Consider the following 47,230-nt stretch of genomic DNA (forward strand, 5'->3'; position numbering starts at 1 on the left):
GGAAGAATTGTAACGTATCACTCATCAGCTACATTCAGATAAAGTATCGGCAATAACTTCCATCTAAATCGATACAGCTAGTTTATCTAACCATTCAGATTAACAAGGGAATGTTGCAGCCTCTCAGCTAGTCCAACCAAAAAAGAAATAACCGTCACACTTGTAGGTGGACAGTTATTTCTCAACGAGCTCATGTAAGCGACCTATCTATAGGATTCCAGTTTCATCTATCAGAAGTGGATAATTCCACCCCGATCCATAAAACCTCTGACCCGCAGGCTAGTCATCGCTATTTCTAAGCTTATCTCCTAAAATCATTTCGTTTGACAAAGAGAACGAGTAAGATACAAGAGCCAAGAATAGCTGGGATAAAAGGTACTCCCCAAAGTGTCGGTCCCCAACTACCAAACAGTAGTTGACCAAGCCAAGAACCCAACCAGCCAATTAAAATATTACCGATACATCCCATCCGGTCATCTCGGTTGGTTAGAGCTGTCGCAACCAAACCGGTTAAAAAACCAGTTATGAGTGAAATAATCATAAACACCTCCTAGATAGCCCATTCTCCTTGACGGAAGATTGGAACACGGCTGCCATCTGGTCGAATACCATCAATGTCCATTTGTCCTGAACCAATCATAAAGTCCACATGAACATCGGACTGGTTAAGCCCAGCAGCTTGGCGTTCTTCCACTGTCATCTCAGTTCCCCCCTCAACGCTAAAGGCATAGGCAGATCCAATAGCCAGATGGTTTGAAGCATTCTCATCAAAAAGGGTATTGTAAAAAATAATACCTGATTGAGAAATTGGACTTTGGTGTGGAACCAAGGCCACTTCTCCCAAAGAACGAGCACCACGATTTTCAAATACTAGTTTTTCAAGAGTTTCTTGACCACGACTAGCTTCAACTTTAGTAATCAGACCATCTTGGAAGTGAACCTTGATACCTTCAATAATGGTGCCATTGTAGCTAAGTGGTTTCGTACTGGTTACATAACCATCTGCCCGACGGTAGTCTGGGGCAGAAAAAACTTCTTCCGTTGGCATATTAGCCAAGAAGTAATCTCCAGCTTCGTTCCGGCTACCAGCACTTTCCCAATGATGATTTTCAGGCATCCCTAGAACTAAATCAGTACCCGGAGCTTGGTAATGGAGGGCTGTAAACTGCTCTGCATTTAAAATAGCTGCCTTCGATTCCAATTTTTCTTCATGGTCAATCCAAGCTTGGATAGGGTCCTCTTCGTAAACCCGACATGTTTTAAAAATTTGATCCCAAAGAGCTTCCAAAGCTGCTTCTGGACTCAAATCTGGAAATACTTTCTCAGCCCAAGCCTGACCCGCAGCCGCAGCCACCAACCAAGAAACTTTATTGGACTGAGTTGCTTCCCGCATAGGAGCTAATGCTTGGTTGGCTGCTCGAACAGACAGAGCCATCCGGTCCTCTGGGACTCCCGCCAAACCGTCTGGATCAATTGAGCGAAGAGCCAAGCGACTCACACGATGCTCGATTTGATAGTTCATACGGGCGATGATGTAATCCGGAATCTCTGTCAGGAACTTCTCATCTGCATGAATCAATTCTTCTTTCTGAATCGCTTGATCACTCCACTGAACCACGACATGACCTGCACCTTGAGCATAGGCTTCCGCGACCAGCATGCGTGTAAAGGCTACTTGCTCAACTTCCGCATTGATCAAGAGGATTTGCCCCTCTTGTACATTTAACCCACGTTTCAATAACAAATGCGCATACTTTTTTAAAAGATTTTCAAAATTTTCCATTCTTATTTCCTTTCCACACAGGACCTACAAAGCTGAGTTGAACTCCTCTTTATACCCAAACGCTTATTCTCACTTGCGTCACAAATATCTGATTCCCCTATCTTAAACCGTCTCTTACCCCCAGTTGACTTAGAGGTAACATAACCGAGATCTCTTAAAATAGATCATCAAAGAGGCTCAACTGATTATCTTCGGGCATATTGCCTAAAATACCCATTTCATTCATCTTATCGACTAGGGTAGCAGATAGGCCTCCCCGTTTACGAAGTTCGGTCTTACTGAGGAACTCCCCCTCTTCACGCGCCGTCACCAATTGTTTGGCAACGTTCTCTCCCAAACCTTCCAAGGCAACAAACGGTGGTATAAGTGTATCCCCATCAATTAAAAATTCAGTTGCTTGACTACGGTAGAGGTCCAGCTTGCCAAAGACAAATCCACGTTCCAACATCTCATTGACCAATTCCAGGGTCGTGTAAAGATCATTTTCGACATTAGTAGCCTGATTATTTTTCCGTTTTTCGCGGATATCTTCCATCCGAGCCTTCACAGTCTCTAGCCCACCAGACATAGTTTTTAACTCAAAGGCTTTGGCACGAATAGAGAAGTAGGCACAGTAATAATAGATAGGATGGTGAACCTTAAAGTAGGCTACCCGCAGAGCCATCATTACGTAAGCTGCCGCATGGGCTTTCGGGAACATGTATTTGATTTTCCCACATGACTCAATATACCATTCTGGCACATTGTTTTCCTTCATAGCCTCAATATAACCATTGCGTTCTTCTTCAGAAATCTTCAACCAGAGCCCCTTCCGCACACGCTCCATAATGGTAAAGGCCATCTTGGGTTCCAAGCCCTTGTGCATCAAGTAAACCATGATATCATCTCGACAACCGATAACAGTTGACAAGTCCGCAATCCCTTGACGAATCAAGTCCTGGGCATTTCCCAACCAAACGTCGGTTCCATGGGACAAGCCCGACAATTGTAACAACTCCGCAAAGGTTGTCGGATGGGTTTCATCCACCATTCCCCGGACAAAATTGGTTCCAAACTCTGGAATCCCTAGCATCCCCGTAGACGTACCAATCTGCTCCTCGGTTACACCTAGAATCTCCGTACCAGAAAAGAGAGCCATAACCCCTGGATCATCCGCTGGAATATCCTGTGGATTAATTCCTGATAGATCCTGTAATTTCCGAATCATCGTCGGATCATCGTGTCCTAGAATATCCAACTTCAGGACATTTTCATCAATATCGTGGAAGTTAAAGTGGGTCGTCTGCCACTCCGCTGTCACATCATCCGCCGGATATTGTACTGGTGTGAAATCATAGACATCCATGTAATTCGGAATAACAACAATTCCACCCGGATGCTGCCCTGTTGTCCGCTTGACCCCTGAAGCTCCCATTGCCAACCGCTCAACTTCGGCTTCCGAATACATCTTTTGATAGTCTCGTTCATAACCTTTGACAAAACCAAAAGCCGTTTTATCTGCCACCGTACCAACTGTTCCAGCTCGAAAGGCATATTCCGCACCAAAGATATCACGAACATCTAAGTGAGCACTAGGTTGATCGTCCCCAGAGAAGTTCAAATCAATATCGGGAACCTTATCCCCATCAAAACCTAAAAAGGTTTCAAAGGGAATATCTTGACCGTCCTTTTTCAAAAGATGACCACATTCTGGGCAATCCTTGTTGGGTAAGTCAAATCCCGAACCGACCGAACCATCCGTAATAAATTCACTATACTGACACGCTGGACAATAGTAATGAGGAGATAAAGGATTTACCTCCGTAATTCCTATCATCGTGGCTACAAAGGAAGACCCAACGGAACCACGGGAACCCACCAAATAGCCACGCTCATTAGAACGCTGCACCAACATTTGCGAGCTCAAGTAGATTACGGCAAAGCCATTTCCCAAGATGGATTTAAGTTCTTTTTCAATCCGTAAATCCACAATGTCCGGGAGCGGATTCCCATACATTTCAAAGGCCTTCTCATAAGTCAGGCGGGCAACTTCTTCCTCTGCCCCTTCAATAAAAGGCGTATAAAGGTCATCTTTAACAACCTCCACCGATTCAAATTGACGGCTGAAATTCTGAGTATTGGTCACCACAATCTCGTAAGCCAACTCCTGACCTAAGAAGGCAAAGTCATCCAACATCTCATTGGTCGTTCGAAAATGAGCCTGAGGAAGAGGAGCTGGCTCAGCCTTTTCCCCATAACCAATAGGGCGATTGATCATAGCTCCCTGACCCAAACTACGGACAATGATTTCTCGGTAAATCGCATCTTCTGGCTCCAGGTAATGAACATTTCCTGTCGCTAAAACAGGTTTCCCTGCTAGACGACCAACCTCAATCAATTGCCGAATCAACTCCTGAATTTCTGCTTCACTCTGAACCTGCTCCTGAGCTAGAAGAGGAGCGTAAAGGGCAGGGGGCATAACCTCAATAAAATCATATTGAGCCGCGACTTCTACCGCTTTCTCTAACCCCTTGCTAAGAAGGGTATCAAAAACTTCCCCTTCCTGACAGGCAGACCCCATCAGTAAGCCCTCTCGATAATCTTCCAATACAGATTTCGGAATCCGTGGAACACCCGCAAAATAATGAGTATTCGACAAGGAAACTAATTGAAAAAGATTCTTCAAGCCTACTTGGTTTTGTACGTATAAGGTTGCATGTTTCACCCGCGCCTTCTGATAAGAAGACGGATTGATGACCTGTTTATTCAACTGGTCGAGATTCGTTACACCAAATTTTTCAGCTACATCCTTAATAAAGATAAAGAGCAAGCGTCCTGTTGCTTCCGCATCGTAATTGGCCATGTGATGGTGTTCCAAGGCTACCTGAAAACGCTTGGTCAACGGTCCCAAACCATGTCGCTTGTATTCTGGATAAAGATTTCGAGCAAACTCTAGGGTATCAATCACCGGCTGATTAATCAAGGGTAAGCCATGTTTCTCATAGTTGACATTCATGAAGCCTACGTCAAAGGTCGCATTGTGAGCCACCAAAACCGCATCTCCACAGAATTCTTGAAATTCCCTCAAAACCTGCTCTAGAGGCTTGGACCCTCGTACATGATCATTAGTAATCCCAGTCAAACTCGTTGTAAAGGCCGACAAGGGATGTCCTGGATCAATAAACTCATCGAACTCGGCAATGACGTTCCCCTTGTGCATCTTGGAAGCCGCTACTTGAATTAAATCATTGTAGACAGCCGACAAACCCGTCGTTTCCACATCAAATACCACATATGTCGCATCCGATAGCTCTAGGTTCTGCTCATTGTAAACGATTGGAACCCGATCCTCAACCAGGTTTGCTTCCATACCATAAATCAGACGAATACCCGCTTTTTTAGCCGCCTTATAGCCATGCGGAAAACTCTGCACATTCCCATGATCTGTGATTGCTAAAGCCTCATGACCCCATCGACTAGCTGTTGCTACCAACTCCTCCACCTCAGGTAAAGCGTCCATGGTCGACATATTGGTATGCGCGTGAAACTCTACCCGCTTTTCTCCTTCGGGCATCAAATCTTTCCGAGGATGGTGGCTGATTTCCTTGACTTGTTGAACATTCATCGTCAAAGATTGAGTATATTGATTGATCTCCACATTCCCTCGAACACGTAACCAAGAATTTTTCCGAATCATCTCAAATTTCTTGGCTTCCTCTTCATTTTTTACCCATTTTTGCAAGGCAAAACTAGAAGTATAATCGGTCATCTTAAAAGAAATTAAAATGCGACCGGTGCGCATAACCTTCTGCTCTAAAGCAAAAACATAACCTTCAAACGTCAGACCACGTTCTTCACCTTGAACATCCACCATCGGTGTAATTACGGCCTTATCCAAAGCCACTGTTGACGTCGACCGTTGCCCATAATCTGATACCGGTGCAGGTGTCGGAACTTCCTTAGGAAGAGATTGTTCCAACGAAGCCAACGACTCCTGAGCTGCCAAAAGCGCTTGTGCCCGCTCCTCTTCAAAGAAAGTCCGCTCTACCTCAGATAAGGAATCCTCTACCTGTAGCTGACAGGCCAACTTACCAAGACCAAAGTCCTTTAAAGACTCCTCCAAACATGGGAGATACTTCTTGGTAAAATGATCCATATCCAAATTTGCAGCCCCCTTGAGATAGAGAATTTCCCCATCTAGGACTACTTCTAAAGCCTGAAACAAAGATTTAAACCCTTGACTCGAGCAAGGCCCCTCTTCAAAAGCCTCCCGATAATAAGCCTCCACCAAGTCTTGATCTAAAACTACCTCACGTGCCCGAATCCGAAAACGCGCCTGATTACCGGTTTTAGAAAACTCCTCTGATAATTGCTGCTTGAGAACACGATAAGCCTCAATTGGCAGAATTCCATCAAATACAAAGGTGAACTCCCAAATCCGACTCTTCTCATGTAGGATTACTGAATCTAGCTCTGCACCCTGAAACAAAGAAGAACGTAAAAACTCTCCTGGCAAAGCAATTTGATTCATCAAAAGCTGAAATGTATTTTCCATGCATCCTCCTGTATCCTTCTATTTTAACACAGAGCTAGAACAAGGACAAAAATCCACCGACTGTGACCAAACAAATAGCCTTGCTCGTAAAACATGAGCAAGGCTATTTCGTAAAATTTTGAGAAAGGGATATCTAACTTGCTTCAGAAGGAACACTATCCTTTTTTCCGACGTCCTTTCACGGTCGAAAGAGTCGCTAAAAATCCAACAGTTGCTCCGGCCATTGCCATCGCTGCTCCATCTTTGCTACCTGTATTTGGTAAAGCTTTCTCTACCTTGGCTACCGGAGTTTCTGGTACATTTTTCATAGGTGTTACCGGTGTTACAGGTTCCAATTTAGGCTGATAAATCTGTTTCAATTGCCCATTTCGACCATATGAATAGTAACCAATCCGTGACCAATCCACAATAAAGTCTTCCCCTGGCAAACGAGAAGTATTTTCATCTCCCATCATCCGGTCTGACTGACTAGTCTCATCCCAAATCCAATCTCCTTGCTCTGTCATATACGCCAATACACGCGTTTGACCATCTGCTAGAACTTGGATTAAGAAGCTTGGAGACATAGTAGAATTTTTACCAGCTCCAGCGACTTCACTGCGATTACTCATATAAGAAGTCACCAACAAGAGATCTTGATGACCTTCCACAGGCACAGCATAATAAGAATAAGTAGCCGTACGCCAATCTGCTGGTACAGTAGCTGTCAAGACCACCCCTGAACCATTCAATGGCTTATAACCACTCAATAGACTATCCGATACATAGCCTAACATCAAAACATTGTCTCCTACTGCCTGATTTGCAGCATGAAGAATATGATGATTCGAAGCATGGGTTAAACGTGTTGTCGTAAAGAGATAGTATTTCTCTCCTAATTTCACCACATTTGGACGTTCAAGTTCATCACTAACCATAAGAGAACTGATGAGGGGTGTATAATATTGTGCAATATATGGACGTTTTTCGCTACCAGCTAGACGAACAATCCCAATTGCAGCATTGGAATGTGCTGCTTTTTTATACATCCCTTCATTTTCTAAGAGACTAAACAGACTCTTAACGGTGTAACGAGCATCTCCACCATAGTTATTCCAGTTATAAATCTGGTCCTCTCCTTGGTAGTTCTGCATACCGGTACTTGCCTCAAAGACAAGATAGCGATCCCCTTTTTCATCTTCAATAATATGGGGATCACGCATGGCAATGTTGTCAAATCCACGGTCTCCTTGAGTCCATTGTGCATAACTTTGGTAAAAATAACCATCTCCACCATTCGGAGTCAAAACACGATTATTCGTAACTGATTTAATAACAACATCATTTGACTCAACCGCTAAACGAAGAGTTGCTGTCGCTAACTGTTGATGATTCGATTGATCACTTGTATCCACATGCGTATAATAAAGTTGAATTGTGCCGTCTGAATTGACTGTCGCAGAGCCAGACCATTGTTGAGTTAATGGGCTCAAACTATAGCCAAAAATAGAACCTGCATTTTTCCAATTGGCAAAATTATTATCGCCATATTTATTATATAGCAAGTAAATATGCTGGTCATTCTCATAGGGTAATCCCATCATCGCAATGACCAGTTGATAACCATTCCAATTCACAATATGCCCTGTTTTGGCATCTTGAACTGGCCAAGAATCCCAAACATCTAAATCTGCAACCTGGCCTGTTTGAGCATTACGTGTGGTTGCTGCTGGCATATTTTGGATTTGTGAAGCATTAAAATAAGGGATTGCATATCTAGCATCTCGGTTAACGAGAGAAGTTGCAATATCTTCAAACTCCTTATACGTCACAAGTTTTCCAGAAGTTGCCTGAACATCCTTTCTCATGCGGTTCAAGGCCATTTTCTGAGAATCTGATAATTGAGCCAGATCCAAACCTGCTTCTTTCACAATTGCATAGGCTTCATTTGTCAATCCTAAAGTCGCTGCCTCTTCTTTTGCAGTCATAGACTGACCCAAAGGCTTAACAGGATTTGGTGAAACCGGCTGACTAGCAGCAGAACTACTTGCTGTATCCAATTTAGCAGATTCTTTAAGAGACTCAGCTCTAACCTCAGAATTAGCAGCAGTAGGATTTTCTACAGCAGCTAATTCTGATACAGGATTCGCCACTTCCGTAGCTTCTGTCTTCGCACTTGAATCTGAAACTGGGGGAGTTGCCTCTGCAACTGCTTTCACTTCAGATGCTTCAGTTGTTACAACTGGTTGTTCTGAAACAGGTACTTCTACACCATCTGCGGCCACTACAGAGGAGGATCCTGCAGCGAGCATTCCTACAGTTGCCGCACTTACAACAATCCATTTCTTCTTGGATTTACGCATTTTCTTTTGCATATATCTTCTCCTAAAAAAACCGTATATTCCGCATTATATTTTAATTTTAGGAAACTGTCAATAAAATTTAAGAGAATTTACAGGTTTATTACATGAAAATTGATATTGAAAGTTCTAAAATGAAGTTAGCCACCCCACCCTATTAGAAATTTAAGCACTTTAACTTCTTGATGTCGATTCCTTATTTCATTTGATAGCAGGTTTGGAGCTGTTAGGCTAACTAGCCAAGGCTAATCGTAGCCTTGGTTTAGCCTATAGAACAGCTTCAAAAGTTCCTGTTGTCAAATGAAATAATTTTAAGGTAAAAGAAAACACCTCCGTGCAAGATGAGGCGGGCTTTGGTCGGATTAGCAAACTAGGAGCTTGTTGGAGTCCTAAAGGCTATCGTCCAACTGTCTCAAGCCACCATATCAGAGAATTTCGGTACTGTTATGGTGCAGTAGATGCACATACAGGAGAATCCTTTTTCCTCATAGCTGGTGGCTGTAACACTGCTTGGATGAATGAATTTTTACGACAATTATCAGAAGCTTATCCCAATGAATACATTATTTTAGTCATGGACAATGCAGTTTGGCATAAATCTCAAACACTTGAAATACCTGCGAATATTGAATTTATCTTCATCCCTCCCTATACCCCAGAGATGAATCCCATTGAACAGGTTTGGGGTGAGATCCGCAAGCGTGGATTTAAAAATAAAGCTTTTCAAACATTGGAATCAGTCATCGATAAGCTTCAAGAAGTGATTCAAGGCTTGGGGAAGACTACTCTTAAAAGCATTGTCCATAGAAAATGGCTTTATTCAGATTTTGAAATCAAAGGAGTATTAGAATTCCAGAATTATGGAATATAACTATTATGGATACCTGTGAATCAATTGCGAATGTTATTTGGACTCAAACCTTTCTTTTGTTCTTTACAACAAGTTTTTTAGGTTTAACAGAAAAATGGTGGGGATTTCAAGGGGCTGCTTATTTTGTAGGTTCAATAGTAGGTAGTATAATCAGTATTAAATTTTCTTCAAATATTGCTCAATTAGGTGGTAAAATTATATTTTTTCATCCTTATTAGTTGCGATTTTTACAGGTATATATGCAATAAATACAGTTGGTATTTTAGCTTTAATGATTAATTTTTTTATTGGTATTCCATATCAAATCAGAGATCTAGTTCAACAATCTTTAATACAGGATAATTCCCCAGACTATTCCATTGGTCGTATTTATACCTTACGGCAATTAATTTTGACAATTACCTCATCTAGTTCACTGTTGATTTTTAGTTATTTAAGTAGTCGAATTGGGATACAATTTATTTATTTAATTGCAGCTGTAATTTATTTTTCGATTTCTATTTGGATTTTTTTAATAAAAAAATAATGAAATTTACAATTAGAGAGTAGTAAATAGATGTTTTTAGAGCTTTGTAAATTACATAGTTATTAAAAATCTAAAATTTTGAGCAAGGAGAACATAAGTAGATGATAGACAAAGTCTCTAGACGGCTGTATTCTAGAGGCTTTTTCTTATATAAAGTAGTATAATAGAAATAAGGAAAACGTTTGGAACGAAGGGAGTTATGTTTAGCCAAGTTGGCTCAGAATCTAGTCGTAGTCAAATAGGTTTTTATTGCTTAGAGTGTCTAGTTCCTGAAAATTACATACTTTGCCAAAGTGAATCCACTATCGATGTCTCACTTATCTATGATATAGTTCAAGCCTTGGTCACTCCTTGTTAGATTCCGTTATATTGATGTATTGTTTTCTTTGATAATATGGATTTTAATTTTTAGGTGCTTATCTTTAGTAAGGAACGTATTTATAGTTGTTTTTTGGGGAGGTGCATAATATGATTTTAAAAAAAGCAATCACAATCTTTATCATGCTATTTTTTATTTTATTTGTTGGAATTCTTCGACATTTATTACAAGTAAGAAATGAAATAATTGTTCTTTCTTCTATGATTTTCGGGCTCCTAATTATATTCTTTTCAAAAATATATCACCAATTACGCTGATTTTATTTAATTTTTAAGTTTAGAAATGATATTTAGAGTATACGTCTCATTTGAAATTCATACCGTTGATTTCAAATCTATTGATGAAATTAAATCTATTCAAGATTGCTATGGATTGGAAAAAATCATGTAGATGAGTAATAGTATTCTCTATTTAAAATCTGTTAAAAATAAAGCTAGGGGGATGGTATTGGTATGGATTTGAAGGCGATTATATTTGATATGGATGGTGTGATTGTGGATACTGAATATTATGATTTTCAGTTACAAAAAAACTTTATAGAGAAAAGTAATCCTGATATCAGAATTGAAGATGCTGAATTACTTCAAATAGTCGGAACATCGTATGATCGTTTGTATGGACTACTACAAAAATTTATTGGAAAGCAGTTTACGTTAGAGGAAATCGAAAAGGAGTATCTGGCTTTTAGCACGGAACATTATAAGAACTTAGATTATCAAAAATTATTTCGTAAAGATATAAAGCTTATTATCCAGTTTGCCAAAGCAAATAATATTAAGTTAGCTGTAGCTTCTTCATCAATGTATCAACATATTAGAGAAGTTTTAGAAAACTGTACTATTTTTCAAATTTTTGATGTTATTGAAAGTGGAGAAAATTTTAAGGAGAGTAAGCCCAATCCGGAAATTTATTATTCTGTTTTGGAGAAGCTTTCATTATCTGCTGAAAATTGTATTGCTATTGAAGATTCGTATTCTGGCATAGAAGCTTCTACAACTGCCGGGATTCCTACAATCGGTTATTACGATTCCAGACTACCACGTTTTAATGCAAAAGCTAATTGGAGAGTGGAAAATATGAGACAGGTATACGATATTATTACTAATTTATAAACAATTTGGTGATGCGTCAAGGATTGGATTTTGTATAATGCAAAATCAAATTTTTTTGAAAGGTAGAAATGAATATCTTCGTCACAACGAGAAAAAGGCATCCTTGAATTATAAAGTTTTGAGTCAAACGGACACACGGCGGACAAAAGGCACGTAGACACCAAAAAAAGCCTACAAAATAGGCTTTTTCGTCTGTATTCATCTGCCCCCTGCAGGCTGAATTTTTTTGTAATAATTTTGAAATAATACTTAAGAATATTGATTTAAAGCGATTTTTAGATAGCAGAAAAATGAGTTAAATGAGTATTTTTGAGGGATTTTGGCGGACAAAAAATGGACAAGAAACTTTGTTAGATAATAGTGAGTGCTTATTTTTAAGTTTTCATGAATGCTTTGATTTTAGATTTATCAATTAAAACAAATATATATTTAATTAAGCGAATAACTTAATAATAAAACTTTACAAATAATACTAAATTTGATATGCTTTACATTGTAAGCGGTAACATTTTTAGTTTTATCTCGAAGTGAAAACATTTATATAACAATGATTATATATAGTTTTGAATGGGGGTGGAGATGATGTACTGTGAATAATTGGGATGATGAAGTAGTTTTAAATATTGTGGTTAGGTGTGAAGAATAAACGTAATAGTAAAAATTCTTGAAGGGTGATTGTGGGGATAATAGTAAAAAATAGTAAGCTAGATAAATTATTTTTAGAGTTTTTAGCAGGACAACTTTTAATTGTTCTTACAGGAATACTCTTAGATATGGTTTTAATACTCTTTGTCTATCAAATGAGTCAATCATTGTTTGAAACTAGTGTGATCTTAATTGTTGGGTCAGTTGCAAGGGTCTTAGGGAGTATTTTACTTTCGAATATTATTGATAAAATATCAGCAAAATGGGTTATGATAGGAACATTGATATTAAAAATTCTTATTATTTGCTTATTAGCTGTATTTTATGGAAATATATATGTTGTATTTCTGATAAAGTTTCTATTGAGTTTTTTAGATAGTGCTATTTCACCAGCTCAAGGTGTATTATTAGCAGAGATTACTGATGATGATAGAATTCGTTTGAATAGTATTTTTTATACAGTAATTCAGATATTTCAAACTGCTACATGGACACTCGGTATACCTATTGTTTTAATACTAAAACCATTTATGACATTTTGTTTAATTCTCATGATGCTATTCTTGTCAATGATATTGACGAAGAGTATCGATATAGTAGATAAAATTCAATCTAGTTCTCTTTCTTATATTGAGAGGTTGAAACAAGGATGGGAAGATTTATTTAGAATTCCAGAATTATGGAATATAACTATTATGGATACCTGTGAATCAATTGCGAATGTTATTTGGACTCAAACCTTTCTTTTGTTCTTTACAACAAGTTTTTTAGGTTTAACAGAAAAATGGTGGGGATTTCAAGGGGCTGCTTATTTTGTAGGTTCAATAGTAGGTGGTATAATCAGTATTAAATTTTCTTCAAATATTGCTAGATTAGGTGGTAAAATTATATTTTTTTCATCTTTGTTAGTTGCTATTTTGACAGGTATATATGCAATAAATACAATTAGTATTTTAGCTTTGATGATTAATTTTTTTATTGGTATTCCATATCAGATCAGAGATTTAGTTCAACAATCTTTAATACAGGACAATTCCCCAGACTATTCTATTGGGCGTATTTATACTTTACGGCAATTAATTTTGACAATTACCTCATCTAGCTCATTATTGATTTTTAGTTATTTAAGTAGTCGAATTGGGATACAATTAATTTATTTAATTGCAGCTGTAATTTATTTTTCGATTTCTATTTGGATTTTTTTTAATAAAAAAATAATGAAATTTACAATTAAGGAGTAATTCGTATGGAATTTAATGAACAAATTATTTTTGAAGAACTTGAGGAAGTTGTAATGTCTTATGTAGCAAACTGTCATCATAGTATTGCATATTACGTAGAGGATTAATATTTAGAATCGGTACTCAAGTAAGATTGAGTACCGATTTTTCGCAATTATGAGGAGATTTGAAGTGTATTTAAAAAGTAGTGTGCAAATTTTACCGTATTATGGAAAAGTATTAGTCTGGGATAGAGTTGTAGACAAAAAGGTGGTTATGATAAGGTATTAGAATTTTTGTTAATAACGATGGACTACAAGCATTCAGTAACGGATTTTGTAGTTTTTTTATTATTTACAACACCGTTAAGACCGTCAGAGGTTTTGGCTCTCAAATGGGATGATATTGACTTTGAGAGTCAGGAGATCCATAGTCATTGTCGTTGGTCGTCTCATAAGCATACAATTGTTCCACCAAAGAATGACTATATGTACCGTAAGGCAAATCGGAAGAATCCTGCTGAAAGGAAAGTTCCTATGTCACTTCAAGTGAAGGGAGTCCTACAAAAATTGGAATTTGATCAAAAGCGATTGTTGCGACTCTATGATATGGAGAATGAACAGGATTTTGTTTTCTACCAGTTTAAAAAGAATAGTAAGCATCCAGTACCTGATGAGTCTACTGTCAATAAGCGATTGAAAACAATATTGAGGGATTTGAACATTCACCCTATCATTACAGCTTATGGTGCAAGGCATACTTATGGCTCAGTTAAGATTCAGGAAGGAGTTCCTATCGAGGTTTTGGCTCGTTGGTTTGGTCATAAGGATACGGCTACCTTGCGTGAGGTCTATTTACATCTGATGAGGGAGACAGAAGATGAGTGGTCACAACGAGAAAAAGGCATTCTCGAATCATAAAGTTTTGAGTCAAACGGACATACGGCGGACAAAAGGCATGTAGACACCAAAAAAGCCTATAGAATAGGCTTTTTCGTCTGTATTCATCTGCCCCCTGCAGGGATCGAACCTGCGACCCACGGATTAAGAGTCCGCTGCTCTGCCAGCTGAGCTAAGGAGGCAAAAAAATAGCTGTATTGGTGCCGAAAATTCATGATTTGTATTGAACCCGCGCAAATAAGCAGGTGGGTGACATGCTCTAACTGAAGCTGCTTCCGTGTGGAACGGCCTGCACGCGGTTAGATGTCTTTGTCTCCCGGATGATACAAAAAATAGTCGGTCAACACTTAAGTATGAATTCGCACACCACAGCGTATCTTTATATCTATAATACCACTTTTTTTAAAAATGACAAGCGAAAAAGATAAAAAAATGAAAACGCTTATCTAATAAATCTGTCTTTAAAGATGTACCGTGTTCATCCTCTTTTTACTAGATTTTACAGGGGATTCCTCGTTAATTGTGAAAAGAACTGTGGGTAGGACTGTTAGGGCGTTTAGGTTTGCCTCTGGTGGTCGATCCAGTCTTTCCGGGCAGCTAGGGCTTGTTCATAACGACCCGTTTGGTTGGGCTGATAGTAGGAGCGGTTGTGAAGTTGGGGTGGTAGGTAGGGCTGGTCGACCCATTTTTCTGGGTAGTCGTGAGGGTAGAGGTAAGTTTGTTTGGTTGTGTTTGTACGGACGCCGCTGCGGAGGTGGTCAGGGATGGGGAGTGAACCCAGCTTTTCAAGATCTGTTAATGCTTGGTTCATGGCCATATAGGCTGAGTTGGATTTGGGGGAGAGGGCTAAGTCGATGATGACGTTAGCAAGAAGGATACGGGCTTCGGGGAGACCGATGCGTGTAGCTGCTTCAAGAGCGGTGACAGTATGCAGTTGAGCCTGTGGATTTGCTAGTCCAATATCTTCATAAGCAATGACCGTGAGGCGGCGGGCTAAACTATCTAGATCACCGCCTTTAATTAGGCGAGCTCCGTAGTGTAGGCTGGCATCAACATCGCTACCACGAATGGATTTTTGAAGGGCGGAGAGGAGGTCATAATGGGCATCACCGTCTTTGTCTAGTGTTAGATGGCTACTTTGGAGACATTCTTGGAGGATTTCCAAGTCCAGTTGAACTTGTCCATTATCATCTTTGGGGGTGGAGAGGGCAGCTAGTTCAAGGGTGTTGTAGGCGGCACGAAGGTCGCCATTACTGGCTTGGCTAAGGAAGGTGAGGGCCTCAGAGGTGAGGTGGACGGGAAAGTCGAAGCCGCGCTTAGAATCCTTGATAGCTGCTTGAATACCGACCTTCATTTCATCTGTGGTGAGGGGTTTGAGTTCGAAGATTTGTAGACGAGAACGGATAGCGGGGTTGATGGAGTAGTAGGGATTTTCTGTTGTGGCTCCGATAATCGTGAGTTGACCGCTTTCGAGTAAGGGAAGAAAGAAATCTTGCTTGTCCTTATTGAGACGATGGATTTCATCAAGTAGGAGAACGAGGCTACCAGAAAATCGAGCTTCTTCAGCGATCTCTTTCATGCGTTGTTTGGTGTCGGTTGTGGCATTGAAGGTTCGAAAAACTTGACCAGTGCTTCCAGCGAGAGCGCTGGCAATGCTTGTTTTTCCGATTCCTGGTGGGCCATAGAGGATCATGGAGAAGAGTTTGCCCGCATCGACCATGCGGCGTAGAACTTTACCGGGACCGACCAAGTGTGCTTGTCCAACGATCTGCTCCAGATTTTGGGGTCGCATCCTTAGGGCTAGATTTTGGTGCATCCGTTTCTTCCTCCTTCAATCTTGTGGTAGAATAATAAGAACTATTATAGCACATGAAAGGAGGTCCACCCTATGGCCAAATATGGATTTATCGAGGTATTAGAGCAGGAGATGGACAAAATTTTTCCATTTGATTACGAGATTCAGTGGGATAAGAAAAACCATGCTGTCCAACTATCTTTCTTGTTAGAGATTGCCAATCAGGAACAAGTGGCTTTATTGGACGAGGAGGATCAGGTTTTTGCAGAGGAATTGTTGTTGGAGGAGGCGATTTTATTTGTGAATCCTGCCAAGTCTCGATATGAGGAGGGGGATTATTTGACGGTTATTCCCTATGAGCCCAAGGTTGGGTTTTCCCGCGAGTTCCTAGCCTACTTTGTGCAATTTTTGTCAGATTTAGCCCAAGATGGCTTGGACGCTATTTTTGATTTTTTACAAGATGAAGAAGCAGAGGACTTTGAATTGGAGTGGAATCACGTAGCATTTGACCGTGGTTTGGAGGAAATAGAAGAGGGAAGCACCTATCCCTATCCGCGTTATTAGGAGGAAAAAAAGATGTGGCAAGAATTAGCGGTCGTGGTGAATCGTGAGGGCGAAGAATGGATGAGCGACCTATTGATTGGGTTCGGCGCTCAAGGGGTGGCGATTGAGGATAGCCAAGAGTTTCAGCGACCAGAAGATGGTTTTGGCGAACTGTTGCCCCAGGTGGCTTTGTTACCGACAATTACGATTCGGGCCTATTATCCAGAGCAGGTCGATTTAGGAGTTTTGAAGCAGGAACTAGCAGCTGCGATTCAAGCAGCTGAGGTTTCCTTTGATAAGTCTGGTATTCAGATTGCATCGCAGACACTTGAAGAAGAGGACTGGGCAGAGAATTGGAAGAAGTACTATGAGCCTGCTCGAATCAGTCAGCAATTGACGATTCTACCATCTTGGACTGAAGATTATGAAGCGAGCCCAGGAGAAAAACTTTTACGGTTGGACCCAGGAATGGCGTTTGGAACAGGAACGCATCCAACAACTAAATTGAGTTTGTATGCGTTGGAGCAAGTTCTCCGTGGCGGGGAGCGGGTCTTGGATGTCGGAACGGGAAGTGGAGTCTTGTCGATTGCGGCAGTTCAGCTAGGAGCAGAGCGGGTGTTTGCTTATGATTTGGATGAAGTTGCAGTTAAGGTGGCGCAAGAGAACATTGATTTAAATCCAGGTTCTGAGCGGATTCAGGTGGCAGCAGGAAACCTCTTGGTGGGGGTTGAGGAGCGAGCTCAGGTTATTGTTGCGAATATTTTAGCCGATATCTTGGTCTTATTAACGGAGGATGCTTACCGTTTGTTGGAAGATGAGGGGTATCTCATTATGAGCGGTATTATCGCAGATAAGTGGCAGCTTGTTCGAGATGCAGCAGAAGCAGCTGGTTTTTACCTAGAACGCCAAATGATTGAAGGAGAATGGAATGCGGCTGTCTTTAAGAAGACCCAAAATCCAGAAGGTGTTATTGGAGGCTAGCATGCAACAATATTTTGTTCAAGATTCAGTTTCAAATCCCTATCAAGTAACAAATAAGGAGCTGCTCAAACATTTATTCTCTGTTCTTCGGTTTCAAGAAGGAGAACGTTTGATCCTGGTCTTTCATGACGGGGAAAAATGGCAAGCTCGGTTGACGAACAAAGAAGCTGCTCTGTTTGATCTAGAGGAGCGTGTGGTGTCAAATCAAGAATTGCCGGTTCAAGTAACACTAGCTTGTGCTTATCCCAAGGGGGATAAGCTCGACTTAGTGGCTCAAAAAGCAACTGAGCTAGGTGTCCATCAAATCTGGGGCTTCCCTGGTCAATGGTCGGTTGTCAAATGGGATGCGAAAAAACGAACCAAGCGGCAAGATAAACTGCGAAAAATTGTTTTAGGGGCAGCGGAGCAAAGCAAGAGAGACTTACTTCCTCAGGTGGAGCTGTTGGCTGACCAGGCGGAACTTTTGCAACGAATGGACCAATTTGACCATGTCTTGGTGGCTTATGAAGAAGAAGCTAAGGCCGGTGAAAAGAGTCGCTTAGCACAGGTACTGAGTCAGTTGACAGAAGGTCAGAAAATACTGATACTTGTTGGTCCAGAGGGAGGTATTAGTCCTCAAGAGGTTACCTCCTACCAAGAACATGATGCCCAGTTGGTTGGTTTAGGTCCTCGGATTCTTCGAGCAGAAACAGCTCCCCTTTATCTATTGAGTGCTATTAGCTATCAGTTGGAACTTTCTTCCCACAAAAATGTGTAGAGAAGAGGGGCTTGTTGCTTCCTTGATAAGAGGTTGGGACTTTGAACCAGCCTCTTTTTTTGGTGTGAGTGTCGGAATCCCTGAAAGAGTATGGTATAATGAGAATATTGATAAAATTGGGGGAGTTGTCTCTTTGAACTGTCCTGATTGAATAGAACAAGTGAATGGAAAAGGAAAGTAGGAGCGAGAAGATGCGGACTTTGTTAATAGGGAATACATCTTATGTAACGGAGAGCTTTATTCAAGAGAGTTTCCCTCAGGGATCGGTCTTCATTTTTGGAGAATCCCAGCTAGAAGGGGGACAAGATAAGAATTTGACAGTGGTCAAACCAGGGCAGAGTCCCTTTAGTTTGACGGAGATTGTGGAGGCCTATGACTTTCAACAAGTGGTCTTTTTCTCTGACCACCTAACTTATAAAAATCCAAGTGCACAGTCCCTCGCTTCCTTACGGGAATTATTGGAATCCTTGGCGGCTGGTAAGGTTTCGGTTATGAAGTTCTTGTATCTAACAGGGCCCAAAGTTGAATCGAGCCTTCCGGGATTGATGGATTTGGAAACCGAATTGTTAGAATCTTGGCGAGGGCAGCCGTATAAAATCTTGCAACTGCCTTACCTCTTTTCAAATTGGAATCAGGAACCTTATTTTGCGAAGGTTTTAGGACAAGCACAGGTTCATGGTCGTTTAGAATTTACGGAACGGGAAGATCAAGTTGCTCCTTTCACAACCTTGGAGTCTCTTGCTTCACTCGTTTATCGGATTCTTGATAGTTGGGATGGTCAATTTGAGACCTTGTCTTGGTTCCCAAACTCGCAAGCAACTTTTGGAGATTTGGCAGACTTTTTATTGAAAGAAGAAAGTTTGGCTGGATTAGAGCGTCATTTCCGAGGTCAAGATCAAGAGTTCTATTCAGAGACAGTAGGCCCTCGTCTAACCGAGCGTTACCAGTGGTCTGAGCCAGCTAGTCTTTTAGACTTGCTTCCCTTAGTTGGTGAAGTTAGAGTGGAAGAGAAGGTTTGGCAACCACTGGATCAAGCCACGTCTCCTTGGGTGGACTATGCAGTCCTCTTCTTTGGAGCTCTGTTGGCTCAGGGTCTACAACTTTTAGTGACTCAGGAATTCTTCGCCATGTCTCTTTCTTTCCCCCTTTTGTACTTGGTAGTCGTAGCTCAAGCGCGGGGAATTAAAAAGGGCTTCCTAGCTTTAGGCTTGGTTCTTGTCCTACAGCTGGCATTCGCTCAAGGACAGGCAGTACCTCTGTTAACCTCAGCTGGTTTTTGGATTCAGGTTTTGGCCTATGTTTTAGCTACCTCTCTTGCGGGTTATTTACAAATGCAAAGTTTGGATCGGCAGGCGACTCTGCGGTCCGAACAAGCAGCACTTAAAGCTGAGCATCAAGCTTTGCAGGAAAATTACCGTCATGTGTTAGAAGATCGGCAATCTTTGCGCTATCAAATCTTGAGCGAGCGCGGTGGTTTTGGTTATTTTGCAACCCTTTTTAACCGTTTAGCCCAAGCACCAGGAGATACGATTTTTGCGGAAGCCTTGAGTCAATTGGATACAAAAATTCAAGCGCAGAAGTTGGGGATTTACCGATTTGATCAAGGATTGGTGACAGCCCACTTGGTGGTTGGCAAGTCTGAGGGGATGCCTGATAAGATTGATCTATCTGCTCTTCCACGGGTGGCGACACGTATTCAAGAAGGTTCTTCTTGGGTTAATGTGGATCTTTTGGCGGGATACCCGGCCTATGCTGTCAGCATTAAACGTTCAGGACAGGTGGCCTATCTGCTCTGGATTGAGGGAGTGGATTTCCAACACATGAATTTACAGGAGTCTCAACAAATTGAGTTCTTTGTCCAATTGTTGAGTTTCTTCTTGGAAAGAGAAGATGCACGAAAACGCTTGGGACAGCTGAAAGAGGAGGGCTAGTCTATGGAATGGACCTTTATGGGCCTGGTTTTGGTTCTTCATTTGGTCTGGGCTAGTTACCTGACCAGACAATGTAAGCGGGGAGTGTTTCATTTTCCTGGTTACTATCTGCTTTTTGCTTTCCTATTGCCGATTTTTGGTCCCTTGCTTCTTTCCATTATCCATCTTAGTCAGCAAATTGAGTTAGATCCAAAATTGGTTGAGGAACCCGTTGAATGGGATGTGATGGAGCAAACCAAGGGCTTGGATTTGGATCCGCATCAAAGCATGGTTCTACCTTTGGAGACAGCTCTTCTATTGGAAGACGGTCAGGTGGCTCGAAGCTTGTTGTTAGATTTACCGTTAAGCAAGGCAAAAGAGAACTTGGAATTGCTTTTCATGGCACGGAAACACCGAGATCCGGAGATTGTTCACTATGCGGCTAGTGTGATTGCGAGTTTGCAAGAGGACTATGAGCGGGATATTCGAAATCTGCGGAAGTCTTATGAAGAAGCGCCGCATGAACCTGCTCGGCTCAAAACCTATCAGCAGGTTCTGGAAGCTTACTTGGCAACAGATTTGTTGGAAGGACAGGCTCGGCGTGCGTATTTGATACAGGCTTGCCGTTTGGCTAGTGCACAAGAAGAGCAGTCGAACAGTTTTAAAGGAAGTTTGCGCTTAGCGCAGATTAACCTGGATCTAAAAGATTATGAAGCAGTCCAAGAGAGCCTCTATGGTCTCCTGTCGACTTGGTCGGACAAGGAAGAGGTCTGGATGTTGCTACTTCGTTATTATTATGAATTACATGATGCATGGAATTTTCGGAAGGCCTTGGCGTCTGCCCGAGAAGAAGGCATCTACATTACCCACGAGAATGAAGCGAATTTACGATTCTGGGAACAAGGTCTGGAAGGCAATCTCTAAGGTCTTCAAGGCGAGTAAGAGGAAAGAAGGAGAAGAGTATGAAAATTGCCCTTATTTTTGAAGGTTCTTATCCCTATGTCCATGGGGGAGTTTCAACCTGGGCTCATGATTATATTCAATCCTTGCCGGAGCACGAGTTTGTTATTTGGACGGTGCATCCAGGTGGTTCTATATCAGCTGAACCGGTTTATGAAATACCTAATAATGTTGTAGCTTTTCATGAAGTCTTCTTGGATCAAGCACCACAAATTTCTGGAGGATCTGCTTTGGCCTTGTCAGATATGGAAGTTTCTAGTCTGCAAGCCTTGATTCGTGGTGGGGAGCCATCTTGGTCACAACTTTTCAAGTCTGCTCAAGAAGGGCGTCTGGATCCCGCTTGGTTGACTAGAAGTCCTGAGTTTATCTCTTGGGTGGAAGAAGCAGCTCAGGAATCTTACCCACTGGTACCTTTCACAGATTTTTATTATTCTCTGCAATCCATGCTAACACCGCTTTTGACAGTTCTTGGGTCGGAGATTCCGCAAGCGGATGCTTATCATACGATCTCAACAGGTTATGCAGGCATGTTGGGGGCTATGGCTAGTTATCAAACGGGGAAACCTTTCTATGTGACGGAGCATGGAATCTATAGTCGGGAACGGGAAGAAGAAATTCTTAGTTCCAACTGGGTTCTCCATGCTATGAAGCAAGCTTGGATTACCTACTTTAATCGTTTGGCTCAAGCGGCTTATGATCAGGCTGATTGCATTACATCCTTGTTTGAAAATGCGCGGACAACGCAAATAGCTTTGGGAGCTCCTGCTAGAAAGACTAAGGTGATTTCCAATGGGATTCACTATGAGCGCTTTAACGGGATTCCTTTAAAAGCTCCAGGAGATTGGGTGGATATTGGTGCGGTGATTCGTCTGGCACCGATTAAGGACGTTCTCAATTTAATTCGGGCTTTTGCAGATGTAAGTCAGGAACTTCCCTATGTTCGCCTCCATATTCTTGGAGATACAGTGGATCCCGACTATGCTCAACAATGTTACCAGTTGGTGAAAGATCTGGAGCTGAATCGAATTATCTTTGTAGGACGTGTTGATGTACGGGACTACATGAAATATTTGGATGTTACAGTTCTCTCAAGTCTGTCAGAGGGGCAGCCATTAGCTGTATTGGAATCTTTGGCAGCAGGTCGTCCTTGTATTACCACAGATGTCGGAGCCTGTCGGGAGCTTTTAGAGGGTGGTCCGTTTGATCAATTGGGACTAGCCGGTTATACAGTTCCACCGACGGATAGTCGGGCTTTGGGACAGGCGATGATTAAAATGGCTCTGTCAGAAGGAGCTCGCTGGCGTATGGGACAGGTTGGTCGACAACGAGTAGCTCGGAGCTACCAACACCAACACATGATGAAGAAATACCAGCAGATGTATGAAGGGAGGCTGAACTAGTGGCCGGAATCGGTTTTGAATTGCGAAAAATTTATGACGAACAGACTCCGCTTTCCAAGGAGAAGGCTTATGGCTATACTAGTCTGATTTATGTCGGTCCCTTTTTACTAGGCCTGTTCCTAGTTGGTTTGGTACAATTGTTGGCTCAGTTGACCTTGGTGGATGCGAATAGTCGGACGCAGGTTTTGACAGAGATTACCTATGCTATGTTGGGTTCTCTAGGTATTCAGAGTTTCTTTTCTTACCTAGTTAGCCGCTATTTAGCTGATTGTCTTTATCAGGACCAGGAAGACAAGGTTCTTCCGTCTTTCTTTGCTTCCAGTGCTCTGCTCTTGATGGTGGGAATGTTGGTTTATGGCCTATTCCTTCTGTTTACAGGTTTGGGTCCCTGGGCTTATCTTTTGAATCTACTCTTATTTGGAGTTCTGATCTTAATTTGGAATGCTATCCAATATTTAACGGCTATCCAGGAATATCGCTCGATCAGCAAGGCTTTTGTATTAGCTGCCGGCATTCTTCTGGTCGTTGGTGGCTTAGCATCCTACCTTGGGTTGAATCAAGGTCTTCTGTTAGGGACCTGTCTAGCTTATGGTTTTGTGCTAATTCGAATGGTTGGTCAGATTTTGTTGCACTATCCTAGCAATCACCGCCTATCTTTTGATTTTTTACGAAGTGTTGATGGGTATGCGGATTTGGCACCTGTAGGACCATTGCTTTTCTTAGGACTTTATGGGCATGTGGTAATTGCCCTCTATAGTCCTCTTAGCCAGACGGTTTCCGGTTTTTTCCGCCAAGCCCCTAGTTATAATTTTGGTCTACTTTTAGCCTTTCTTTTAACCCTCTTTGCTTTGGTGACCTATGTTATTTCTGTCGAAGTTTTCTTTTATCCCCACTTCCATCGTTTTTTCCTTTTATATAATAAAAAAGGTAATTACCTTAGTCTGCAACAGGCAGAGCGCGATATGGTACGGGTATTACAGAGAGAATTGGGATATCTCATTTGGAAACAGGTTATTGCGACTAGCTTACTCATGGTAGTGCTCAATCTTCTGTTCTTACCGCTGGAGTCACATCTCCCTGTAGGAAGTCTGTTCCTCTTGAATCAGCTCTTTTTGGGTTATGGAATTTACGGAATTGCGAATGCGTACCTGTTGACGATTCTCTATTTTGCGGATTATCGTGGTGTGAAGGTTCTTGCTCAAATTTTTGCAGTCTTTTCTGTGGGTCTAACAGCAGTCTTGGCCTGGCTAGCTCCGGCTTATCTGGCCTGTGGCTTTCTTGTGGCTAGCCTAGTTCTAGTTTTGCTGGCTCGTAGAAGATTGGCTCGCTTACAAGAACAAATGACCTATCATGTTCTAGGCCATTCGGCTCAAGTAGCCATGAAATCCCCAAAAACCTATACACATATAGCTCAAAGACTAGAAGAAATTTTTGCTAAATTCGAATAAACAAGTAAACCCGGGATTCTATCCCGGGTTTTCCTATATTCAAAAGAGGAGAAGGTTAGCGCTCTGCTGCCCACTCGGCATAAAATTGCTCCAGATAGGCCTCTAAAAATTGGTGCCGTCCCTGAGCCATTTTTTTGGCATGAGTAGTATTCATAAGATCTTTTAATTTGAGTAGTTTTTCATAGAAGTGCATGATTGCTGTATCTTGTCCATTACGGTATTCTTCTAGGCTTAGCTGTTCTCTAGGTTTGCGAGTGGGATCATGGATTGGTCTGCCAAAGTGACCAGAGTAGGCCATGGTTCTCGCAATTCCAATAGCACCAAGGGCATCCAAGCGATCAGCATCTTGGACAATTTGTCCTTCAAGGCTTAGGCTGACATGAGATTGAGTGCCTCCCTTGAAGGACATGTATTGGATAATGTGTAGGATATGCTCAGAGTCACTAGCTGAGACCCCGTTAGTTGTCAGCCAGTTTTGGACGATTTGGAGTCCAACAGCCTCACTCTCATTAAATTTTGCATCTGCAATATCGTGAAGAAGGGCGGCAAGTTCACAAATAAAGAGATCAGCACCCTCTTGTTTGGCGATAGTGATGGCATTCTGGGTGACTCGGTGGATATGCCACCAGTCGTGACCAGAGGCTTCACCTGCTAGTTCTTGAAAGACAAAGGTTCGAGCTTTTTCTAAAATAGTTTTTTTGTCAGTCATGGCTTTCCTTTCTTGAAAAGGCCCCCTGCTATCCGTGAATGGTAGTCGAGAACTGCAATCAGCCCTCTCGCTTGAATTGGCAACGGTAGAAGAGATCTTTAATCGGTATGGTTGCAACTAGTATAGCATGTTCTTGGCGTTCAGGGGAAGAATTGGCAGTAAAGGAGAAGGGATGTATCGGATTAAACGATGGGAGTATCAAGCCTTACAGAATCGGCCCTTGGTGGGGTATGCACCAGGTCTTCGACAGGTTGACACGGGAAGGGCTAGTCTTCGTTTTTTATCCTTGAATTGGCGGGATTTAGAGCCGAAGGAAGAAGAATTTACATTTAGAGATTGGGAGCAGCGATTGGGCTTCTGTAAACTACGGCAGCAGGGCCAGCGTCTGGTTTTTCGGCTGATTTTGGACAACCCTAGCCGGAAGGGGGAGCCGGATTTGCCAGATTGGTTATTGGAGCGGGTACCTGCAAAATCTTATGTTGGTCCCTTTGGATCTGGGTTGGCACCTGATTATAACCATCCTTTCTTGGCACTGGCTTATCAGCGTTTGGTACTTGCTTTGGGACAAGCATGGGGGCAAGATGGTTTGTTTGCTTATGTGCAGTTAGGTGGTTTGGGTCACTGGGGCGAGTGGCATCAACTTGCTGGCTTGGGTCCCTTACCTCAGGGAGATTTTGCCCAGCGTTTTTATGTCGACCCCTGGCTAGCGACGTTTCAAAACTGTCGACTTTGCTTGCGGCGTTCTTTTAGTTGGTTGGACTGGGAGCAGGCTTATGCTTTCTATCATGATGAATTGGGGGATTTGGCTCAGACACGGGTCTGGCTAGACGAGTTAAGGTGGGGAGGTTTGTCTTTTGATGGGGCTCAGATGCGTGGTTTGGGGGAGGTTGGTTTAGAGCGGGTGCTAGGGGGTGAGTGGTCTTCGAATTGTTTATGGTCTCCACCGGGGCAGGAGTTACTAGCTCAGATGCGGAGTTTAGGTTTGTCTTTTTTGGGACCAGCCTTGCCCCAGAATCCAAAGACCTTTCAGGCGGTAGAGAGGTGTTTGGGCTATCAGTTGTGGTTATCCCAGGTTCGCTTTGTATCTAGTTTACTGGGGACTGGTTTGATTTTAACTTGGGAAAATAGGGGAGTAGCGGCTTTTCCTTTTGACTGGCCAGTGTTTGTGAACTGGGAGACTTGGCAGGGAGATCGGGGGCGGCAGCTTTTGTCCTTGGACTTGCGACGGTTGGCTGCGGGGCAGAAGAGTCAGTGTTTTACTTGGCTTGCAAAGCCCGTGTTGGCTTACAAGTTCTTAAGTCTCAGCATTGAAGATCCTTTGAGTCAAAAGCCTTTTTGGATTTTTTCTCAAAAAGGGAAAAAGTGGGCTGGAGGCTTGCTTCTATAGGGTTGGAGTATTTCCATACCAAAGGAAAAATGGTAAAATAGGGGACAAGAACAAGGGGGAGCAGGATGTCAAAAGAAGAGAATTTAACAGGGGCTCAGGTTGTTGCCCTTACGAGAGAATATTTATCACCCGAAGATGTAGCCTTCGTTCAAAAAGCTTTGATCTATGCGATTGATCGTCATAGTGGTCAGTTTCGCAAGTCTGGGGAGCCGTATATTATTCATCCCATTCAGGTTGCGGGGATTCTAGCGAAATTAAAGTTGGATGCTGTTACAGTGGCTTGTGGTTTTTTGCATGATGTCGTAGAGGATACGGTGGTATCCTTGGATAATCTTGAGCGAGAATTTTCCAAAGAAGTACGATTAATTGTAGATGGTGTGACGAAGCTTGGAAAGGTGACCTATAAATCGCATGAGGAACAGTTGGCAGAGAATCATCGCAAGATGTTGATGGCCATGTCTCAGGATATGCGGGTTATTTTGGTCAAGTTGGCTGACCGTCTGCACAATATGCGGACTCTCAAGCATCTTCGCAAGGACAAACAAGAGCGGATTGCTCGTGAAACCATGGACATTTATGCTCCGTTGGCGCATCGTTTGGGGATTTCTAGTGTCAAATGGGAGTTGGAAGACTTGTCCTTCCGTTATTTGAATGAGGTTGAATTTTATAAGATTACTCATTTAATGAAAGAAAAAAGGCGGGAACGGGAAGCGCTCGTGGATGAAGTGGTTGCTAAAATTACTAAGTACACAGCCGAGCGGAATTTGGACGGCCAGATTTATGGGCGTCCAAAACACATCTATTCCATCTACCGCAAGATGCAGGATAAGAAAAAGCGTTTTGAGGAGATTTATGACTTGATCGCTATTCGCTGTATTTTAGAAACACCGAGCGAAGTTTATGCGATGTTGGGATATGTCCATGAATTGTGGCGACCAATGCCAGGGCGCTTTAAGGACTATATTGCCAATCCGAAGGCCAATGGTTACCAGTCTATCCATACGACTGTCTACGGACCAAAAGGGCCGATTGAGTTTCAAATCCGGACCCAGGAAATGCATGAAGTTGCGGAATACGGGGTTGCCGCTCACTGGGCTTATAAAAAAGGTATCAAGGGTAAAGTAGACAGCAAGGAATCAGCTATCGGAATGAACTGGATTAGCGAGATGATGGACTTGCAGGAACAATCTGGAGATGCCAAGGAATTTGTGGACACGGTTAAACAAGATTTCCTAGCCGAAGAAATCTATGTCTTTACGCCAGATGGTGCGGTCCGTGCCTTACCGAAAGACTCGGTACCTATTGATTTTGCCTATGAAATCCATACTAAGGTTGGGGAAAAGGCTACTGGTGCTAAGGTTAATGGCCGTATGGTGCCACTAACCACCAAGCTTAAGACTGGTGATCAGGTGGAAATTATCACCTCTGCCAATTCTTTTGGTCCAAGTCGAGACTGGATTACGATTGTTAAGACAAGCAAAGCCCGTAATCGGATTCGTCAGTTCTTCAAGAATCAAGATAAGGCCTTGTCTATTGATAAGGGTCGAGAGCTTTTGGTGGAGCAATTCCAGCAGCATGATATGCAGGCGAACCAATTCTTGGATAAAAAGCACCTAGACGCCTACTTGGATAAATCCAGTTATAAGTCTGAGGAATCTCTTTATGCAGCTATTGGATTTGGGGAAGTTTCTGCGATCTCTGTCTTTAACCGCTTGACGGAGAAAGAACGTCGGGAAATTGAGCGAGAGAAGGCGCGTGCCCAAGCTGAAGAGCTCCTTCATGGTGGAGAGATCAAGAGTGATAAGCCGAGCAACACTAAATCTAGGCAGGAAGAAGGCGTTTCTGTTAAAGGAGCTCCAGGTTTGCTGATTCGGATGGCCAAGTGTTGTAATCCAGTTCCAGGGGATGCCATTGTTGGCTATATTACGAAGGGACGTGGAGTTGCTGTTCACCGTGAAGACTGTATGAACTTACGTTCGCAAGAAAACTATGAGCAAAGACTCTTAGAGGTTGAGTGGGAAGGTTCTGGCTTAGGTAATAAGGAATACACCGCGAATATCGATATTTATGGTCTCAATCGGACAGGCTTACTTAATGATGTTTTGCAGGTTCTTTCCAATTCAACTAAGAATATATCCATGTTTAATGCTCAACCATCGAAGGATATGAAATTTGCAACTATCCACGTTTCCTTCGGTATTTCGAGTTTGGCCAATCTCACAACAGTTGTAGATCGTATCAAGAATGTGCCAGATGTTTATTCTGTTAAAAGAACAAATGGATAGGAGCTGTTTATGCGAGTTGTATTACAGCGAGTAAAGGAAGCTTCTGTTTCTATTGCCGGGGAAGTTCAAGGAGCCATTGGCTCAGGTTTTCTCCTGTTAGTCGGGATTGATCCTGATGATACTGCGGATGATCTAGCCTATATCTGCCGTAAGGTTGTCAATATGCGAATTTTTGCGGATGATCAAGGGAAAATGAATTTATCCATTCAGGATATTGGAGGAGAAATTTTGTCTGTCTCCCAATTTACTCTCTTTGCGCAAACTAAAAAAGGGAATCGGCCAGCTTTTACCGGAGCAGCTCAGCCGGATTTGGCTCGGGTTTTGTACGACGATTTTAATCAGCTTTTGGCAGATTTTGTTCCTGTTGAGACAGGTGTTTTTGCTGCAGATATGCAGGTGGCTTTGGTGAATGACGGGCCGGTGACGATTCTATTGGATAGTAAAAATCCTTAGGTGGTACGATGGAAAAAATAACGATAGCTCAATTAGGTGCTTTGCAGGATGAGAAAGAAATCGCCATTTTGGATGTTCGAGATCGGGAAGATTTTGCCCTTCGCCATTTTGAAGGCTCGCTCAATATTCCTGAATCGGGATTAGCAGATTCTCTAGATCAATTGGATATCAAGACAGTCTATCATGTGGTCTGCACCAAGGGTATTCGTGCTCAGAGGGCTAGTACCTTCTTAAACGAACAAGGTTATCAGGTTGTTCAGGTTGTAGATGGCTGGTTTAGTTATGAATCATAAAAAAATTCCTTCAAGTATTTTATGACTTGAAGGAATTTTTTTATTTTGGTGGACGAATACTAAAAGTCAGTAGGAAGAGGAGTCCGATAGCTGTGAATTGAATCCCAAAAAGCAGGGATAGGAGGGGTTCGCCAACCGGGAAACAGGAACCAATCAAAGCAAGGAAAAAAATGATACTGAGTAGGTTGGAACAGAATTTAATAAAAGCGATATTCATGAGTGATGATAAGACCTTTCTAGTTTGACGGTGTGTCAGTTTGGACTTATTATATCCCGAATCGAGCCTCTTGTGATTAGGATAGCCTGAAATGTAGAGGAAACAGCCTGAACGGTATGGTTTCGGTCCTCATTTATTCGTGAAAGCTCCCTAACGATTGTCGTTAGGGAGCTGGGTGTTATGCAGGTTCTACATAGAGCTGATTTGCTAAAGTTAGTGGGAGACTGAGTGTCTTTTCTTGAAATTGCAATTCTAATGTTTGTAGGAAATCATCCTTTTTGAGTAGGTGAAAGACGGTCCCTAGGTGTAAATTCTGATTTTCAAGATAGTCTATGAATTCGGGTTGATCAGGGAACCGACAGAGAACATAGTCCTGATGTGGTTGGACCTGAGATAGTCGTTGGGTGAAGTCTTCTTGTAGGAGTTCCTGCATGCGAGGGATTCGTCCTCCGTGAGGACAATGTTTCGGAAACTCCAGCATAATCTCTAATTGGTTAATAAATTGATCTGAAACACTATGTTCTAAAACTTCTGCTTCTTGATGAATGTCTTGACTGGAATAGCCTAGATTCTGGATTAGAAAGACTTCAATTAAGCGGTGTTTTCGATAGAGATTGGAGACCTGTATCATCCCTTTCTCTGTGACCAAGTAGCCTTTGTCCTTATCCTTCACAATCCAATCCTCTTGGATCATTTTTTTTAACATTTCGGAGGTTGCTGGTTCAGATACCCCCATGAGGTGGGCGATTTCCTTATTGGTCATTTTGCCAGGTGCCTGGCTTCTCTCATAGATACGCTTTAGGTAGTCTTCCTTGTTGGGTGTCATGCCCTTGCTCCTTTGTTCTGCCTTTTAGATTAGTATAGCAAAAAATCAAGGAGTTTTGGACTAGCTCTTACTTTAGACCTTCGTAGATTTTATCCAGATTCCATTTCATCATGGTGTAGTATTGGTCTCCCTCTTCCCCTTTTTTTGCGAGGGAGTCTGTGAAAATCGTGGAGTAGATATCTAGCTGACTTTGTGTAGCTACTTGTTTCATAGCTTTGGGGGAGACAGAGGTTTCTAAGAAGAGGTGTTTCACTTGAGAGTGGCGGATGGTGTCGAGGATGGTTTGGAGTTGTTGGGGAGTTCCTTGGGATTCAGTGTTGATTTCCCAAATATAGGCGGGGGTGACATGATAAGCCTTTGCAAAGTATTTAAAGGCTCCCTCGGAGGTCACTAAGAGTCGCTGTTCCTCAGGGATGTCCAAAAATTTGGATTGAGCTTCTTGGTGTAAGGTTTGGAGTTTTGCGATATAGTTGTCGGCGTTTTCTTGGTAGAAATCAGCGTTGGTAGGATCCTTTTTTTGGAGTGCTTTAGTGATGGTATTGACGTACTGGATGCCGTTGGATAGGTCTAGCCAGGCGTGAGGGTCTGTTTCTTGATTGTTGCTAGAGAGGTAGAGGGGGGTGATGCCTTGGCTAGCAGCGATGACATCCGTGTCGACGGTTTTATGGGCTGTTTGAACCATTTTGGAAAACCAGCCATTGCCACCAGTTTCTAAGTTTAATCCATTGTGGAACAGTAGGTTGGCATCGCTAGCTTTAGCAATGTCTTCTGTAGTTGGCTCATATTCATGAGGATCTTGTCCACGTGGGACAATGCTATAGACATCAAGGCGGTCTTGTCCAACCTGTTTCACCATATCCTCTAAGATGGAATTAGTAGTGACGATGGAGAGTCGCTCTCTAGGTTGCAGGTTGTTAGAATGAGTGGAGTTATGATAGAGAAAGCCCCCAAATCCCACGATTAGCCCCGCTCCGAGTAGTAGGGGAACTGCCATTTTTTTCTTATTGGCTCCTTTCTTAGATCCCTTTCTTTTTCTTTTTGGGGAAAATAGAAAGGAATAGGCAAAACAAAGAGCTGCCGCTAAAACAATGGTTGGCCCAGAGGCCCAATTAAAGGTATAGCTGAAGTAGAGACCGATGATGGAAGCAAGGACAGCAATTAGGCTGGAGAGCCCCATCATTTGTGGGAGTTGGTTGGTCCAGAGGAAGGCTGTTGCTGCGGGGATAATCAGCATGGCGACAACAAGGATAATTCCCACGGATTGTAGGGCAGTGACGGTGACCAAGGTCAAGATAAACATGAGGCTGTAGTGCATGAGATTGGTATTGAGTCCATAACTGCGTGCAAAGTTTTCATCTAGGGAAGTGATGAGCAGTTCCTTGTAAAAAAGTTGGAGGTAGAGTAGAACAAGAAGAAATATGAGAGCGGTAATGAGTAAGTCTAGATTGCTGACGGCTAAAATATTGCCAAATAGGATATGGTGAAGATTGGTAGAGCTCTGGGCAAAGTGAATAAGGACAAATCCCAGGGCATAGAGAGAGCTGAAAACAACACCAATGGTGGTATCCATTTTTAACTGACTCTTGGAAGTGATGTAGCTAATGAGCAGGGCGGCCAGAAAACCGAAAATGGAGGCACCAATTAAAACGTTGATTCCCAGAATATAAGCGAGGGCTACACCTGGAAGAACGGAATGAGAAATGGCATCCCCCATCAAGGACATTCCTCTCAAGATGATGAAAGAGCCAATGAGCCCTGACATGATTCCAATCAAAATGGATGTAATAAGGGCATTTTGAAGGAAGGGATAAACTTGAAGTGCTTGGAAAAAGTTTGAAATGGCATTCATAAGCGTTCCTCCTGAAAATAGATGGAAGCAAAGTCTGGGTTGAAGGCTTTGGCTAGGTTTTCTGCTGTGAAGACTTGCTGACTAGGACCTGCTTGAATAACTCCACGATTCATAAGAACGAGTTCGTCGAAATAATCATGGACTTTGGAGAGATCATGGTGAATAACAAAAATGGTTCGTCCTTCTTGCTTCCAGAGTCTAAGGATTTTCATAATTTGTTGTTCACTTTCTGCGTCAATACCAACAAAGGGTTCATCTAGGATGATGAGATCGGCATCTTGTAAAATGGCGCGTGCTACAAAAGCTCGTTGCAATTGTCCGCCAGACACCTGATTCATTTGTCGATTGGCAAGGTGTTCAATTTGTACCTGCTGCATGACTTGTCTAGCTGCAGCTTTTTCCTTAGGTCCTGGTTTGTGAAAAAGTCCGAGGCGGGCATAGGTGCCTGTTAGAACAAGATCCTGAATTTGAATAGGAAAAGTCAGGTCAATGTCTTTTCTCTGTTCAACATAAGCGATTCGGTGATTGCGTGGATTTAAGGGTTCATTGTTAAATTGGATGCTTCCGGTTTCTGTTGAGATGAGCCCTAATATGGCTTTAACAAGGCTAGACTTACCAGCCCCATTGGGACCAATCATACCTGTGATTTTTCCTGGATGAAGAGAGAGGGATACATTTTGAAAAACTCTTTGCCCATCATAGGCAAGAGATAAATTTGAAATATCTAAAGTCATAGGACCTCCTTTGAATTAGTAATGAAATGGAGGAGCCCAGGAGTTGGAGTTTTGGGAAGCTCTTGGTTTCTAGGTGCCTGCCTCCTGAATGAACGGCTACTCCCTTGTTTGGGATTCTCCATTGGGATTGATGGTTGATGGAAGTATCTACCATTTAAGAATTAAGTTATCCTAATTTTAAAATTTTGTCAACTTAATATAAAAGTTGTTCCAGTAGTGTATCTTGAAATTGGAGGGTTGTGTAATTACGGTTAGACACAAAAAAACCTCCAAAACTGGTTCGTTTTGGAGGTAGTACTCTGTTGCTCTTCCCTAGATTTATTCAGTTTGCTGGTCGATTTCTTTTTGAGCCGAAACACCTTGATTAAGGAGGCTTTGAATAATGGCTTTGTCACGAAGCTTGACAGAGTCATTGATGCTGTTGGCGGATTCAATAATGGTTTGTTCCAGTTGTGCGCGTTTGTGTCTACCGTCTTCGATAGCTTGAATAATTTGTTGGTTTTGAACCACCAAGCTTTCAGCCAGTTTGGTAACGGCTTGCACGCTCATGGTTGGATTTTGGGCGGTACGTTCCAAGGCTGGGATGGCTTCTTTGCTGGTTTCTGCCAGTAATTCTAAGGCTGCATTATTGGCATTGGTAATAGCATCAGCCGTCATACCAGAGCGGACAGATTGTTGGAGGATTCCCAACTGAGCGATTGAGAGCTTCATGGTTGGGATGGTGTTGCGACGGAGCATTCCCAATTTTTGTCGCATATCTGTCGAGACTTTGACCAAGTTTCGCATTTGTGGGGTGGTTGCCCAGGCTACGTAGAGGCGGCTGATATATTCTGTATGCTGAATTTCTAGCATATTGACCACTTCTGTTAGGTGGGCTAGTTGGTCTGATTTTACTTGGTAATCGATACCGGCAGGGTCTAGACTAGCTACTTCTTGTTGCAATTGGAAAGCACGATCGCCAGCTTCTTTTTGGCTAGATTCGATAAAGGCGATGACTCCGACTAAATTTTCGATGGAATTGGTATTTTCTTCAATCAACATTTCAGCTGAGACGATGTTGCGTGCTAAGACTTCTTCTTGGTTGACAACGGCTGCGGCCATACCATCCATTTTCTTCTCGATATTTTGGGAGTCGAAATAGAATTCTTGGAGGTTGTTTTTGCCTTGTCGGAAGAGTTTTTGTAGGAAATTTGGTTTTTCTTCCAAGTCAGCTGGTTTGACATCTTTATACTTAGCTACGAAGCCATTCAGTTCTCGGTTGGTCTGGGATAGAATGTCATCTACCTGTGGAATCTCTAGTTTCTTTTGTTCGCTAAGGATCTTGTTGACCGTGATATTAACATTTTCCACAGCTTCTTGTCCGAAATCCAAGAGGGAGTTTTTATCTTCCAAAAATTGATCCACGAGTTGAGGTGTACGCTCTTGAATAGCAGATTGTTGCTGGGGAGTTAGTTTATCGAAAAATTGTAAACTGGGTGTGTTGGGATTTTCTGGATTGCTGGCTAGGATAATCTCGCTAGTTTTGTCCTGTTTGAGGGCTTTGTTAGCAATGTTGTCAATGTCAAAGTTGAAGGATTCACTCATTTATTTTCTCCTGTTTCGTTTTCTGGGCTCAGAATGCGGAGACTGATTTCGAAGTCTCGCATGTCGGTTTCATTTAATTGTTTGAGGGTCTCATCCAAGAGGAGGTCAAACTGCTCCATAGCCACTTGCGCTTTCTTGAGGCGCTGCTTGGCCTGGTAATAATCCTTGGGATTTTGGTAGATTTTGAGGTAACCATTTAGGATGTCTTGGAAGTTACTCATTTGGGCTTGGTGGACAGCCATCAATTCTTGTTGGTTTCCGCCGGTAGAATTTTCGATTTTACGGACAATCTCTTGGTGATCTTTTTGAATATTGAGATAGGTCTTGCGGATTTCTTCGGGAATTGGACCTTCCCATTGGTTATCATCCATAGGTTCAACATAGGCATCCTTGAGGCGGACTTGCTCCTGGTAGGCTAGTTGTTTGTATTCCTGGAGTTGGTATCTGACTTGTTGTTGGTATTTAGTGGCATTTTTACTAATGGAATTGTAGCGCTTGAGTCCTAGCTTTTTGCGTAGATCAATGGCTTCGGCTTGGATATATTCCAAGCGTTCCAGTGTTTGGTTAGCCAATGCTTGGTAAGCTTCGATTTCTCCCTTGTCGTGAAAGAAGTCTAGCTGGTTCAAATCTAGATCCACTTTTTGGATATCCTGTCGCAGATATTCGATTCTCATTTTTTTATTAGAAGAAACATGAATACGGTGAGCGGCAATAAAAAGAAGGCTTGGCAGTATTAAAGCTTCTAGGGGATCTATCGTGGCTGAAAAAAAGAATAATACAATGAGTAGGACAGTGATGGCGCTAGAATTATAAAAACGACTGTGAAAAAAGGACTTTCTTCTATTCATATGTAACCTCTATCTTCCTAAGAACATTCTAGCAAAAAAAGCGAATTTGTGGGGAAAATGGATGGAACTTCCGACTGAAGTCTGAGGTTACTGCATAAAAATTGAAAAAATTCCGAAAATTGGGTATAATAGGACGTAAAAACTTCTAAGAGCTGATTCTAAATGTGGTTTTGTTCGTAGATCAGCCCACAAACCTATGTTTAAGTAGGAATTATCGTTTTAAAAGCGAACAAGGGATAGAAGTGGACACAAGTACATAGATTCATGAGCTGGCTTTTGCTAGTTCTCGAAAAGAGCAGGAGACGAGATATGACTTCAGTTGTTGTTGTTGGAACCCAGTGGGGAGATGAAGGAAAAGGGAAGATTACGGACTTCCTGTCTGCGAATGCGGAAGTAATTGCCCGTTATCAAGGTGGTGACAATGCTGGGCACACGATCGTGATTGATGGGAAAAAGTATAAATTGCATTTAATTCCGTCAGGAATTTTCTTCCCAGAGAAGATTTCCGTTATCGGAAATGGAATGGTGGTTAATCCTAAGTCTTTGGTTAAAGAATTGCAGTATTTGGCAGAAGAGGGGGTTTCAACTGAGAATCTTCGGATTTCTGATCGGGCACACGTCATTTTGCCATACCACATCTGTTTGGATCAATTGCAAGAAGATGCTAAGGGTGCCAATAAAATTGGAACGACGATCAAAGGGATTGGTCCAGCTTATATGGATAAAGCGGCACGGGTTGGAATTCGGATTGCAGATCTCTTGGATCGGGATATTTTCAAGGAGCGGCTACAGATCAATCTGGCTGAGAAAAATCGGATTTTTGAGAAATTATACGGAGCTGAGTCTCTTGATTTTGAAGAAATCTTTGAAGAATATTATGCCTACGGCCAAGAAATTAAGAAGTATGTTACAGACACCTCTGTTATCTTGAATGACGCCCTAGACCAAGGGAAACGTGTACTCTTTGAAGGTGCTCAAGGGGTTATGTTGGATATTGATCAAGGAACTTATCCATTTGTAACATCTTCCAATCCAGTTGCTGGTGGGGTTACCATTGGATCAGGAGTGGGTCCAAGTAAGATTGACAAGGTAGTTGGTGTCTGCAAGGCTTATACTTCACGGGTTGGAGATGGTCCATTCCCGACAGAGTTGTTTGATGAAGTGGGTGAGCGGATTCGTGAGGTAGGTCATGAGTATGGAACGACAACTGGTCGTCCTCGTCGTGTCGGTTGGTTTGACTCAGTCGTGATGCGCCATTCTCGTCGTGTTTCAGGTATCACCAATCTTTCCCTAAACTCTATTGATGTCCTCAGTGGTTTGGATACCGTCAAAATTTGTGTAGCTTATGATCTTGATGGTGAGCGGATTGACTACTATCCAGCTAGCTTGGAACAGTTAAAACGTTGTCGTCCAATTTATGAGGAAATGCCGGGTTGGTCTGAAGACATCACAGGTGTTCGCAGCTTGGAAGAATTACCAGAAAATGCTCGCAATTATGTCCGTCGTATTTCGGAATTGGTCGGAGTTCGGATTTCAACCTTCTCCGTTGGCCCAGGTCGAGAGCAAACCAATATCTTGGAAAGTGTTTGGAGTCAATAGGAGCTATTTCAATGGACTATAGCCTTGAAGAAAAAGAAGCCTTTATGCGGGAAGCTATTGTAGAAGCTCAAAAGGCACTAGCTCTGGAAGAAATCCCTATTGGTTGTGTCTTGGTTAAGGACGGTCAGATTATTGGTCGTGGCCATAATGCGCGTGAAACCTTGAATCGGGCCATTCTCCACGCAGAAATGATGGCTATTGAAGACGCGAATACTCATGAGGGGCATTGGCGTCTTCTGGATACCACTCTTTTTGTGACGATCGAACCTTGTGTGATGTGCAGTGGGGCTATTGGTTTGGCTCGGATTCCCCAAGTGGTATATGGGGCTGCAAATCCTAAATTTGGAGCTGCTGGTAGTCTCTATAATATTCTCGAAGACAGTCGTCTTAATCATCGGGTTAAGGTCGAAGTTGGGATTCTTGAGGACGAGTGTGCAGGGATCATGCAGCGGTTCTTTCGAGAACGACGGCAAAAAGAAAAAGCCGTTCAGGAAGATTGAAGAGTCGTTTGAGCAACTTAGAGATAGTAGAAAAAGCAGCCAGGCTGGGACAGTTGTTCCAACCTGGCTTTTTAAGGAGTTATCGTGAAAAAGAAGATTTTATTGGGAATAGGGTTGCTAGGCTGCTCACTCCTAAGTGTTTATACTGTAAAAACCACTCATCGTAAACAGAAGAGTAGCTCTTCAACTTTCTCTGGAAATCAGAATAAGGTTACGTTGCTGACATATCAGCCTATTTTAAGTGTTTTAAGAGAATCACTAGCTCGAATTCGTCAACAACGGAATTTATCTTATGCATTGGCAGATATTGATCAGGATGGAGAAGAGGAGTTGTTACTTGGTTATAAGTATGGTGATGGTTCGGTGCAGTTAATTGGTCTTTATGATGTTCAGGAGCAGCAAGTGCTCCCATTAGTTGAAACGATTCCGGATAGTTTGCAAATTTTTCAAGAAGGCTATATTGTAACGTATACCTTTTCGGCTACTGGAGGATTGGCGAGACTTTATCAGTTATCGTCGCAGGGTGGACAATTGTTAGAGGAGAAAGCATTCCAAGATGGGCAGAGTCAACCCTTTGAATTATTTGATCTTAAAGCTGAATTTCCTGTGGAACAGCTGTCTTGGAAGTCTGTGTCTGCTAGCGAAGAAGCTGAATTTTAGGCATCATGCTTCTAAAATCTGAATCGTTTACAGTAAAGAGCGAAAAATAGTCGACAAAGTACAGAGTTATGGTATAATACTTAGTGGAGCAACAATCTTGCGTGAAGCGGGTCAGGGGAGGAATCCAGCAGCCCTAAGCGATGTAGATTGTGTGCTCTTTTTGTATGTCTTGAAGAAACCATAAAACGCAGGAAATCATTGTTATTTCCTGCGTTTTATGGTTATTTTCTCATTAGGTAACAGTTTCTTTTTCTGGTTCTTCTGGTTGAATGTCTAGGTCAGTTGCGGCTTTGGAGATCAGGAGCCAGTCACCGTTTTCTTGTTTCACAAATGCCAAGGTGACGGAGCGGTAGTCTCCTACTTGGTTACTTTCATAATAATAGGTTTTTGTTTGGAAGCTCTGGGAATCGGTTTCGACGGTGCCGTCGCTGGTTGAAGTTGGTTCTCCAAAGCGAGCACGAATGTCTTCTAAGTTGCTACCTCCAGCTCCTGTGGTACTATCGCCGAGAACAAGGTCGTCATAATCTTTTTGGGTCCACGTAAAATTGGGTTCAGATATAGTTTCTTCTGATTCCCAATAGGTTTCGTAATTGTAGAGATATTCTTCGAAGAAACTCTCATAGGTGGATATTGTGATTAAGGAAATTCCGGTACCAAGGACAGCTAAAACAGTGCTTATGATACCTAAGGTTTTCTTATTTTTACGATTGATCCAAAGTTCAATAACTCCAAAAATAAGGGCAGCAAGTCCAAGAATAAAGGCAAAAGTATTTAGGATTGGGATCCAAGATCCGAGTAAGGTGATGACCGCCAAGGTCATTGCAATAATCCCTAAAACATGGGATTCAGATTTTTGTTCCATAATCATCTCCTAATCGTCTTTTTCGTTTTTGGGGGAAGAATACTTTTAGTATAGCAGAGTTTTAGGTTTTACCAAAAGAATGTTTCCTAAAACATCTTGCTTATCTCCTGTTTGGGGTACCTTTCAATCCAAGAGTGAACACTTGTCTGTGTAACTCTTGGTCTTTTTTGATTCGGAATGTAAGCGTATACTTTAATTACAGCAGAACAATTAGGAAAGGAGTCATAAGATGAATATCATTATTAATATTCTCAATTGGTTCTCGCAGAACATTCTGCAAAATCCAGCCTTCTTCGTAGGTCTCCTCGTTTTAGTAGGATATGCCCTCTTGAAGAAACCAGGTCATGAGGTTTTTGCAGGTTTCGTTAAGGCCACAGTCGGTTACATGATTTTGAATGTCGGTGCTGGTGGTCTGGTTACAACCTTCCGTCCGATTTTGGCGGCTTTGAACTATAAGTTCCAGATTGGTGCGGCGGTTATCGATCCTTACTTTGGTTTGACCGCAGCCAATACAAAAATTGCGGAAGACTTCCCTGACTTTGTCGGAGCGGCTACAACAGCACTCTTGATTGGATTTGGGGTCAACATCCTCTTGGTAGCTCTTCGCAAGATTACCAAGGTGCGGACATTGTTCATTACAGGACATATCATGGTGCAACAAGCGGCTACCATTTCCTTGATTGTTCTACTCTTGGTTCCGCAATTGCGTAACAGCTGGGGTGTTTTGGCAATCGGTGTAATCTGTGGTCTTTATTGGGCAGTCAGCTCTAACATGACCGTTGAAGCCACTCAACGTTTGACTGGCGGTGGTGGATTTGCTATCGGTCACCAACAACAATTTGCGATTTGGTTTGTCGATAAGGTGGCTCCTTTCTTCGGTAAGAAGGAAGAAAACTTGGACAATTTGAAGTTGCCTAAATTCCTTTCCATTTTCCACGATACAGTGGTGGCGTCTGCGACCTTGATGTTGGTTTTCTTCGGAGCAATTCTTGCAGTCTTGGGTCCAGAAATCATGTCCAATGCGGAAGTTATCACATCAGGGACTGTGTATGTAGCAGAGAAGCAATCCTTCTTCATGTATATTATCCAAACAGCCTTTACTTTCTCTGTCTATCTCTTCATCTTGATGCAGGGTGTACGGATGTTCGTATCTGAGTTGACCAATGCCTTCCAAGGTATTTCTAGCAAACTATTGCCAGGTTCTTTCCCAGCGGTCGACGTTGCGGCTTCTTATGGATTTGGTTCTCCAAATGCAGTGCTTTCAGGATTTGCCTTTGGTCTCCTTGGTCAATTGGTAACCATTGTTCTCTTGATTGTCTTCAAGAATCCAGTCTTAATCATCACAGGATTTGTACCGGTCTTCTTTGACAACGCAGCTATTGCGGTTTATGCGGACAAGCGTGGTGGTTGGAAAGCAGCTCTTACTCTTTCCTTCATTTCTGGTGTGATCCAGGTTGCGGTTGGAGCGATTGCGGTTTCTCTTCTCGGTTTAGCATCTTATGGTGGTTATCACGGAAATATCGACTTCGATATTCCATGGGTACCATTCGCTTATATCTTTAAATATCTCGGTATTGTCGGTTTTGTCTTGGTCTGCCTCTTCTTCATGATTATTCCTCAATTGCAATTTGCGAAAGCGAAAGATAAAGAAGCTTATTATGCAGGTCAAATTCCTTCAGAAGAGTAGTGCTTCTAAGGGAGAACCACTCTAGTTTAGTCTACAATCTATATTTTATATAAAAAAGGAGAATCATTATGGTTAAAGTATTAACAGCTTGCGGAAATGGTATGGGATCTAGCATGGTTATTAAAATGAAGGTTGAAAATGCCCTTCGTGGTCTAGGTCAATCAGACTTTACTGTTAACTCATGTAGTGTCGGTGAGGCTAAAGGGTTGGCATCTGGTTATGACATTGTCATTGCTTCTATTCACTTGGTAAACGAGTTGGAAGGACGTACTAATGGACATATCATTGGCTTGGATAACCTAATGGATGACGCAGAAATTAAAGAAAAATTGTCACAAGTTCTTTAATCACAGTTGAACAGGGAGCGCGGAGAATTCTCCTGCTCCCTCTTTTTATAGTAGGAGGTAGCAATATGAACCTAACACAAGCTTTGACAGAAAATAACTCTATTCGCCTCGGTTTGAGTGCAGATACTTGGCAAGAAGCTGTTCGTTTGTCGATTGATCCACTCATTGAAAGTGGGGCCGTTAAAGAAGAATATTACCACGCTATTCTTGAATCAACAGAAGAATATGGTCCCTACTATATTTTGATGCCAGGGATGGCCATGCCTCATGCTCGTCCTGAAGCAGGTGTTCAACGGGATTCATTCTCATTGATTACTTTGACAGAGCCGGTTACATTTTCAGATGGTAAGGAAGTACAGGTACTTCTAGCTTTAGCAGCAACTAGTTCAGAAATTCATACTAGTGTTGCGATTCCACAAATTATCGCCCTTTTTGAATTGGAAAACTCTATTGAGCGTTTGAGCAATTGCCAAAGTCCAGAAGAAGTATTGGCGATGATTGATGAATCTAAAAATAGTCCTTATCTAGAAGGATTGGACTTGGAAAGCTAAGCTGAGACGTTGGTAGTTTAAAGGAGAGCAAAGGAGAAAAAGATGACACATATTCCAAATTTACAAGTGGCCTTGGATCATTCAGACTTACAAGGAGCTATTAAAGCAGCTGTTTCTGTTGGACACGAAGTGGATATTATTGAAGCGGGAACAGTTTGTTTGTTGCAAGTGGGTAGTGAGCTTGTCGAAGTGTTACGCAATCTATTTCCAGATAAGATCATCGTAGCTGACACCAAGTGTGCGGATGCAGGTGGAACTGTTGCAGCGAACAATGCCAAACGCGGTGCAGATTGGATGACTTGTATCTGTAGTGCAACCATTCCAACGATGAAGGCAGCCTTAAAAGCTATTCAGGCAGAGCGTGAGACTGGTGAAATTCAGGTAGAGCTTTATGGCAACTGGACTTATGAAGATGCTCAACAATGGTTGGATGCAGGAATTTCTCAAGCTATCTACCACCAATCTCGGGATGCTTTGCTCGCAGGCGAAACTTGGGGTGAAAAAGATTTGACCAAGGTGAAAAAATTGGTGGATATGGGCTTCCGTGTGTCTGTGACAGGTGGGTTGGATGTGGATACCTTGAAACTATTTGAAGGTATTGATGTCTATACCTTTATTGCAGGTCGAGGGATCACAGAAGCAGAAAATCCTGCGCAAGCTGCACGCGAATTTAAGGATGAAATTCGTCGAATTTGGGGGTAGATTATGGCACGTCCAATTGGTATCTATGAAAAAGCAACGCCAAAGCACTTTACTTGGAAAGAACGCTTGGAGTTTGCTAAAGAATTAGGATTTGACTTTGTTGAAATGTCTGTTGATGAGTCAGACGACCGTTTGGCACGGTTGGAATGGAGTAAGGAAGAGCGCTTAGAGATTGTAAAGGCAATTTATAAAACAGGTGTTCGCATTCCCACAATTTGTTTCTCAGGTCATCGCCGTTACCCTTTGGGATCTAATGACCCCGTTCTTGAAGCGAAATCATTGGAAACCATGCAGGCTTGTATTGAGTTAGCTCAAGATTTGGGAGTACGAGTGATTCAGTTGGCTGGTTATGATGTTTATTATGAAGATAAATCACCAGAAACACGGCGACGCTTTTTGAAAAATCTTCGTCAGGCTTGCACTTGGGCTGAACAAGCACAAGTTATCCTAGCTATTGAGATTATGGACGATCCGTTCATCAATAGCATTGAAAAATATTTGGCGATTGAACAAGAAATCAACTCTCCGTATCTCTTTGTCTATCCCGATACTGGGAATGTAGCTGCTTGGCATAATGATTTTTATTCCGAATTTCTACTAGGACATCGTTCCATTGCTGCCTTGCATTTGAAAGATACATATCCGGTAACGGAGACCAGCAAAGGCCAATTCCGTGATGTGCCTTTTGGTCAAGGCTGTGTGGACTGGGAAGGAACCTTCCAAGTCTTGAAAGAGACTAACTACCAAGGGCCTTTCTTGATTGAAATGTGGTCCGAAAATTGTGAAACAGTAGAGGAAACCAAGGCTGCCATTCAAGAAGCTCAAGCTTTCCTTTACCCATTGATTGAGAAAGCAGGTTTGTAATGCTATTAGAAGAATTACGTCAACGGGTCTATGAAGCCAACGTCGCACTACCCAAGCATGGCTTGGTTAAATTTACATGGGGAAATGTTTCGGCAATTGATCGTGAAGCAGGCTTGATTGTCATCAAACCAAGTGGAGTCGATTATGACCTGTTATCGCCTGAGAATATGGTGGTGACAGATTTAGATGGTAAGGTTGTTGAAGGAGATTTAAATCCGTCTTCTGATCTTGCAACTCACGTTGAACTCTATAAGGCTTTCCCAGCTATTGGGGGCGTTGTTCATACCCATTCGACAGAAGCTGTTGGTTGGGCCCAGGCTGGTCGCGACATTCCATTTTATGGAACAACGCATGCGGATTATTTCTATGGACCAATCCCAGCAGCGCGTTCACTCACAGAGGATGAAATTAATCGCGCCTATGAGATGGAAACAGGTACGGTGATTATCGAGACTTTCCGTGAGCGAGATTTGGATCCAATGGCTGTACCGGGGATTGTTGTTCGCAATCATGGTCCCTTCACTTGGGGGAAATCACCGGAAGAAGCGGTATACCACAGTGTTGTATTAGAGGAAGTCGCAAAAATGGCTCGCTTTACAGAGACCATTAATCCGAAAGTGGAAGAAGCACCTCAGTTCTTGATGGATAAACACTATCTTCGTAAACATGGTCCTAATGCCTATTATGGTCAGAAGGGGCAAGCTCACTAAGGAATATTAAAGGATAAGAGATGAGACGGGATTAGGACAAGAAGTCCTGGTCCCGTTCGTATGTTTTGAAATCCCTTTCCAAGAATGGTAAAATTCTTAATGTAATATTAAAAGTTGTAATAATATCGTGGTTCTTTCTTGTGGGGGCTGGATGGGGATGATATTGTTAAACATAGGTGTTTGCGGAAAATACCAGTGTGGAATTTTAGGAGGAAGAAATGGCCATTGATCATAGTAGTAGCGCTTTGTTGCAACACTTGTTACACTTAACTGCGCCGGAGACGATTTCGGATATCGCCAAGAATTTGGGGCAGTCTCGGCGTAAAATCTACTATCATTTAGACAAGATAAATGAAGCCTTGCCTGATCAAACGGCTCCTTTGGTCCCTCGTTCGCGGATTGGTCTGTTATTGAATCAAGAACAGAAAGAAGCCTGTCAACAATTGTTGGATCGGATTGATTCTTATACCTATGTATTAAATAGTCAAGAGCGTATTCAGCTCTTGACGCTTTATATTGCAATTTCGACAGAGCGTGTAACAATTGAGAAGATGCAGCAACTCATTGAGGTGTCTCGGAATACTGTTTTGAGCGATCTTAGTGAGATGCGTCGTCTATTACGTTTAGATCAGTTCCGGTTGACTCTGACAACCACTAAATCGCAAGGCTATGTCCTTCGGGCACAACCATTTTCTAAAGTTCAATACGTTTACCATTTACTTTATAGTATCTTTTCAGATGGAGCAGCTCCTTTTTTAAGTATTGTAAAAGAAAAATTGAATCTAGAGAATCTATTGGACGATTTTGGCCAAATTGCTAGACAGGAATGGCCGCAGTTGGAAAAGATTGTTGGCAAACGGATCAATCGTCAAGAACTGACTTCTCTCACTCAAATTCTTCCTTACTTATTGCAAACGTATCGGAATATGAATTTGGATCTGGAACAAACAGAAGCTTTACAGGCGGATTTTATCCAGGTTCATGAACGGGTGGAATATCAAGCTGCGCAACATTTAGCGACTTGTTTAGCAGAAGAAAAAGGGATTATTCTGGATTGTCTGGAAGTAGATATTTTGACGATCCTGTTATTATCGTATCGCAAGGATGCAGACGTGCACGCGACGAGTGAGGATTTTATTGATTTACGGGTAACCCTGGAACATTATATTTGGCATTTTCAAAATCAATCCAAGTACATTGTTGGAAAACCCGAAGAACTTCTCAACCAGTTGACCATGCATTTCAAATCCCTGCTTTTTCGAAAGCGCTATGGTATTTTTAGCAAAAATCCCTTACTGGAGCAGATTAAGAGCAAGTACCCGGACCTTTTTGCTTATTGTAGAGTCACCGCAAGTCTCTTAGAAGAAGCTTGGAGCATTCATTTAACAGAGGATGACATTGCAGATCTCAGTATCCAGATGGGAGGAGCCCTCAAAACACCATTGGATAAGGGAGAGGAAATTCTTCATATCTATCTGGTTTCTGATGAAGGTGTTGCAATTCAAAAGATGCTGCTTAAGCAGATTCAATACCACTTACCCAATGAAATGATTCATGCCGTTTTCACCACTGAACAATACCGTAGTGTGGAAGACCTCCTAGAGGTAGATTTGGTCATTACTACCAGTGAAGGATTTGAAGTGGAGGCCCCTACGCTTCAAGTCTCTCCAATCCTAGAATCGAGGGATATTTATCGGATTCAGCAATTCATCCAAGACCCCGGCCCCTTTTCATCTGGAATGGAATTGCGTCAACAACTAGAGAAACTCCTAACTCCATATGTATCCTCTCCAGAGGAAATGAAGCACCTCCGCTACCGCATTGAAAAACTATACGGCCAACGAATGGTGTTGAGTCAATCGGAAGAAGGGTAGCTTGAGTATGAACGGTTGCGATTTGTCGCAACCGTTTTTTGGGATAAATGAGAGAAAGATGCTTGTCTCGATATTAGTGAGGTAGAATGGGAATTGATGAAGTTTTTTTAGATGATTGATAGGAGCTTACCTGAAAAAGTGCTATGATAGTTACAAATAGCAGACAAAGGGGGATGTTTAGATGGCGAGGGTTACAATCAAAGACATTGCTCAAATGGTAGGAGTGTCCAAGGCGACTGTATCCTACTATCTGAATGGAAATACGAGTAAGATGTCCTTGGCAACGAAGGAAAAAATTCGGCAAGCGATTGAAGAGACGGGCTATCAGCCGAATAAAATTGCTCAGAGTTTGGTGACTAAAGATACGAAGAGTATTGGTGTTGTGATTGCAGATATCACCAATCCTTTTATTTCATCTGTTATGAAAGGGATACATGATCGGTGTCAAAAGGAAGGATATAGTGTTCTCTTTACAAATTCGGATGATAATCCGATGATTGAAGCTGAGAATATTCATCGCTTACTTCAACAAAATGTGTCCGGTATTCTATTGGATCCAATTGATGCGAATGCCTCTAGTTTAAAGCGGCTTAATCCTCAGAAAACAGTGATGATTGACCGTGAGTCACAGGAAATGTTTGTTGATACGGTTGTATCGAATAATATTGCTTCAACTAGGGAGTTTTTATATAAAATGAAGGAAAGAGGATACGAGGAGCTTTATTTTATATCCTATCCTATTGAAGGTATATCGACTCGAGAAAGACGTTATCGAGGTTTTTGTGAGGTTGTTGGAGCAGATGCTTCACGATTATTGATTTTAGGTGAGCAGGGAAGTGAAGAGCGTATTTTAGATTTGCTAGCTTCTTCTAAGAAAAAATTGGGTTTTTTTACGATGAATGGCCCTGTTCTTTTGGATTTTATGAAAATTATTAATGGAACTGCGTATCAGTATCCAAGAGATTTTGGTCTAGGTTCGTATGAAGATTTGGATTGGATGCAGGTTTTAAATCCAAGTATTTCTTGTATTCGTCAAGATTCCTATCGAATTGGACAGGTGGCAGCGGATCATTTGCTGAAAAAATTGCAGCAGGATGATGAGGTAATGGAACCACAGCGGTTGGTAGTTGCGAGTGAATTGATTTTTCGAGATTCTTTTTAAAAAAAGGGATACTAGTTGAGAGAATAAATTCTTACAGCCAGTATCTCTTTGTTTTTATATTGGAATGGGAAAGAAGGTATGGATTTTAAAACGGGTTTGTGTCCCGATTCTTTTTCAAGTTGTAAGCATAGAGCAGTTATACTCTAATGGTATGGACCTTATCTTTGCACAGTTGTTGAAGAAAGTATGAACAATTATTATTTGCTTTGTAAAGTTCAGTTTACCAATTGATTCAATTAAGCTCTGCTTTTTATTCCTATTCAAAATGAAAGTTCTAAAATGAAGTTAGCCACCCCACCTTATTAGAAATTTAAGTACTTTAACTTTTTGATGTCGATTCCTTATTTCATTTGATAGCAGGTTTGGAGCTGTTAGGCTAACTAGCCAAGGCTAATCGTAGCCTTGGTTTAGCCTATAGAACAGCT

At 42.1% G+C, this 47,230-nt stretch carries 38 protein-coding genes, 1 tRNA gene, 2 other RNA genes and 2 pseudogenes; 28 read left to right on the top strand and 15 right to left on the bottom strand.

The genetic code is table 11. The annotated features are described in order from the left end of the window. Positions 1 to 301 precede the first annotated feature (301 nt). From ACXM1Q_RS03210 to ACXM1Q_RS03225, 4 genes are all read right to left on the bottom strand, one after another. Entirely contained in the window at positions 302 to 541 is a 240-nt protein-coding gene (locus tag ACXM1Q_RS03210) for a GlsB/YeaQ/YmgE family stress response membrane protein (protein ID WP_135038043.1), read from the bottom strand. Positions 542 to 550: 9 nt separating this feature from the next. Next, entirely contained in the window at positions 551 to 1,789 is a 1,239-nt protein-coding gene (locus ACXM1Q_RS03215; RefSeq protein WP_458516189.1) for an aminopeptidase, read from the bottom strand. Positions 1,790 to 1,937: 148 nt separating this feature from the next. Then, on the bottom strand, positions 1,938 to 6,317 hold the full coding sequence (locus tag ACXM1Q_RS03220) for a PolC-type DNA polymerase III (protein WP_458516127.1): 4,380 nt from the start codon (positions 6,315 to 6,317) through the stop codon (positions 1,938 to 1,940). 155 nt (positions 6,318 to 6,472) lie between these two features. Next, on the bottom strand, positions 6,473 to 8,671 hold the full coding sequence (locus ACXM1Q_RS03225; protein WP_458516129.1) for a glycoside hydrolase family 68 protein: 2,199 nt from the start codon (positions 8,669 to 8,671) through the stop codon (positions 6,473 to 6,475). Positions 8,672 to 8,993: 322 nt separating this feature from the next. Between ACXM1Q_RS03225 and ACXM1Q_RS03230 the strand changes: the two are divergent. The 5 genes and pseudogenes from ACXM1Q_RS03230 to ACXM1Q_RS03250 all read left to right on the top strand — a co-directional run. Further along, positions 8,994 to 9,527 (top strand): annotated as a pseudogene (locus tag ACXM1Q_RS03230) (IS630 family transposase); the annotation flags it as partial. A 5-nt stretch (positions 9,528 to 9,532) separates the two neighbouring features. Further along, positions 9,533 to 9,745, top strand: a complete 213-nt coding sequence (locus ACXM1Q_RS03235) for a hypothetical protein (protein ID WP_458516131.1) — start codon at positions 9,533 to 9,535, stop codon at positions 9,743 to 9,745. Positions 9,746 to 10,884: 1,139 nt separating this feature from the next. Next, positions 10,885 to 11,544: an HAD family hydrolase gene (locus ACXM1Q_RS03240; protein ID WP_458516133.1), complete on the top strand. Its 660-nt coding sequence runs from the start codon at positions 10,885 to 10,887 to the stop codon at positions 11,542 to 11,544. A gap of 677 nt (positions 11,545 to 12,221) precedes the next feature. Continuing rightward, positions 12,222 to 13,430 (top strand): MFS transporter, encoded by a 1,209-nt coding sequence (locus tag ACXM1Q_RS03245; RefSeq protein ID WP_458516135.1) that lies wholly within the window; start codon positions 12,222 to 12,224, stop codon positions 13,428 to 13,430. A 275-nt stretch (positions 13,431 to 13,705) separates the two neighbouring features. Continuing rightward, on the top strand, positions 13,706 to 14,329 hold the full coding sequence (locus tag ACXM1Q_RS03250; RefSeq protein WP_458516137.1) for a site-specific integrase: 624 nt from the start codon (positions 13,706 to 13,708) through the stop codon (positions 14,327 to 14,329). Between the two features lie 88 nt (positions 14,330 to 14,417). Here ACXM1Q_RS03250 and ACXM1Q_RS03255 read toward each other — a convergent pair. From ACXM1Q_RS03255 to ACXM1Q_RS03265, 3 genes are all read right to left on the bottom strand, one after another. After that, positions 14,418 to 14,490: transfer RNA gene (locus ACXM1Q_RS03255), tRNA-Lys, on the bottom strand. 3 nt (positions 14,491 to 14,493) lie between these two features. Then, positions 14,494 to 14,686, bottom strand: a non-coding RNA gene (gene ssrS, locus ACXM1Q_RS03260) — 6S RNA. Between the two features lie 178 nt (positions 14,687 to 14,864). Beyond that, positions 14,865 to 16,124 (bottom strand): replication-associated recombination protein A, encoded by a 1,260-nt coding sequence (locus tag ACXM1Q_RS03265; protein WP_458516139.1) that lies wholly within the window; start codon positions 16,122 to 16,124, stop codon positions 14,865 to 14,867. A gap of 72 nt (positions 16,125 to 16,196) precedes the next feature. Here ACXM1Q_RS03265 and ACXM1Q_RS03270 point away from each other — a divergent pair, with 72 nt between their 5' ends. From ACXM1Q_RS03270 to pelG, 7 genes are all read left to right on the top strand, one after another. Then, complete coding sequence (locus ACXM1Q_RS03270) at positions 16,197 to 16,667, top strand: DUF3013 family protein (RefSeq protein ID WP_458516141.1); 471 nt, start codon at positions 16,197 to 16,199, stop codon at positions 16,665 to 16,667. 60 nt (positions 16,668 to 16,727) lie between these two features. Next, complete coding sequence (gene prmA, locus ACXM1Q_RS03275; protein ID WP_458516191.1) at positions 16,728 to 17,627, top strand: 50S ribosomal protein L11 methyltransferase; 900 nt, start codon at positions 16,728 to 16,730, stop codon at positions 17,625 to 17,627. Position 17,628: 1 nt separating this feature from the next. Beyond that, positions 17,629 to 18,384, top strand: a complete 756-nt coding sequence (locus tag ACXM1Q_RS03280) for a 16S rRNA (uracil(1498)-N(3))-methyltransferase (protein ID WP_458516143.1) — start codon at positions 17,629 to 17,631, stop codon at positions 18,382 to 18,384. Positions 18,385 to 18,575: 191 nt separating this feature from the next. Beyond that, the gene (locus ACXM1Q_RS03285) at positions 18,576 to 20,315 is read left to right on the top strand and encodes a hypothetical protein (RefSeq protein WP_458516145.1); all 1,740 of its coding nucleotides are present in this window, start codon (positions 18,576 to 18,578) and stop codon (positions 20,313 to 20,315) included. 3 nt (positions 20,316 to 20,318) lie between these two features. Next, positions 20,319 to 21,218, top strand: a complete 900-nt coding sequence (locus ACXM1Q_RS03290; protein ID WP_458516147.1) for a hypothetical protein — start codon at positions 20,319 to 20,321, stop codon at positions 21,216 to 21,218. A 38-nt stretch (positions 21,219 to 21,256) separates the two neighbouring features. Beyond that, positions 21,257 to 22,654, top strand: a complete 1,398-nt coding sequence (gene pelF / locus ACXM1Q_RS03295) for a GT4 family glycosyltransferase PelF (RefSeq protein WP_458516149.1) — start codon at positions 21,257 to 21,259, stop codon at positions 22,652 to 22,654. Continuing rightward, positions 22,654 to 24,102, top strand: a complete 1,449-nt coding sequence (gene pelG / locus ACXM1Q_RS03300) for an exopolysaccharide Pel transporter PelG (RefSeq protein WP_458516151.1) — start codon at positions 22,654 to 22,656, stop codon at positions 24,100 to 24,102. Before pelF ends, pelG begins: the two co-directional genes overlap by 1 nt. Positions 24,103 to 24,157: 55 nt before the next feature. On the opposite strand, the gene ACXM1Q_RS03305 is transcribed toward pelG, so the two are convergent. After that, positions 24,158 to 24,811, bottom strand: a complete 654-nt coding sequence (locus ACXM1Q_RS03305; protein ID WP_458516153.1) for an HD domain-containing protein — start codon at positions 24,809 to 24,811, stop codon at positions 24,158 to 24,160. 172 nt (positions 24,812 to 24,983) lie between these two features. Between ACXM1Q_RS03305 and ACXM1Q_RS03310 the strand changes: the two genes are divergently transcribed. From ACXM1Q_RS03310 to ACXM1Q_RS03325, 4 genes are all read left to right on the top strand, one after another. Next, positions 24,984 to 26,198: a hypothetical protein gene (locus ACXM1Q_RS03310; protein ID WP_458516155.1), complete on the top strand. Its 1,215-nt coding sequence runs from the start codon at positions 24,984 to 24,986 to the stop codon at positions 26,196 to 26,198. Positions 26,199 to 26,263: 65 nt separating this feature from the next. Beyond that, complete coding sequence (locus ACXM1Q_RS03315) at positions 26,264 to 28,483, top strand: RelA/SpoT family protein (protein ID WP_458516157.1); 2,220 nt, start codon at positions 26,264 to 26,266, stop codon at positions 28,481 to 28,483. Positions 28,484 to 28,492: 9 nt separating this feature from the next. Next, positions 28,493 to 28,936, top strand: a complete 444-nt coding sequence (gene dtd / locus ACXM1Q_RS03320; RefSeq protein WP_135037887.1) for a D-aminoacyl-tRNA deacylase — start codon at positions 28,493 to 28,495, stop codon at positions 28,934 to 28,936. Between the two features lie 8 nt (positions 28,937 to 28,944). Beyond that, positions 28,945 to 29,229 (top strand): rhodanese-like domain-containing protein, encoded by a 285-nt coding sequence (locus tag ACXM1Q_RS03325; RefSeq protein WP_458516160.1) that lies wholly within the window; start codon positions 28,945 to 28,947, stop codon positions 29,227 to 29,229. A 395-nt stretch (positions 29,230 to 29,624) separates the two neighbouring features. Here the strand turns inward: ACXM1Q_RS03325 and ACXM1Q_RS03330 are convergent, their stop codons facing one another. The 6 genes and pseudogenes from ACXM1Q_RS03330 to ACXM1Q_RS03355 form a co-directional block, all read right to left on the bottom strand. After that, entirely contained in the window at positions 29,625 to 30,272 is a 648-nt protein-coding gene (locus ACXM1Q_RS03330; protein ID WP_458516162.1) for a metal-dependent transcriptional regulator, read from the bottom strand. A gap of 67 nt (positions 30,273 to 30,339) precedes the next feature. Continuing rightward, the gene (locus tag ACXM1Q_RS03335; protein ID WP_458516193.1) at positions 30,340 to 31,266 is read right to left on the bottom strand and encodes a metal ABC transporter substrate-binding protein; all 927 of its coding nucleotides are present in this window, start codon (positions 31,264 to 31,266) and stop codon (positions 30,340 to 30,342) included. Then, positions 31,261 to 32,121: pseudogene (locus ACXM1Q_RS03340) on the bottom strand (metal ABC transporter permease); the annotation flags it as partial. The pseudogene ACXM1Q_RS03340 and the gene ACXM1Q_RS03335, both read right to left, overlap by 6 nt. After that, positions 32,118 to 32,855: a metal ABC transporter ATP-binding protein gene (locus ACXM1Q_RS03345; protein ID WP_458516164.1), complete on the bottom strand. Its 738-nt coding sequence runs from the start codon at positions 32,853 to 32,855 to the stop codon at positions 32,118 to 32,120. The gene ACXM1Q_RS03345 and the pseudogene ACXM1Q_RS03340, both read right to left, overlap by 4 nt. A gap of 318 nt (positions 32,856 to 33,173) precedes the next feature. Next, positions 33,174 to 34,439, bottom strand: coding sequence for a toxic anion resistance protein (locus ACXM1Q_RS03350; RefSeq protein WP_458516166.1), 1,266 nt, complete (start codon positions 34,437 to 34,439; stop codon positions 33,174 to 33,176). Beyond that, positions 34,436 to 35,287 (bottom strand): hypothetical protein, encoded by an 852-nt coding sequence (locus tag ACXM1Q_RS03355; protein WP_458516168.1) that lies wholly within the window; start codon positions 35,285 to 35,287, stop codon positions 34,436 to 34,438. Before ACXM1Q_RS03355 ends, ACXM1Q_RS03350 begins: the two co-directional genes overlap by 4 nt. A 309-nt stretch (positions 35,288 to 35,596) precedes the next feature. On the opposite strand from ACXM1Q_RS03355, the gene ACXM1Q_RS03360 reads away from it, so the two are divergent. The 4 genes from ACXM1Q_RS03360 (at position 35,597) to ffs (ending at position 38,218) form a co-directional block, all read left to right on the top strand. Then, entirely contained in the window at positions 35,597 to 36,886 is a 1,290-nt protein-coding gene (locus ACXM1Q_RS03360) for an adenylosuccinate synthase (RefSeq protein ID WP_458516170.1), read from the top strand. Positions 36,887 to 36,897: 11 nt separating this feature from the next. Beyond that, positions 36,898 to 37,386: a tRNA adenosine(34) deaminase TadA gene (gene tadA / locus ACXM1Q_RS03365; RefSeq protein ID WP_458516172.1), complete on the top strand. Its 489-nt coding sequence runs from the start codon at positions 36,898 to 36,900 to the stop codon at positions 37,384 to 37,386. Between the two features lie 84 nt (positions 37,387 to 37,470). Further along, entirely contained in the window at positions 37,471 to 38,046 is a 576-nt protein-coding gene (locus tag ACXM1Q_RS03370; RefSeq protein ID WP_458516174.1) for a hypothetical protein, read from the top strand. A gap of 75 nt (positions 38,047 to 38,121) precedes the next feature. Then, an RNA gene (gene ffs, locus ACXM1Q_RS03375) (signal recognition particle sRNA small type) lies at positions 38,122 to 38,218 on the top strand. A gap of 60 nt (positions 38,219 to 38,278) precedes the next feature. Here the strand turns inward: ffs and ACXM1Q_RS03380 are convergent. Then, complete coding sequence (locus ACXM1Q_RS03380; protein ID WP_458516176.1) at positions 38,279 to 38,908, bottom strand: DUF4190 domain-containing protein; 630 nt, start codon at positions 38,906 to 38,908, stop codon at positions 38,279 to 38,281. A 229-nt stretch (positions 38,909 to 39,137) separates the two neighbouring features. Here ACXM1Q_RS03380 and ACXM1Q_RS03385 point away from each other — a divergent pair, with 229 nt between their 5' ends. The 8 genes from ACXM1Q_RS03385 to ACXM1Q_RS03420 all read left to right on the top strand — a co-directional run bounded on the left by ACXM1Q_RS03385 (position 39,138) and on the right by ACXM1Q_RS03420 (position 46,805). Then, complete coding sequence (locus tag ACXM1Q_RS03385; protein ID WP_458516178.1) at positions 39,138 to 40,595, top strand: PTS ascorbate transporter subunit IIC; 1,458 nt, start codon at positions 39,138 to 39,140, stop codon at positions 40,593 to 40,595. Positions 40,596 to 40,663: 68 nt separating this feature from the next. Then, entirely contained in the window at positions 40,664 to 40,942 is a 279-nt protein-coding gene (locus ACXM1Q_RS03390; protein WP_160332611.1) for a PTS sugar transporter subunit IIB, read from the top strand. 65 nt (positions 40,943 to 41,007) lie between these two features. After that, positions 41,008 to 41,493 (top strand): PTS sugar transporter subunit IIA, encoded by a 486-nt coding sequence (locus ACXM1Q_RS03395; RefSeq protein WP_135037609.1) that lies wholly within the window; start codon positions 41,008 to 41,010, stop codon positions 41,491 to 41,493. A 42-nt stretch (positions 41,494 to 41,535) separates the two neighbouring features. Beyond that, positions 41,536 to 42,195 carry a 3-keto-L-gulonate-6-phosphate decarboxylase UlaD gene (locus ACXM1Q_RS03400; protein ID WP_135037612.1) on the top strand — a complete coding sequence of 220 codons (660 nt, stop codon included), beginning with the start codon at positions 41,536 to 41,538 and terminating at the stop codon, positions 42,193 to 42,195. Positions 42,196 to 42,198: 3 nt separating this feature from the next. Further along, entirely contained in the window at positions 42,199 to 43,059 is an 861-nt protein-coding gene (locus ACXM1Q_RS03405) for an L-ribulose-5-phosphate 3-epimerase (RefSeq protein ID WP_458516181.1), read from the top strand. Continuing rightward, positions 43,059 to 43,769, top strand: coding sequence for an L-ribulose-5-phosphate 4-epimerase (locus ACXM1Q_RS03410; protein ID WP_458516183.1), 711 nt, complete (start codon positions 43,059 to 43,061; stop codon positions 43,767 to 43,769). The genes ACXM1Q_RS03405 and ACXM1Q_RS03410 overlap by 1 nt, the downstream gene beginning before the upstream one ends. A gap of 218 nt (positions 43,770 to 43,987) precedes the next feature. Next, entirely contained in the window at positions 43,988 to 45,643 is a 1,656-nt protein-coding gene (locus ACXM1Q_RS03415; protein WP_458516185.1) for a BglG family transcription antiterminator, read from the top strand. A gap of 181 nt (positions 45,644 to 45,824) precedes the next feature. Then, positions 45,825 to 46,805 carry a LacI family DNA-binding transcriptional regulator gene (locus ACXM1Q_RS03420; RefSeq protein WP_458516187.1) on the top strand — a complete coding sequence of 327 codons (981 nt, stop codon included), beginning with the start codon at positions 45,825 to 45,827 and terminating at the stop codon, positions 46,803 to 46,805. Positions 46,806 to 47,230: the final 425 nt, after the last annotated feature.

The organism is Streptococcus sp. 10F2, from assembly GCF_054331515.2.

Excerpts from the sequence above, each read along its gene's own strand:
- ACXM1Q_RS03210 (WP_135038043.1), bottom strand. The coding sequence starts at position 541 with ATGATTATTTCACTCATAACTGGTTTTTTAACCGGTTTGGTTGCGACA.
- ACXM1Q_RS03220 (WP_458516127.1), bottom strand. The coding sequence starts at position 6,317 with ATGGAAAATACATTTCAGCTTTTGATGAATCAAATTGCTTTGCCAGGA.
- ACXM1Q_RS03225 (WP_458516129.1), bottom strand. The coding sequence starts at position 8,671 with ATGCAAAAGAAAATGCGTAAATCCAAGAAGAAATGGATTGTTGTAAGT.
- ACXM1Q_RS03235 (WP_458516131.1), top strand. The coding sequence starts at position 9,533 with ATGGATACCTGTGAATCAATTGCGAATGTTATTTGGACTCAAACCTTT.
- ACXM1Q_RS03240 (WP_458516133.1), top strand. The coding sequence starts at position 10,885 with ATGGATTTGAAGGCGATTATATTTGATATGGATGGTGTGATTGTGGAT.
- ACXM1Q_RS03265 (WP_458516139.1), bottom strand. The coding sequence starts at position 16,124 with ATGCACCAAAATCTAGCCCTAAGGATGCGACCCCAAAATCTGGAGCAG.
- ACXM1Q_RS03270 (WP_458516141.1), top strand. The coding sequence starts at position 16,197 with ATGGCCAAATATGGATTTATCGAGGTATTAGAGCAGGAGATGGACAAA.
- prmA (WP_458516191.1), top strand. The coding sequence starts at position 16,728 with ATGAGCGACCTATTGATTGGGTTCGGCGCTCAAGGGGTGGCGATTGAG.
- ACXM1Q_RS03280 (WP_458516143.1), top strand. The coding sequence starts at position 17,629 with ATGCAACAATATTTTGTTCAAGATTCAGTTTCAAATCCCTATCAAGTA.
- ACXM1Q_RS03285 (WP_458516145.1), top strand. The coding sequence starts at position 18,576 with ATGCGGACTTTGTTAATAGGGAATACATCTTATGTAACGGAGAGCTTT.
- ACXM1Q_RS03290 (WP_458516147.1), top strand. The coding sequence starts at position 20,319 with ATGGAATGGACCTTTATGGGCCTGGTTTTGGTTCTTCATTTGGTCTGG.
- pelF (WP_458516149.1), top strand. The coding sequence starts at position 21,257 with ATGAAAATTGCCCTTATTTTTGAAGGTTCTTATCCCTATGTCCATGGG.
- ACXM1Q_RS03305 (WP_458516153.1), bottom strand. The coding sequence starts at position 24,811 with ATGACTGACAAAAAAACTATTTTAGAAAAAGCTCGAACCTTTGTCTTT.
- ACXM1Q_RS03310 (WP_458516155.1), top strand. The coding sequence starts at position 24,984 with ATGTATCGGATTAAACGATGGGAGTATCAAGCCTTACAGAATCGGCCC.
- ACXM1Q_RS03315 (WP_458516157.1), top strand. The coding sequence starts at position 26,264 with ATGTCAAAAGAAGAGAATTTAACAGGGGCTCAGGTTGTTGCCCTTACG.
- dtd (WP_135037887.1), top strand. The coding sequence starts at position 28,493 with ATGCGAGTTGTATTACAGCGAGTAAAGGAAGCTTCTGTTTCTATTGCC.
- ACXM1Q_RS03325 (WP_458516160.1), top strand. The coding sequence starts at position 28,945 with ATGGAAAAAATAACGATAGCTCAATTAGGTGCTTTGCAGGATGAGAAA.
- ACXM1Q_RS03330 (WP_458516162.1), bottom strand. The coding sequence starts at position 30,272 with ATGACACCCAACAAGGAAGACTACCTAAAGCGTATCTATGAGAGAAGC.
- ACXM1Q_RS03335 (WP_458516193.1), bottom strand. The coding sequence starts at position 31,266 with ATGGCAGTTCCCCTACTACTCGGAGCGGGGCTAATCGTGGGATTTGGG.
- ACXM1Q_RS03345 (WP_458516164.1), bottom strand. The coding sequence starts at position 32,855 with ATGACTTTAGATATTTCAAATTTATCTCTTGCCTATGATGGGCAAAGA.
- ACXM1Q_RS03350 (WP_458516166.1), bottom strand. The coding sequence starts at position 34,439 with ATGAGTGAATCCTTCAACTTTGACATTGACAACATTGCTAACAAAGCC.
- ACXM1Q_RS03355 (WP_458516168.1), bottom strand. The coding sequence starts at position 35,287 with ATGAATAGAAGAAAGTCCTTTTTTCACAGTCGTTTTTATAATTCTAGC.
- ACXM1Q_RS03360 (WP_458516170.1), top strand. The coding sequence starts at position 35,597 with ATGACTTCAGTTGTTGTTGTTGGAACCCAGTGGGGAGATGAAGGAAAA.
- tadA (WP_458516172.1), top strand. The coding sequence starts at position 36,898 with ATGGACTATAGCCTTGAAGAAAAAGAAGCCTTTATGCGGGAAGCTATT.
- ACXM1Q_RS03380 (WP_458516176.1), bottom strand. The coding sequence starts at position 38,908 with ATGGAACAAAAATCTGAATCCCATGTTTTAGGGATTATTGCAATGACC.
- ACXM1Q_RS03385 (WP_458516178.1), top strand. The coding sequence starts at position 39,138 with ATGAATATCATTATTAATATTCTCAATTGGTTCTCGCAGAACATTCTG.
- ACXM1Q_RS03390 (WP_160332611.1), top strand. The coding sequence starts at position 40,664 with ATGGTTAAAGTATTAACAGCTTGCGGAAATGGTATGGGATCTAGCATG.
- ACXM1Q_RS03395 (WP_135037609.1), top strand. The coding sequence starts at position 41,008 with ATGAACCTAACACAAGCTTTGACAGAAAATAACTCTATTCGCCTCGGT.
- ACXM1Q_RS03400 (WP_135037612.1), top strand. The coding sequence starts at position 41,536 with ATGACACATATTCCAAATTTACAAGTGGCCTTGGATCATTCAGACTTA.
- ACXM1Q_RS03405 (WP_458516181.1), top strand. The coding sequence starts at position 42,199 with ATGGCACGTCCAATTGGTATCTATGAAAAAGCAACGCCAAAGCACTTT.
- ACXM1Q_RS03410 (WP_458516183.1), top strand. The coding sequence starts at position 43,059 with ATGCTATTAGAAGAATTACGTCAACGGGTCTATGAAGCCAACGTCGCA.
- ACXM1Q_RS03415 (WP_458516185.1), top strand. The coding sequence starts at position 43,988 with ATGGCCATTGATCATAGTAGTAGCGCTTTGTTGCAACACTTGTTACAC.
- ACXM1Q_RS03420 (WP_458516187.1), top strand. The coding sequence starts at position 45,825 with ATGGCGAGGGTTACAATCAAAGACATTGCTCAAATGGTAGGAGTGTCC.